The sequence below is a fragment of the Streptomyces sp. NPDC050287 genome (genome assembly GCF_044459385.1).
GTDB lineage: Bacteria > Actinomycetota > Actinomycetes > Streptomycetales > Streptomycetaceae > Streptomyces.
The window spans coordinates 692347-748690 of the sequence record NZ_JBITIY010000002.1; the positions used below are offsets into that span (position 1 = coordinate 692347).

Genomic DNA, 56344 nt, shown 5'->3' on the forward strand with positions numbered 1-56344 from the left:
GCGAACGCGATCGACGGCGACATCAACACGAAGTGGAGTCTCGGGCACGGGCCGACGAGCGGCGACTGGTTCCAGATCGACCTGGGGAGCCCCACGAGCTTCAATAAAATCGTCATCGACACCGGCGTGAACAACTCGTTCGACTACGTCACCAAGTACCAGATCTACGGTTCGAACGACGGTGCCGATTGGGGCAGCGCGATTGCGAGCGGCAGCGGAGGCATCGGCAAGATAGCCGTCACGTTGCCGACCCGAACGGCACAGTACATCCGCATCGTCAGCACTGCGGCATCCGGTTTCTGGTGGGGCATCGGCGACATCGAGGTGTACGGGTCTGCGCGTGGAACCGGCTCGATCACAGCTCCGGCAGCGGTATCGAACGGCCTCCAGCTGAAGAACTGGACCAGCAAGGAAGGGGAGGTCACCGTCGTATTCAACGGGACCACCGACAGCAAGAGTTTCAAGATATCCACCGGCGGCTCGTACACCTATACGCTGCCAAGCGGCACCTCGGCGATGTTCACCACCAAGAAGCTGTCGAGCTTCCCATCGCCGACCTTCAGCGATCTGAAGCCGGACCAAGGCATGCCGCGCTCCAAGTTCACGATTCGTGGCTCTGGTTTCGGCGATGCACAGGGGCTGGGCACGGTGTATTTCGGATCAAGCTATGCCGAAATAGACACCTGGTCGGACACCAGCATCAGCGCCTACGTTCCGAAAGGACTTCCGGCGGGGAAGGTCACGGTTTCCGTGAAGGGAGCCAGCGGAGCAGACGCAGGACGATCATCGTTCGACGTCATCGATCTAGGTCCTGCGCTGCCGCGGACGGGTTGGACCGCAAAGGCTTCGGACGCAAGCCCGTCGGATGCGCCCGGAAACATGCTGGATGGCAACTCTGACACCCGGTACAGCTCCGGAACAGGACAGTACGACGGCCTCTGGATCCAAGTGGACATGGGGCAGACGCAGACCTTCGACAAGATTGTGTCGGATGTCGGCGGAAGCGTCAGCGACTATGCGCGGAGCGTAGACGTATACGTGTCCGCGGATGGAACCGACTGGACCAAGGTCTCTTCCGTAGCGGACGGCCAACGAGTCCACCTGATTTCCTTCCCCACGCAGACAGCTCGCTACATCAAGGTCGTCAACACCGGCAACGTTGCGCGTAGCTGGTGGTCAGTCGCAGAATTCAACGTCTACAACTGACATCGGGCTTTCATGCGGGTAATCGTCGGTGTAGCCCCCGACGCAGAGAAAAGTGCCTCCGGCCGGCGAGAACAGGCATTGCTGATGTCCTTGCTCACGCATTGGTCGGAGGCGCTTTCGTTGGCGCCAAGAGTGGGGTCTCATGACAGAAGCTGCTCGTGGGGCGTGCTCGGGGCGGGTACGCAGTTTGTCTTGTAAGCCGGCAGGGAGCGGGCGTTCGCAGACTTCATACATGTGCGGGTGTTGTCGGGTACGTTTGGTGACCTTGAGTCTTCTCGCACTTCGTCGTGGCGACCGTGCCGGATCGGTGCTGGATGCGCGGGAATTTCCGCAGGTCAGAGCCTTATGGTGGAGTTCCGCTTCAATGTCTAGCCGGTGACGTGGCACCACATTGCCGATCCAGCAAACCCGCAGGTCAGAAGGGGTCTGACTCTCCAGGGTCGATCCCCTGGATTTTTACCGTGCTGGATGGGTGCTGGATTTTCTGACCTCTCGTCGCGGTCATCTGCTCGACGATGCCGGGAGTCGCCGCGGTACAGGCTTCCGCACCCGGGTCTTGCTGCACTTGGCATGCGCCTGGCGCCGAAGCCGGTGGCGGCCCGGCTCTGGGTAAGACCCTTCCCCGGGGTTCCCGGCGTCGTTCCGGTGGGCTGCGGCGCGAGGAGGTGGCCGCGCCGGCCGGTATGTCGGTCGACTACTACAGCCGGATCGAGCAGCAGCGCGGTCCGATGCCGTCCGAGCAGGTGCTCGCCGGGCTCGCCCGGGGGCTGCATCTCAGCCTGTGCGAGCGGGACCACCTCTTCGACCTCGGCGGGCACTCGGCGCCGCGGCGGGTACTGCGCGACGATCACGTCAGCCCCACCATGATGCGCATCATCGAACGGCTCGCGGACACGCCGGCGTTGGTGATGTCCCGCTTCGGTGAGACCCTGCTGCAGACCCGTCCGGCGGTCGCTTTGCTGGGCGACTACACCCGGTTCAGCGGACTGTCCCGCTACCTGGTCTACCGCTGGTTCACCGACCCGGCGCAACGCGATCTCTACCCCGTCGAGGACCACGCCCTGCGGGGCAGGGTCTTTACCGTGGGCATCCGGGCGGCGTACACGGCGGACCCTCAGGGGAGGGCCGGCGAGATCGTCGCCGCACTGCTGGAGGTCAGCCCGGAATTCGCCGAGGTCTGGCGGTTGCACGAGGTGGACGTCACCCACCACAACGACCTCAAACGCTACCGGCATCCGGAGCTGGGCGAACTGGAGCTGTACTGCCAGCGGCTGGTGGACCCCGACCAGGCCCAGGAACTGCTGGTCTTCTCCGCCACGCCCGGCTCACCCAGCTACGAAAAGCTCCAACTCCTGCCCGCCGTGAGGGACTAGCTGTATGAGCGCCGACGTCACCGACATACGGCCCTCATGCAGTTGACGCCCGGCGTCAGCTCGCCGAGGCGACCGGGTCATCGACGAGGACGTGTCCGTGCCCGGGAGTTCAGCGGTCGCTCCGCGCCACTCCCGCGGCCTGGCCACGGGCGAGCAGTCGCGCACCGGCTGCGCGCATGGCGTGGAGCGAGCCTTCGGTGTCGCCCTCGCCCGCAAGCCGACCGGCACCGGCCACGTGTACGCCGCCGGCCTGCCCATGTCGGGGCTGACGGCGTTGCAGTTCCCGATCGAGCTCGGGCCAGGCCAACCGGCCTTCCTCGCACGACGGGTGCTCGTGGGGTTATATTGGGGTTATAGTTGCTCTGGACTGAGGAAGTGCGGGACATGCCAAAGATCAACGTCTACGTTCCCGATGCGCTGGCCGAGCGCATCAAAGCCGTCGGCCTCTCAGTCTCTCCCGTTTGTCAAAGTGCCTTGGAAGAGGAGGTGCGCCGGATGGAGGCGCAGCAGAAGGCGAGTGCGGACCTGTTGGAGGTCGCGGCCCGGCTCCGGGCCACCAAGCAGGACCCGGCTCTCGCGGGTGAGGAAGGAGCGCGTGGTCACGAGGTCGGCCTGGACTGGGCGCGGACCGCGGCGACCTACGAGGAACTGTCCGAGATCGCCGGTCTGGGACTGCACGGCTGGTCGGTGCTGCCGGTCCCCGCGGAACACACGCTGGCGGCCGTTCTGCGGGTCGAGGACCTCCCGCAGGACGAGACCGGCGCGTTCGAGCTGAGTGTCCAGGATCCCTGGGTGCGCGGCCTGGTCACCGCGTGCGGGGAGGTGTGGCGCGAGGTGCAGCCCGTGATCTGAGCGGGCCGGACCGGCGCGGCTCTCGCGCCTCCAACGAACCTCGTACGAGACACCAACGGTCCCGTGGCCGCTGTCACTAGATTCCCTGTCGTCCGGACTCTGCACACCTGCGCACCTGACGGAGGGCGGTGTCGTGTGACCGAGAACGACGTGGGCGGCCTGATCGCAGCGGCCGGGGGGACCGACGAGGACATCGGGGCGGCGCTGCGGGCCGTCGGGCCGGAGCGAGTCGTCCGGCTGCTGGTGGACGAACTCGTGCACCGCGCCGACCTGGAGGACCTCCCGGACGCGGCGGGCGTGGTCCGTTTCGCCTGCCGGACCGGCGACACGACGGTCGAACACCAGGTGCACGTCTCGGCGGGCGGTGCCCGACCGTGCGCCGACGTGGGGAAGCCGGACCCCGATGTGACGATTCGGTACGACGCCGCGGAACTGGTGCGTGCGGTCTTCGGTCCGTCCCGGGCACGCACCAGTGCCACGCGCACCGTCGAATGGCACACCACCGACCCGATCGGGCCGCACAACGAGGTACCGCGCACCGCGTTCCTCGTCCAGCGCCTGCTGCGCGGCACCGCGCCCGGCCGGGACGACCTGGCCGAACTGTCACTCCGTCTCGGCAGCGACAAATGGGGACTGCACTTCTACACCCCGCTGTACGAACGGCACTTCGCGCCGCTGCGCGACCGGGCGCTGACCCTTCTGGAACTGGGCGTCGGCGGCTTCGACGACCCGGAGGCCGGCGGGGGCTCGCTGCGGCTGTGGCGGCGCTATTTCCACCGGGCTCTGATCTGCGGCGTCGACATCGCGGACAAGTCCGTGGCGGACGGCGGGCGCATCCGCACATTCCGCGGCAGTCAGGCCGACCCTGGCTTTCTCGATTCCCTGCTGGACCGAACCGGGCCGCCGGACATCGTGATCGACGACGGAAGCCACCGAAGTGCCGACGTGATCGCGTCCTTCCGTCACCTCTTCCCGCGGCTCAGGCCGGGCGGTCTGTATCTCGTCGAGGACCTTCAGACCTCGTACTGGCCGCGGTACGGCGGCAGCAGCGAGTCGCTGTCCTCCCCGGTGACCAGCATGGGATTCCTCAAGGAACTCGCAGACGCGGTCAACCACGAGGAGCTCAACGTCCCCCCGTCGGGTGCGGTCGGGGACTACGGCCCTCACGTCGTGGGCGTGCACTTCTACCACAACCTCGCAGTGGTCGAGAAAGGCGCCAACCAGGAGGGCACCCTGCCACCGTGGCACCCGGCCCGCGCCGGATGACCGCTCCCTCCGCTCTGTCCCACCCGCCCCGACCGGAAGGCACTGTTGATGACCACGACCGCAGACGTCCCGCGGACGGCCGAGGATCTGGCCGGCACCTACCTGGAACTGATGAAGCGCGTTCTGATGCGCTGCGCCGACGGCGAGGTCTTCCTCGCGGCGCCGCCCGACGGGGCTGTGAGCCGGGCGCCGTCCATGGAGGAGATGGAGAACGGGGTCGCGATGCACCCCGACGCGGACACCATGATCGGACGTCCGCGCCTGGACAACGTCCAGGCCTGCATCGAGAGCGTGTTGCGCGACGGCGTACCGGGCGACTTCGTCGAAACCGGCGTGTGGCGCGGCGGCACCTGCGTCTTCATGCGGGCCGTCCTCAAGGCGTACGGCGTCCAGGACCGCCGGGTCTGGCTCGCCGACTCCTTCGCCGGGTTTCCCCCGCCGGACTCCCGCACCTACCCGATGGACGCCGTCTACGAGCGGTACGCCAGCTTCGCCAAGGGGCTCGGCGAGTCCATCGCCGTCTCGGCGGACGAGGTGCGGGCACGCTTCCGCGGCTATGGCCTGCTCGACGACAACGTGCGCTTCCTGGAGGGGTTCTTCTCCGACACGCTGCCGCACGCGCCGATCGACGACATCGCCGTACTGCGGCTCGACGGTGACTACTACCAGTCCACGTGGGAGGCCCTGGAGTACCTGTATCCGCGGCTGAGTCCCGGCGGGTACTGCATCGTGGACGACTACTGGCTGACCACCTGCCGCAAGGCGGTCGACGACTTCCGCAAGAAGCACGGCATCACCGAATCCGTCGAGATCATCGACTGGACCGGTGTGTACTGGCGCAAGGGGAGGTGAGGACTGCCATGCACACGAGGTGCATCCGTATCCGGCTGCGGCCCGGCACCACCGAACGGGCCGCCGAGTGGCTGCGCGATTTCGAACGGCGCAGGGAGGAGTCGCTCACCTCGATGCGCAGCTCCGGGATGGTCTGGGAGAGTGCCTTCCTCGACCGGGGGAAGGACGGCGACGAGGTGCTGCTGGTGCAGTGCTCGCACGACTTCGAGAGCACCTCGCGCGCCTTCCTCGGTTCCACGCTGGCGATCGACGTCGAGGCCCGGACGGTGATGCAGGAGATCGCTGAGGAATTCCGGACTCCGGAACTGATGGTCCACCTCGTGGCGGATCCGCCCGAGCGGCCCCAGGGACCCGCAAGGCACGGTGACTGATCGACCCGGGAGAAGGAGGAGGGGACCTCGTGGCCCGCCGGACAGGTGCCGGCGGGCCTTACAGGTGTTGTTCGACCGATTCGGCGAACCTGACCAACAGGCGGGAGAACTCACGCACGTCCGCCGCGGGCCAGCCTTCGACCAGTTCGTCGAAGACCTGCTGCTGGAACTCCGTCGACCGGGCCAGCAGCCCCTCGCCGGCCGCCGTCAACGAGAGCACCCGGCGGCGGCTGTCCCGCTCGGACGGGGTATGGGTGACGTAGCCGGTCTTCACCGCGTCCGACACCATACGGCTGGCGGTCGAGGGGTCCAGTTTCAGCCGCTCGGCAACGGAACCCACGGTCACCTCGGTGTCCGCCGACAGAGGATCACCCACCGCCTGGACGACCAGGATGTGAATCAGCCGGTCCTGCCCCACGGAACCCGGCTGGCGGCCCAGGATACGAACCACGCGGAAGAGAGCCGGACCCGAGGCGCGGATCGGCGAACCGATGTCATCCACGCTGCTCATGACAGGACCGTAACATATATGTGCGTCACGCATATGTTGTAGGACGACCGGCCCGGCGACCCGGGGCAGGACCCCGGATCGCCGGGCCGGTCAGGTACCGGCGGGTGGTTCATACGTCCAGTAGTTCCTCGATCTGCGGGGCGTACCGGGCACCCGCCACCTCGCTCGCGGGGAAGCACTCGCTCAGCTCGGCCAGTTCCGCCGGTCCGAGCTCCAGGGACACGGCGGCCGCGTTGTCCTCCAGATGACCGGGGAACTTGGTGCCCGCCAGCGCCACGATGTCCTCGCCCTGGGCCAGGACCCAGGCGATGGCGAGCCGGCTCATCGGCACCCCCAGCCGCTCCGCGACCGCCTCCAGCCGCTTGAGCAGGACCAGGTTGCGTTCGATGTTGCCGGGGGCGAAACGCGGGAAGTTGTGCCGCCAGTCGCCCTCGTCCACCTCGTCCAGGGAGCGCACGGTACCGGTGAAGAACCCCCGGCCGAGCGGGCTGTAGGCGATCAGTGGCACCCCCAACTGCCGCTGGGCGGCGAGGATCTCGCCCTCCACGTGGCGCTGCCACAGCGAGTACTCGGTGGCCACGGCGGCGATCGGATGGACGGCGTGCGCCCGCCGCAGGGTGGCCGGGGACACCTCCGACAGCATCAGGCCGCGCACCTTCCCAGCCGTCACCAGCTCCGCCAGGGCGCCCACCGACTCCTCCACCGGCACCTGCGGATCCACCCAACCCAGGCAGTACAGGTCGATGTGGTCCGTGCCCAGTCGGCGCAGCGAGCTGTCGCAGGTACTGCGCAGGTACTCCGGCGAGCCGTCGAGCATCATGCCGCCCTCGGGGTTGGGGCGGATGCCGGTCTTGACGCAGATCACTGCCTCGTCGCGGCGGGTGCCGAGTGCCCGGCCGAGCTGCCTCTCGCCCTCGCCGCCGGCGTAGAAGTCGGCCGTGTCGATGAACGTGACACCCAGGTCCAGGGCCCGGCGGACCGTGGCCTCGCACGTGGCCGGGTCCTCCACGCCGTAACCGCCGGACATGCTCAGGGTGCCCAGTCCGAGCGCCGACACCTCGATCTCCGCCCCGCGGGGGCCCAGGGCACGTGTCCTCATCCGTATCTCCCGTTCCTCGTCCGGCTTGCGTCCTTCTCCCGTGCCTGCCGCGCTCACCACGCCGCCGCCCGTTCGCAGACGAGCGCGGCCATCTCGGACGGCAACGGCTGCGCGGCCGACTCCGCGGCCAGGGCCAGCGACACCTTGCGCTGAGGGCTGTCGCCCTGAAGAGCCGTCACCGCCTCCCGGACCGACGCGGCCGTCACCTGGTCCTGGCCGAGCCGGATGCCGGCGCCCAGCGCGGCGATCCGCTCAGCGTTGGCGAACTGGTCCGCGAAATGCGGCAGCACCAGCTGGGGCACGCCGCTGACGAGCGACGTCATCGTCGTGCCGGAGCCGCCGTGATGCACGATCACGTCGCACAGCGGCAGCGTCGCTCCGAGCGGCAGCCATCCCGCCGCCCTGACCTGCTGGGGCAGCCGGGCGGTGGCGCGCAGCGCGGTCGCGTCCGACTCGTCCATGCCGACCAGGGCCTCCACGTCCAGCTCCGCGAGCGCCTCCATCACCTTCTCCAGCAGCGGCTCCATCCGGCCGTACCGGGGCAGTACGGTGCCCAGCGTGACGCACACCCGGGGCCTCTCGGCCGGCCGCAGCGCCCAGTCCGGCAGCACCGAGGGGCCGTTGTAGGGGACGTACGCCATCGGGTCGCCGACCGGGACGTCATGGTGCTGGAAGCCGGGCGGGCAGACGTCGATCAGGGCCGCCGGAGGAGCGGCGTGCGGGGTGGCCAAGACCCGGGTGGCGGGCCGGAACGCGGCCGTCGCGGCAGCCTGGAGGTCGGGCCGGGGGGCGAGCCCCCAGCGGTGTTCGACCCGCGGGATGCCGAACCGGGTCGCCGCCACCGGGCCCGCCAGCTCCATCGGCTCGGACACCACGATGTCCGGACGCCAGCGTTCGATCAGCCGCATCGTTCCCGGCAGCGCCAGTTCGGCCAACCGGGCGAAGCCCTGGGCCGTGTCGGCGACGGCCTGTCGGGGGTCGGCGTTCTGGCGCGGCGGCTGCCCGCCCGGGCCGCCCCCACCGCCGTTCTTGGGCCGCATCACCTCGATCATGTCGTAGGAATCGGCGCACGCGACCACCGGGAGACCGGCCCTGGTCACCTCCGGTACGAGGCTGCCCGGCGTGGCCACCAGCACCTCGTGGCCCGCCGAGCGCAGCGCCCAGGCCAGTGGCACCATCGGGAAGAAGTGCCCGGCCGCCGGGCAGGTCGTGAAGAGTACCCGGCGGCGGCCGCCCATGGGCTCCCCGGCCGGCGGCGGTGCCATGTCCACGGGGTCGCCCGGCCGGTGCACGCCGCTCACCAGGTCACCCGCAGTCGCCGCACGATCCGGTGCATGCCCGGCAGGAACTCCAGCGCGTCCGTCCCGTCGAGACGCAGACCGGGCAGCCGAGCGGTCAGATGACGCAGCGTCGACTGGAGCAGGGCCCGCGCCAGCTGCGAGCCCACACAGGCGCGGGGCCCGTGTCCGAAGGCGAAGTGCCGTTGGGGCTCACGGGTGATGTCCAGGGTGTCGGGGTCCTTGTACGCGGCCTCGTCACGGTTGGCGGAGGCATACAGCACCATCAGCCGGTCGCCGGTGGCCAGGGATTTGCCGCCTAGTTCGACGGGGCGGGTGACCTGGCGGAACAGGCCCTGCAACGGCATGTCGTAGCGGGCTACCTCTTCCACCGCCCGCGAGGCCAGCTCCGGTCGCGCGCACAGCAGCTCCCACTGGTCACGGTGGTTCAGCAGATGCCACACCGCGGTGCTGACCATGGCCGTGGTGGTGCTCTGCCCGGCGCCGATCAGTCCCGCGAGGGACTCCACGACGGTACGGCGTTCTTGTGCCGTCAGCGGGCCCTCCTCCTCGGCCACGGCCCGGACGACCGCGCTGAACAGGTCGTCGCGCGGCTCGGCGCGCCGCTGCTGCGCGTACTGGTCGAGGAGGCGCTGATAGGCCGCCACCCGCCGGGCATTGGCCACCTGCTCGTCCGGGCCGAGGCTCGCGGACGCCGACATCAGGACGGTCAGCGAGTAGCTGCCCTCCACCACCGCGTCCACGTCCTGGGCGGCAAGGCCCAGCACGCGGGCCTTGCCGCGGATGGGCAGCCGCCGGGCGAAGCGGCTCTGCAGGTCACCGGGGCCGCCGGCGGCGAACTCCTCGACGAGCGCGGCGACCTGCTCCTCCAGGTGTGGTCGCAGGGCGTCCACCCGGGCTTGGGTGAACGCCTGCTGGATCGGTTTGCGGGCCCTGAGGCGGGCCTCATCGCCGGGGTTGCCGGCGTCGGCGGGCAGTGGCGGGATGGACGCCTCGATCTCGGCCTTCGCCTGCGGGGTGAGTTCCTCCAGCGAGCGCAGCACCGCGGCCAGGGAGAACGTGTCCGGGTCGGCCAGGACCCGCTGGACGTCCTGGAAGCGCGTCACCACCCAGGCACCGAGCGCGGGGGAGTGAAAGACGGGGTCCTCGCGGCGGGCGCGCGCGTAGAAGGCGTACGGGTCGTCCTGCAGCCGTAACGGGTCGTACTCCTCCCCGAGTACCGACACATGAGTCTCGGCCATGCGGTCACCTCTCTCTTCGGAACCGAAGCCGTCCCGGCTCCCACTGCGGTCTTGCTCCCTGCCGAGCCGAAGGCATGTCGACGCCGATGCTCCGGCGGCCCGGTCACCGCTGGATCGAGGGGCGGTCGAAGGTCGGCAGCCCCGCCGCCGGCGGGGGTGCGAGGACGGGGCGAGGGTGTGCCGTTGCCGGGTGAGGGATCGGCGGTCGGCGGGGACGGGCCGGTGGAGGGTGGCCGCTGGGCCTGTCGTTCCAGGCGCAGACGCGGCGGTGCGGCAGGCGCCGGCTCGGCGCGGCGGCGAGGCCGTTCGGGTCAGGGCCACGCCCGGGGCTCGGCCGTGTACGCCGACGCGGCAGGGTTGACGTCCGGGCATTGCTCCGTCGCGGGGCGCCGGGCATCGCCGCAGCGCTGCGGGGGGTCTCCTGTGCGAGGCGTTTCGGGAGGAAGGCACGGCCGGGGAGAGGTCACCGCGGCTCTGCTCCTGGCTGACGGACGGTCCCGCCAGGAGCCCGGTGGACGCGGCACGAGCATTCGGCAGGGAGGCCATGCCGTCGCGGTGTCCCTGCCCCAAGGAACTCTCCGAGAGGTCCAGGAGCGCCGGGATGCGGCGATCGGGCACGTCTGCGGTGCGGGACAGCCCGGGTGTCGGCACGCTTCGGCACCGCGCATTCTCAAACCGTTCCTGATGCGGTGCTCCCAGGATGGCCGGGACGACGGCCGACCACCGGTCGTCCCCACCCGTCGGAGGGAGAACCATGCCCGAGTCGTCCGCCACGACGGAACACGGCGCACTGACCCCGGAGCCCATCCACCGTGTGCTGCTGGCCTATTGCGGCTCCAAGGCGCTGATGAGCGCGGTCGAGTTGGACCTGTTCAGCGTGCTCGCCCAGGACGGTCCCGCCACCGAGCCCGAACTTCGCCGCAAACTGGGCCTGCACCCGCGCTTGGCCCGGCACTTCCTGGACGCCCTGGTCGCCCTCGACCTGTTGCGGGCGGACGGCGAGCGGTACGCCAACTCCCCGGTGGCCGACCACTTCCTGGACCGGGCGAAGCCCACGTGCATCGGCGGGTTCGCCGAGATGACCAGCGACACCTTCTACCCCGCCTGGGGCCGGCTGACCAAGGCGCTGCGCACCGGGCAGGCCCAGGCACCCCAGCCGCCCGACGACGAGGACCACCTGTTCCGGGTGAACGCCAAGGAACAGCCGGACCGGGTACGCCGCTTCATGGCCTCCATGGACTCGCACAGCACCCGCATCGGCGACGAACTCGCTGCCCGCCTGGACTGGTCCGCCCGCACCCGCTTCGCCGACCTCGGCGGCGCCCGCGGCAATCTCACCGCGGTCATCGCCAAGGCCCACCCGCACCTGCGGGGCGTCTGCTTCGACCGTCCGCAGAGCCGGCCCTTCTTCGACGAGCACATCGGTCGGCTCGGTCTGAGCGACCGCGTCACCTTCCAGGCAGGCGACTTCTTCGCCGACCCGCTCCCCGCCGCCGACGTCCTGATCTACGGCCACGTCCTGCACGACTGGGGCCCGGACAGCCGCCGTATGCTGCTCGACCGCGCCTACCAGGCGTTGCCGGAGGGCGGAGCGCTGGTGATCTATGACCGGATGCTCGACGGCAGCCCCAAGGACCTGTCCAAGCTCATGTACAGCATGACTTTCATGCTGGCCTCCGCGGGCGGCTCCGAGTACAGCGTCGACGAGTGCCGCGACTGGCTGCGGCAGGCGGGGTTCGCCCGGATCGACGCACAGCCCCTGCTGCACGACCACACCGTGGTCGTCGCCCACAAGTGACGCCCGGCGCGCCCGCGTCGCGCCCGATGTTCGCCGACACCAGCCCCGTCCCGCCCAGGAGGGCCACGTGCACACCGAACGGACACCCGTCCTCATCATCGGCGGCGGCCTGACCGGCCTCTCCGTCGCCGCCTTCCTCGCCTGGCACGGCACGCCGTCCGTGCTCGTCGAGCGGCACGCCGACATCTCCCCGCATCCCAAGGCGCGGGCCATCAACCCGCGTTCCACCGAACTGTTCCGCTCCATCGGCATGGAGCAGACGGTGTACGCCAACCGCTCCCCGATCGCCGACAACACCGATCTGGTCCACGTGGAGACGCTGGCCGGCCGGGAGCGGGTGCGGATGCCGCGTTCGTCCAGTGACGAGATCGGCACGCTCAGCCCGAGCAACTGGGCGCTGATCGACCAGAACCGGCTGGAGGCGCTGCTGCGCGACCGCGTCCGCGATGCCGGCTGCGACGTCCGCTACCACACCGAGCTGACCTCCTTCGCCGTCGACGAGGACGGGGTGACCGTCGAGACCCTCGACCGCGGGACCCAGAAGCCCCGTACCGTCCGCGCCGAGTACGTCGTCGCCGCCGACGGCGGTCGCAGCCCGGTACGGGAACTGCTGGGCATCGGGCAGTCCGGCCCCGGCACCCTGTCGCACCTGGTCAGCTTCTTCTTCACCGCCGACCTCACCGAGGCGCTGCGAGGCCGCAGCATCATCGCCTGCTACGTCAACAACCCGTCCGTGCGCGGCACGTTCATGCCGCTGGACAACGACCGGCGCTGGGTCTTCAACGTCTCCTACGACGCCGAAGGCGGGGAGAAGCCGGAGGAGTTCACGCCGGAGCGCTGCACCGAGCTGATCCGGCTGGGCGTCGGCGTTCCCGACCTGCCGGTGAAAATCGACACCACCGACCCGCTGCCGTGGGAGATCGCTGCCCGGGTCGCCGACCGGATGCGAGCCGGCCGTGTGCTGCTCGCCGGCGACGCCGCCCATGTCATGCCGCCCACCGGTGCGTTCGGGGCCAGCAGCGGCATCCAGGACGCGCACAACCTGGCCTGGAAGCTCGCCCTCGTACTGAACGGCACGGCCGGCCCTGACTTGCTCGACACGTACCACACCGAGCGGCACCCCGTCGCCCGGCTCATGATGGAGCAGTCGATGCTGCGCTTCCGGATCCGTGAGGGCGAGGACTACGCCGATGTGGCGGCGGCCATGCTGGACGAGCTGTCCATGGCCTTCGGCTACCACTACCAGTGGGGAGCCTTCGTGGCGGCGCCGCCAGTCCCCGCCGTCCTGCCGCCCGACGAACAACCGGTGGAGGACCCGCGCCGGCCCAGCGCGGCCCCTGGCCACCGGGCGCCGCACGTCCTGTTGCGCCGCGGCCAGGACGAGGTGTCCACACTCGACCTGTTCAGCCGCTCCTTCGTCCTGCTCGCCGGGGCCGAGGCTCGCCCCTGGGCCGGCGCCGCCCGCTCCGTGGCCGGCGAGCTCGACCTGGACATCGAGGTGTTCCGCGTCGCGTCCGACGGGGACGTCCAGGATCCGAGCGGCGCCTGGGAAACGGCGTACGGCATCGGCCCGGAGGGGGCCGTGCTGGTGCGGCCCGACGGATTCGTCGCCTGGCGGTCGCCGGGCGCGGCCGCCGCTGCGGAGGCCGAGCTGCGGGACGCGCTGCGCACCGTGCTGGCCCTGGAACCGACTCGGATGCCGGAGGCGACGGGATGACGGACATCACCGCTCTTCCCCTCGGTGAGGCTTACGTTCCGTTCGCCGACCAGAACCCTTACCCCCTGTACGCGCGGGCCCGCCGGGAGGAGCCGGTTTTCTTCTCCCCGGCCCTGAACGCCTGGGTCGTCACCCGGTACGAGGACGTGCGCACGGTGCTCGGCAACCCCAAGGCGTACTCGCTCGCGACGGTGCCGGACGCGCTGGCCAAGCTCTCCGACGAGGCGTACACGGAACTCGCGAAGACCTTCTCCGAGGTGCCCGTGGCCATCCGAGAGGACGCGGTCGACGAGGCCCGCAAGCGGGTCCGGACGCCGATCCTGCGGGCTTTTTCCGGCCAACGGGCCATGGAGATGGCCGACTTCGTGCGGATCCAGGCCGATCTGCTCGTCGACCGGTTCCAGGGGCGCGGACACGCCGAGCTGATGACGGAGTTCGCCCGCCAGCTCCCGGTGCGGGTCAAGGCACCGGTACTGGGCATCGACGAGGCCGACATCGAGGCGTTCGTCAACGGCACCTCCGACTTCATGGAGCTGCACTCGGTGGCAGCCCAGCTGCCGGTTCCCGACCAGGTCGACCGTGCCCGCAAGGTCGTGGCGTACCAGCGGCTGCTCGACTCCTACGCCGAGCGACGGCGTGCCGAACCACGCGAGGACCTGTTCAGCGAGCTGGTGGCGGCCATGGCCCCCGGCGACGGGCCGCTCACCGTGCCTCAGCGCAAGGCACTTGTGGACAGCATGACCGGGCTGATCGCGGCGGGCCACTTCACCAGCACGGCCGCGCTGGGAACCGCCGTATGGCATCTGCTGTCGCACCGAGACCAGTGGGAGCTGCTGTGCGAGCGGCCGGAGCTGGTGGACGCCGCCATCGAGGAACTGGTCCGCTACGACATGCCGTTGCGCGGGCTGATGCGCCGGGTGACCAAGCCGGTCGAGCTGTCCGGGGTGACGCTCGGTCCGGGGGACGAGCTGATGGTGGTCTACCAGTCGGCCAACCGGGACGAGACCGTGTACGAGCGTCCCGACGAACTGGACATCCGGCGCACGCGGTCCGCCGAGCACTTCGGCTACGGGCACGGTTCGCGCTCCTGCGTCGGCGCCGACCTGGGCCGGTCGATGCTGCGCACCGCCTTGCTCACCCTGACCGGCCGGCTGCCCGGCCTGCGGCTGGCATCCGGGCATGAGGTGCGCTGCATGCCGGGCCTGCACAAGATCGTCCGGGAACTGCACGTGGAGTGGTGAATTGGGAACGGAACGCTGCCGGAGCGCGAGACGCGCTCCGGCAGCAAAACGTTTCGGCAGGCGGTGTCCGACAGGGGCGGCTCTAGCGGAGCAGCGTTTCGACGGACGTGTCGCACTCGGTGCGCAGCACGCGGTCGCGCAGGCGGGTCAGCCGCGGGGCCGGGGAGGTGCTCAGTTCCGCCTGGACCAGACGCTTGTGCATCTGATAGGCGCGCAGTGCCTCCCCACGCCGCCCGGAGCGGTGCAGGGCGACCATGAGCTGGGCCATGAACGGGTCCTCCAGCGGGAATTCGCTGACCAGACCCTTGAGTTCCCCGATCAGCTCCCGGTGCCGGCCGAGCAGCAGATCGATGTGGACGCGCAACTGGATGGCGCGCAGCCACTGGGCGTTGAGATCGGCGAGATGCATGTCCAACTGCGGACCGGTGGGCACCCCGGCGAAGGCTCCGCCGCGCCACAGGCCGAGTGCCTCGGTGAGCAGTCCGGCGGTGCGGGCCAGCAGTTCCGGATCCGGGCCGGGCACCGCCCTGGGCGAGCAGGACCGTGGCGCCCCGCGCAACCGGGCGCGTGCGGTGCCCACGAGATCTTCGAAGAGGAGTGCGTCCACGTCCCTCCAGGACACGGACAACCGGTAGCCGGTGCCCTCTGTGGACAGCTGGCCGGACCCTGCGGGCAGCAGTTTGCGCAGCTCGTGCACATAGGTACGGATCGTTGTGTCGGCGGTGGACGGCGGCCCGGCCGGCCACAGTTCGGCGGCGAGCGCGCTGAGCGGCAGAGCGCTTCCCCGGGCCATCAGCAGCAGGACGATGAGCTGCTGGAGTCGGGGGGCGGAAACGGCTCTCTGGCCGCCGGGCTCGGTCAGTTGCAGAGGGCCGAGGACCTGGAATTGCACAAGAAGCCTCCTCAGAACGGACCGGACGGGACTGCGGGCGGGACGCGCGGATCAGTTGCTGGAGACGACACCGGCGGCCGTGAGGACCAGGGCCAGGAAGGCGAACGCGGTGCGCAGCGCGTGCCAGTTGCGCCAGGCGATGCGCGGATCGTCCCAGTCGTCGGGGACGGCGGTGAGGTTCTTCACGCGCCGGTTGATCGGCACGTTCCGGCTCTGGGAGACCACGGAGACACCGAACAGACAGACCGCGGCCGCGATCAGCGCCGTACGCCGTCCCACGCTGTCGGTGGCGAACGCCAGAACCGCCACCAGCAGGGTCGTGGTCACCACCAGCGGCGGCATCACGCGGTCGAAGTACCGGCCGAACAGCCGGTGCGCATCGACGTACGCCGCCGGGGGCAGCGCGATGAAACCGGGGACCAGGCTGATCGCCACGCAGAACAGCACGCCGGCCGTGACGCCGGCCCCGAGCAGTGCGATCACACCGATGACCTGGGACATGTCCGTTGCCTTCCATGGGGCACAGGGAGTGAGCCGGGCAGAGCGGAACCGAGCCTCGCAGTCCGCTGTCCTGCGGCGGACCAGGACCGTTCGAGAATGGGTCGATCTCGCCGCCGGCGGTCTCCAACTGTCCTCGACCTGAGGCTGACCGCACGGGCACATCGTGGGCCGGACGACGTACGTATCCCCACCGGAAGGGCCCGAGCGTGTACCGAACCCTCATCGTCGCGCGGATGGAACCCGGCGACGCCGGAGCTGTCGCCGACGCATTCGCCCGATCCGACCAGACCGAACTGCCCACCCTGCTCGGGGTGAGTGGACGGGCGCTGTTCCGCTTCCACGACCTGTACTTCCACCTGGTGGAGTCACACGACGCACTGGACGCTCCACTCGCAGGGATCCGCCGGCACCCGCTGTTCGCCTCCCTCAACGGCGAACTCGCCCGATACATCACCCCTTACTCACCCGACTGGCGGGAGCCGCGCGACGCGATGGCCGAGTGCTTCTACTCCTGGGAGCCCGCCGCCTCCGTGCGAAAGGCGACCGGGGCATGACGACGCACGAGACACGGCCGACCAGGGTCGCCTCCGGTGACATCGCCCCGGACCGTCGCCGCGGCGCGGAGCTGCGGGTGCTGCTCAGCCCCCGCACGGTGGGCTCGACCAAGGGCATGCTGGGGGTCGTCGCGCTGGCGCCCGGCGAGTTCGTCAGCGAGCACTACCACCCGTACTCGGAGGAGTTCCTGTACGTCGTCGACGGCGACCTGGTGGTACGGCTCGACGGCGATCCCGTACCCCTCACCGCCGGTGACTCGCTCCTCGTCCACGTCGGAGTGCGCCACCGCGTGCAGAACGACGGCGACGGTCCGGCCCGGGTGGTGTTCGCGCTGAGCGGGCTCGCCCCCAGCCCGGAGCTGGGGCACGTGGACACGGAACCGCAGCCCGGTGCCGGGGGTGAGCGGTGACCCGTCGTGCCGTTGTCACCGGGATCGGCGTGGTGGCGGCAGGAGCGGTGGGTACCAAGGCGTTCTGGTCCCTGCTCACCGACGGCCGCACCGCGACCCGGGCCATCACCCTGTTCGACGCCACCGGCTTCCGGTCCCGGATCGCGGGCGAGTGCGACTTCGATCCCGAGGCGAACGGGCTGAGCGCCGAAGAGGCCCGCACGATGGACCGGGCCGCGCAGTTCGCCGTGGTCTCGGCCCGCGAGGCGCTGGCCGACGCCGGGCTGGAGCCGGGCCGCCCGGACCCCGGCCGCTGGGCGGTGTCCGCGGGCAGCGCGGTGGGCTGCACCATGAGCCTGGAGCGCGAGTACGTTCACCTGAGTGGTTCCGGCGACGCCTGGCTGGTGGACCACCGGCGGGCGCACCCGGAACTGCACACCTACCTGGTGCCCAGCAGCATCGCCCGGGACGTGGCCCGGCAGGCGGGCGCGGAAGGCCCGGTCGGCCTCGTGTCCAACGGCTGCACGTCCGGCCTGGACGCCGTCCGGCACGCGGCCCGGCTGATCGAGGAAGGCACTGCCGACGTCGTCCTGGCGGGCGCGTCCGACGCTCCGATCTCGCCCATCACCGTCGCCTGCTTCGACGCCATCAAGGCCACCTCGCCCAACAACGAGGACGCCGCGCACGCCAGCCGCCCCTTCGACCTGCACCGGGACGGCTTCGTGCTCGGCGAGGGTGCCGCGGTGCTGGTCCTGGAGGAGCGGGAGTCCGCGCGGCGGCGCGGGGCCCGGGTGTACGCGGAGATCGCCGGCTACGGTTCGCGCGCCAACGCCTACCACATGACCGGGCTCAAGCCCGACGGCCGGGAGATGGCGGAGGCCATCAGGGTCGCCCTGGACAGGGCCCGTCTCGCGGCGAGTGACATCGACTACGTCAACGCCCACGGCTCCGGCACCCGGCAGAACGACCGGCACGAGACCATGGCGTTCAAACGCAGTCTCGGCGCGCACGCCCACCGGGTGCCGGTCAGCTCCATCAAGTCCATGATCGGGCACTCGCTGGGCGCCATCGGCGCCATCGAGCTCGCCGCGTGCGCTTTGGCCGTCCACCACGACGTGGTGCCACCCACCGCCAACCTGCGTCATCCCGACCCCGAGTGCGATCTCGACTACGTACCGCGCGTAGCCCGCGAGCTGCCCGTCGATGCGGTGCTGAGCGTGGGCAGCGGATTCGGCGGCTTCCAGAGCGCCCTGGTTCTGACCGCACCGGCGGCGGCTCGATGACGGCGGCGACCGGGCCGGCCGACCCGGGCACTGAGACGAACGGGGGCGGAGCCACGGAGACCGCCGCCACGGACACCGTCGTCACCGGGATCGGCGTCCTCGCCCCCAGCGGGCTGGACGCCGAGACCCACTGGGCAGCCGTCCTGCGCGGCGGGACGGCCATCGCGCCGGTTCGGCGCTTCGACGCGGCCGGCTACCCGGTGAGGCTCGCCGGGGAGCTGCCCGCGTTCGCGCCCGCCGAGTCGGTGCCGCGTCGGCTGCTGCCGCAGACCGACGTGTGGACGCAACAGGGGCTGTCCGCCGTGCAGGCGGCCCTCGCCGACGCCGAGTTGGAGACCTCCTCGGTCCCCGAGTACGACTTCGCGGTCGCCACCGCGAGTTCGGCGGGCGGCGTGGAGTTCGGCCAGCGGGAGATCCAGAACCTGTGGAAGAAGGGGCCCCGGCACGTGGGCGCGTACCAGTCGATCGCCTGGTTCTACGCGGCCACGACCGGCCAGATCTCCATCCGGCACGGCCTGCGTGGCACCTGCGACGCGCTCGTCACCGAGGCGGCCGGCGGACTCGACTCCTTCGCCACCGCTCGGCGCGCCCTGGAGGACGGCGCCGCCGCCGTGGTGTGCGGGGCCACCGACTCCGCGCTCAGTCCGTACGGGCTGGTGTGCCAGTGGACGAGCGGTCTGCTGAGCGAACGCCCGGACCCGGCCGGCGCCTACCGGCCCTTCACCGCGGACGCGTGCGGATACGTGCCCGGAGAGGGCGGGGCCATGTTCATCGTGGAGGAACACAGTGCGGCCGTCCGCCGCGGCGCGCCCCACCTGTACGGACGTGTCGCCGGGCACGCCGCGACCTTCTCCCCGCCGCCCGGTTCGGACCGCCCGCCCACCCTGCGCCGGGCCGTCGAGACGGCGCTGCGCCAGGCCTCCCTCACCCCGGACGACATCGACGTGGTCTATGCCGACGCGCTGGGCGTGCCGACGGCCGACCGGGACGAGGCCCAGGCCCTGTGCGAGGTCTTCGGACCGTACGGCGTCCCGGTCACCGCCCCCAAGGCCGGCACCGGTCGCCTCTACTGCGGCGGTTCGGCGCTGGACGTGGCGACGGCGCTGCTCAGCATGCGGGACGGGATCATCCCGCCCACACCGAACGTCGACCGGCCCGCCGAGGAGTACCGGCTGGACCTGGTCACGGGCGCCCCGCGACGGACGCCGGTCCGCAACGCACTGGTCGTGTCCCGGGGGTACGGAGGCTTCAACTCGGCGCTGGTGCTCGGCCCGGTGCCCGGACAACGCGGAGAGGAGAACAGCACATGAGCGCGCACACCGAGAACACGGTACTCATCGACGCACCGCTGGACCTGGTCTGGGAGATGACCAACGACGTCGCCTCCTGGCCGGATCTGTTCAGCGAGTACGCGGCGGCCGAGATCCTGGAGCGCGAGGGCGACACCGTCCGCTTCAGGCTCACCATGCACCCGGACCCCGACGGCAACACGTGGAGCTGGGTGTCGGAACGCACCGCCGACCCGCGCACCCGGACCGTGCGCGCCCATCGCGTGGAGACCGGGGCCTTCGCCTACATGTGGATCTTCTGGCAGTACCGGGCCACCGCCGAGGGCACTGAGATGCGCTGGGTGCAGGACTTCGAGATGAAGCCCGAGGCGCCCCTCGACGACGCCGGAATGCGCGAGCGGATCAATCGCAACTCCTCCGCCCAGATGCGGCGGATCAAGGAACTCGTAGAGCGGCGCGCCCTCGCGCGCACCGCCGACTGAAGCCCCGGAGGCGCACATGGACATCCGCACACATGCCGCCCTGCACGGCAAGCACGCCCTGGTCACCGGGGGCACCCGCGGCATCGGACGCGCCGTCTCCCAGGCCCTGGCCCGGGCCGGAGCCGGGGTGACCGCCTGCTACCAGCGGGACCTCGAGGCCGCGGCGGCGCTCGAACGCGAACTCAAGCTGGCCGGCGGCGCGGACCACGGGACCGTCCGGGCCGACCTCGGCACCCCGGACGGGGTGAGCCGGCTCGTCGAGTCCTACCGGGAACGCCACTCCGCCCTGGACGTGCTGGTGCACAACGCGGGTGCGATCAGCCACGTCCCCTTCGAGCAGCTGGACGCGGCCGAGTGGCACAGGGTCCTCGACGTGAATCTGACCGCCGCCTACCTCCTCGTCCAGCAGGCGCTGCCGCTGCTCGGCCCGGGAGCGTCCGTGGTCCTCATCGGCTCCAAGGTGGCCCAGGTCGGCGTACCGTTGCGGGCGCACTACACCGCCGCGAAGGCGGGCCTGACAGGACTGGCCCGCAGCCTGTGCAAGGAACTCGGCCCGCGTGGCATCAGGGTCAACGTCGTAGCGCCCGGAGTCACGGAGTCACCGGCCGTCGACCGGCTGAGTCCTGAACAGCGGGCCCGATACGAGTCCATGGCCGCGCTGCGCCGCCTGGGCACCCCCGAGGACGTCGCGGCGGCGGTCACTTTCCTCGCCGGCGACGGGGCCGGCTACATCACCGGGGAGACCCTGCACGTGGACGGTGGAATGTGAGCCCGGTCGGCGGCCCGGGGGTACGGGTGCTGGTCTGGTACCGCGAATCGGAGGAGGATCCGGCGGCCCTGCACCATGCCTTCGAACTCGTGGAAAAGGCGATGCGCGGCACCCCGGGATTGCTCCGCAGCGAACTGCTCCGGTCGGTCGTGCACTCCGGACGGTTTGCCGTGCACAGCGAGTGGACCGGCCTCGACGCCTTCCTCGCCTGGGAACAGGGCACCGAACACAGGAGGGACACCGCTCCACTGCGCCCGTACCAGGACACCGGCACGGGTCAGGTCTACGACGTGTACACCGTGGACCGGGAGCAGACGGGCCGGACACCGACGAACGGAACGGCATGAAGGTACCGCTGCTGTCCGGCGGCGCGGGCACCCGGCTGCGCTCGGTCACCCACACGTAGACCACACAGCTCGTGCCCGTGGCCGGTCGGCCGGTGTTGTTCCAGACCGGTTCCGCGGCACGACGCGGACCTGGACGCGCACCGTGCGACCGAGCGGCTGCTCCTCTCCGCCCGCAGACCTGACCGGCGCCTCGGCCTCACCGAGACCGGACACGGTCCGCTGCCTCGCCGCCGGCCCCGTGACCGCCCTCGAAGGATCCGGTCGCGCACCACTGGGTACGACGCAAAGCCCCCGGAGAATCCGCGTCTCGCGCCGTGAGAGGCCTGCGGTGCGGATTGCCCCGGAGGAGCGGGTCCGACCGCGAGGGACACGACTGCCGATCCGCCCTCGGCTGGACCGGGGCCCGCACCGGACTCGGCTACCGGCCCCGCGAGGACCTCGCCGGGGCCTGGTGAAGACGGTCGCCGGGCCCCGCGGGCACCGGTCGCGGTGGGATCCGCTGACCGGTGCGGCGGTACCCCGGTGAACGCGCTGTCCCGCCGAGCTCTCAGCCGGCACCCGCGCCACGCAGCGCGTACACCATCCGCATGGTGGTCATGGAGCCGGCGCCCCGATAGGGGTGGAGCAGTTCGCGGTGGCGGACGTGGGCGGCGCTGCTCTCGAACGCCCGGAAGCTCGGCTCGTCCGTCCAGTCGCTGACGATGTAGTAGACACTGCCGTTCGCCTCCTCGTCGGCCGTGCCCCGCAGCAGCCACTGGGCCAGGTTGCCCGGGTGCCCGGTCACCGCGTTCCCGACCCGCAGCCAGGTCTCCTCGAAGTCCCGCTCCCGGCCGGGATGGATCTCCATGCGCAGCAGCACTCGGAAGATCTCCCCGGCGGGCGGCCGGCCGTCACGGTCCGCGGTCTTCCGTGCCGTGGTCACGCCGACTCCATGAGCCGACGGTCCACGTACTCCAGGAACAGCCGAGGGCTCTCGAGAAGGGGTACTTGGGAGTCAGGGATCTCCACGCCAGTCTCCAGCTCCACCCGCGTCGCGGTCTCCAGCAGGGCGAGCGAGTCGACGCCCAGATCACTGAAGGTGGTGTCCTGGAGCTGCTCGGGCGGGGCGGAGTCCATGGGCTCCCCGGTGGCCGAACTCGCGATGCGGAACAGGTCGTCGAGTGTGAATGCACTCATCTCGTATGCCTTCCTCCTGGTTGCTCCGAGCATCTCCGCCGGAGGTCAGCGCTCCCTGGAGTCCCGGCCGAGCCGTCGTGGCGCAGGTGGGGCGGGGTTGGCGAGGCGGTCGCCTGCGGGCTAATATGTGTGTGTCACGCATATATGAACCTGGAGGCGCTGTGTCCGAACTGAAGACCGAGAGCGATCACTCCGCGGAAGGGGCCCCCGCATCTGGGGCGACCCGTGTGCTGCTGCCGCTGGTCGGGGTTCTGCTGGCACAGCTCCTGGCCATGCTGGACATGAACATCACCGCGACCGCGATGCCGGTGATCATCGACGAGTTCGGCGCGCTGAACTCGTTCTTCTGGGTGGCTACGGCCTACACCTTGGCCGCCACCGTCACCACGCCGCTCTACGGGAAGTTCGGCGACCTCTTCGGCCGTAAGCCGGTCTTCGTCTTCGCCATGGTCGCCTTCCTCGGGGGGTCGGTACTCAGCGGCTCCGCGCAGTCCATGCTCCAGCTCTCCCTGTACCGGGCGATCCAGGGCGTCGGCGCCGGCGGGTTCATCGTCTCCGCCATGGCCCTGTACACCGAGTTACTGACACCGGAGCAACGCACCCGCTACCAGGGGTACTTCTCCAGCGCCCTCACGGGATTCGCCGCCCTGGGTCCGCTGGTCGGCGGGTATGTCACGGACAACTGGGGCTGGCGGTGGATCTTCTACATCAACGTGCCCATCGGGCTCGTGTCCGTGCTGCTCATCCTCACCACGCTGAAGATCGACAGGCGCGTGTCCCGGCCGAAGATCGACTACACCGGCGCGCTCCTGGTGGGCGGCGCGGCCACCTGTCTTGTGCTGATCTCCAGCTGGGCCGGCACTGAGTACGGCTGGGGGGACCCGCTGATCATCGGGCTCGTCGCGGGGGTCCTCGTCCTGGTGGCCGCGCTGGGGCTCGTCGAGCGCAGGGCCAAGGAGCCGATCGTGCCGCTGTATCTGCTGCGCCGTCCGATCCTGAACATCTCCAACGCTCAGGCGTTCGCCTCCGGGGCCGCGATGTTCGGGGCCCTGATGTTCCTGCCGATCTACCTTCAGGTGGCAACCGGCAGTTCGGCCACCGACTCCGGCGTCCTGCTGCTGCCGCTGACCATCGGCATCGTCATCGCAGCGCTCGGCGCCAGTCCGATGATGGTCAAGTTCGGCCACGAGAAGTGGTTCGGCGTCGGCGGGGTGGCTGTCACGGCCATCGGGATGGCCATGCTCGTCACGCTCACTCCAGACACCGGCCGGCTGGTCTCGCTGGCCTACACGGTGCTGATCGGCATCGGCCTCGGACTGATGACCCAGGTGTACGCGCTCGCGGTCATGAACAACTCGCCGATGAAGGACCTCGGGGCGGCGGTCTCACTCCAGACGCTCAGTCGGCAACTCGGCGGTTCCCTGGGACTTGCGGTGTTCACCGCACTCTTCAATGCCCGGCTCGCTTCAGGGCTTTCCGGCCTGAGTGCGGAGCAGGAGAAAACGGCCGGACGTCCGGAAGGCGTTCAGGGAATGACCGGAAATGTTCGTAAAATTGTTCTGGAGGCTTATGACGCCGCCGTGGACCGGGTGTTCATGGTGGCCGCTTCGGTGCTTCTTGCGGCCCTTGTTCTGGCCCTGCTGATCAAACTCCCGAAACGGCCCGAAGGAGCTGCGCAAAGCGGCTGGTGAGAAAGTTTTCGGGCTTCGGCTCCTTGCCGGGTAGGGTAGGTCGCGAGGATGGAGTAGTGAAGGTCTTTTCAGGCCATCCATCCAGGCGGAGAGGTTGAAATCAAGGAGCACGTATACCCGGAAATTACCGGAACAATTCATTCCGAATAGGGTAGTTGGGAATTTCACATCTGGGGTAGACGGTGCGATTCGGCATGCTAGGTTGAAGCTGAATCGATCGGTGCGGGGGCCTTTCTGGGTTGCGTGCGCATTCGCTGATGGCCGGCAGGACGGCGCGATTCAGGCGCAGTCCACTCCGGATTCGAGACAGCGCGCTCCATGATGCCGACGTCGGCCCTCCGCGCTGGAGGTTCTCCTCGGAACAGAGGTAGACCTTCCAGGAGGGAAGACGATGGAATTTCGCCTGCTCGGCCCCATGGCGGTCAACTGCGACTGTATTTCCCTGCCCACTGCGCCCAAACCGCGCAAGGTCCTGGCCCTGCTTCTCCTGCACGCGAACCGACCGGTCCCCATCTCGACGCTCGTCGAGGAGCTGTGGGACGACCATCCGCCGGCCAGTGCCGTACGCACCCTCCAGACGTACATATTCCAGCTCAGGCGCCACTTCTCGGATCTGGACGGCTGCCCCCCGTGTCCGAGTCGGGCAGGTCTTGGCCCGGACCACCGGTTCATCGTCACGGGAGCCTCCAGCTACCTGCTGCGGATCGACGACGGCGTCCTCGATGTCCAGGAGTTCCAGCGGTTGTCCCAGGCCGGGCGCACCGCTCTGGGCGAGGGGCGCCCAGGCGAGGCCGGTGAGCTGCTCGGCCGCGCGCTGAGCCTGTGGCGCGGTCCCGCCCTCGCCGACGTCACCCCCGGCCGCCCCCTCCGGATGCACTCCGTACGCCTGGAGGAGGACCGGCACGCGGTGCTGGAGGCGCGGATCGAGGCGGACCTGCTGGCCGGCCGCCCCTATCACGAACTCCTCGGCGAGCTCAGCTCGTTACTGGTCGAAGATCCTCTCAACGAGGGGATCTGCCATCGGCTGATGACTGTGCTGTGTCTGGCCGGTCGCCGCAGCGAGGCCATCACCGTCTATCACCGGCTGCGCTCCCGGCTGGTGGATGAGTTCGGGATGGACCCGTGCGGGGAACTGCGCGAGCTGTACGAGCGGGTCCTGCGGGACGACCTGTTGTCGCCCCGGGCCCGCGAGTCCGCCCCGCTGCAGTCGGTCTCGCTGTAGCCCCCTCCGGCTTGAGCCCGGAACGATCCAGTTCGCACGCCGCGGCCCGCCCGCCGCGGTCCATACCGCCGTCGTACGAGCCATCCCCAGATCAACGCAGGAGGCGCCCATCGTGGATGCGACCCGGCACAAGATCGCCATTTCCGACACCTTTGACCGCGCGGCAGCCCGCTTCGACCGTTCCCCGGTGGACTTCTTCGCTCCGCTCGGGGCGCGGTTGGTCGCCTGGGCGGGGATACGGTCCGGCGAGCACATACTGGACATCGGATGCGGTCGGGGGTCCTGTACGTTCCCCGCCCGGGAGGCCGTCGGACCGGACGGCTCCGTCATCGGCATCGACATCGCTCCAGCCATGGTTCGGCACACCGCGGCGGAGGCCGCCGCACAGGGCTGGACCAACGTGACGGTGCGCCACATGGACGCCGAGGCACCCGAGTTCGCGCCCGGATCCTTCGACGCAGTACTGGGTGGGTTCAGCGTGATGCATCTGCCTGGCGCTCCGGCAACGCTTGGCGCGTATCTTCCGTTGCTCGTCCCGGGCGGTCGGCTCGTCTACAGCGATCTGGTGGACGAGGACGGACTGCCGCCCTTCGTGCCGCGCGCGGCCTTCGCCGTCCTGGCGCCCCACTTCCCGCCCGGGCCCGACCCTCGGGAGCGGGGTCGGTCTCCCTGGTCCGACTCGGCCGACGGCATCACCGCGGCGCTGGCCCGGCTCGGCTTCACGGACGTGACGGTGACACAGGAGGCACACGAGATGGTCGTCGGCTCGGGGGCGGACTGGATCGACTGGTCGATGTCCACCGGATTGCGCGCCGCCTGGGACAACCTGAACGAATCGGGCGCCGCCGCGGCCCGGGAGGCGATCGGGGAGGTCTTCGAGGGGCTGCGCGGGCCGGACGGCCGCATCGTGCTTCCGGTACCGGTCCGCTTCGTCCGGGCGCGTCGCCGGGAGGAGCGGTGACTCAGGCACACCCTCACGACAGCCATGCCCCCGACGACATCGACGTGCTTTCGCTGGCCCGGACGATGATCCGGTACGACACCTCGCACAACGGCGAGGGTGCGGACACCCTGCCTCTGGCCCGCACCCTGGAGCGGGTGTGGCGGCACGCGGGTGTCGCCACCGAGATCATCGAGACCCCCAAGCCCGGCAATGTCCACTTCCTCGCGCGCATCCCGGGTACGGGGGAGCGGGAGCCCTTGCTCGTGCTGTCCCACTCCGACGTGGTTCCCGCCCGCCCGGAGGACTGGCGGCACCCGCCCTTCGCGGCCGAGGAGACCGACGGCTTCCTGTGGGGGCGCGGCAGCCTGGACATGAAAGGGGCGGGGGCGGCGTTCATGAACGCCCTGCTGCGGCACGTCCGGGAGGGGACCCGCTTCGACCGCGACATCATCTTCCTGTCCGACTGCGACGAGGAGGGCGGCTGGTACGGCACCCGGTGGCTCACCGAGCATCACTGGCACCGGGTGGCGGCCGGGGCCGTGCTCACAGAGGGCGGCTGGACGCTGGCCGACCAGGACGGCGTCACTCCGATGCTGGCGTCGCTGACCTGCCTGGACCGCACGTTCGGCGCGGTCCGGCTGACCGCCTCCGGCACGGCCACGCACTCGTCCCGTCCGTTGCCGGACTCTGCGATCGCCCGCCTCGCCGAGGTGGTGCACGCCCTCTCGCGCATTCGCCTGCCCGTGGTCCTGACCCCCCTGAACCGCGACTACTTCACAGCCTTGTCCCAAGGAACCCGGGACCCCGCCCTGACCGCCGCGATCAAACGACTCCTGGACGTCGACGAGGCGGCCGGCCCGGCCCGTGACCGGTCTCCCGCCGGCACCGCCGACCACGCCGTCGACCGGGCCGAACTCGACACGGCGGCCCAGGAGGTGCTGAGTAGATCACCGTATCCCGGACTGCATGAGGCTCTGCTGCGCGCCACCGTCGCCTTCGTGGCGCAGGACGGCGGGCTCCGCGCCAATGTCATCCCCGGCCGTGCGTCGGCGCTGCTCCAATTGCGGTTCACCCCTGGCGGCCAGTCGCCCCAGGAGGTGCTCGACCACCTCGGCGGGGTCGTATCGGCGTACCCGGGAATCCGCATGGACCTTGTCGGCCCGCCGGGAGAGCCGCCCGACGATACCCTCGCCCGCTGGAACCGGGACTGGAGCGCCCGGCCCAGTCCCATCGATTCCGACGTCTTCACGGCCTGGCGGCAGGCCGTGGCGCTCACCCACCCCGGAGTCCCGGCCGTACCAGCCCTTTTCGAGGGTGGCACCAGCGGAAAACCGTGGCAGGACCGGGGCGTTCCGGTCTATGGAATGTATCCCTACGTGGTGGACAACGCGACGCTCACCGCCATGCACGGCCATGACGAGCGGGTCCGCGTCAGTGCCCTGCGCCAGGGTGCGGAGCTCGCCTACCGTATGTTCCGCTCCTTCTCCGTCCACAAGCCACATCGGGGCAGCGGGATCACGTACGCCGCCGAACCGCGAGGAACTGGCGAGGACCGCCCTGCCGGCGAGCTCACGTGAAGAGGCGTCGGTGAAGACGCGCGCGGGCGGGCCGGACGACGGTGATGGACCCGACGCGGCTCTCGGTGAGCACCGCGTCCGCACCCAGTCGGGGCCGGCGGAAGCCGGCCCGGCGCAGTTCGTCCGGGTCGCCCCCGTCGTCGAGTGCGTCGAGCACGTCGAGCACGTCCAGCGCATCGACAAGGCCGTGCACGCGCGGATACTCGCCGGCCACGAGCCCCCGCTCGTCCAGCGACCACAGAGCGTCGTCGCGCCACGAGCCCCCGCTCGCAGCGACCACAGAGTGTCGTCGGTCTTCCCGGCCATCCCGAGCCTCTCCCGTACGTGGGTCACGGCCCGGGTCATCGTGGGGTAGTGGTCTAAAGCCGCCCTAACAGTGGTCCGGGCCCGACGGCCGGGGCAGGCGGAGGGACGGGGACCGGGGAGGGGGCCTTAAGCCGCGCTTTGGGTCGGACATCTAGATCTTCGTTCGCACTGCGGCGTGGCCGACACCCCCTGCATCCGAGATGCTGGAGGGCGCTCTGTGTGTAACCCCCGTCACTTGCCGCACACGGCGGGTCGGTTGATGGGTAGGGTGGCGTATATCTCAGTGCATAAGGCTGGACAAAGGGGGAGCTTCATGCCAACTGACCGTCAATTAAAAGAACTCGGGCAATTCTTAAAAGTGCGCCGGGGGGAAGTGACCCCCACCGAGGTAGGTCTGCCTGCGGCCGGGGTGCGCAGAACGCCCGGGCTGCGCCGTGAGGAAGTGGCGCTCCTGGCCGGTGTGGGAGTGTCCTGGTACACGTGGATCGAGCAGGGACGGGCCGAGAACGTTTCCGCCGAGGTGCTCTCCGCCATCTCCCGGGTCCTCAACCTGGACGACACCCAGCGCCAGTACGTGTGGCGGCTCGCCGGCCTGGGCTCCTCCCACTCCGCCTCCTCGCCGCCACCGGACGCGGAGTCCCTCAAGCCCTTCGTCGACAACTGGCTGCCCAACCCGGCCTACATCGCCGACCGGGTGTGGAACGTGGTGGTGGCGAACTCCGCCGCCCGCGAACTGCTGGCGCTGGACTCCGGCTGCGGCAACCTGATGGAGGACTTCCTCCTCAACCCGCAGACACGTGCCCGGTATCCGCACTGGGAACAGGACGCGGCGACAGTGGTCGCGCGATTCCGGGCGCATGCCGCGACCCACTCGGGAGACCCGCTGCTGGCGTCGACGGTGGACCGTCTGCTTGCGCGGAGCGAGCAGTTCTCGGCGCTGTGGAACGCGCAGGAGGTGCAGGAGGACTCCTGCGGCATCGACCTGTTGGAGCACCCGCGGGCCGGTGAGCTCTCCCTGCGGCGGACGACGCTGGACTTCACCCCCCGGCTGGGCATGCGGCTCACCATCTTCATGCCGGTCCCGGGAACCCGGGCGGAGCGAGCCCTCGGGCTTCTCGCTCCGTCGCACGAAGTGACGGGTTCGGCGGCCTGAGGGCCGGTTGTCCCGCCGGCCCGGCGGGACAACCGGCCCTTTCTTTCTTCTTCTCCTGTTTTCCTTCCCCTCTGTTGAAAGTGCTCTCGTCATGTCTTCTGTGCTGCCGCTCGAGCGGCTGACACGTCCCTCGCCACTGCGGTCGCTCACCTTCGGGGAATGGCGGCTGACCCATGTCCCGGACGGAATGGTCCAGTTACGACCCGAGGGCTGGTTCACCGGGCTGAGCGCGGACGACCTCGCCTCACTCGCCCCCTACCGGGACGCGGACGGTTTCCTGGTCGCCTCGGTGGGCGGCCTGCTGATCGAGCATCAGGGCCGGTCCCTGCTCATCGACGCCGGATTCGGCCCGCGGCGCCTGGAGGCGACGCAGACCCACCCCGCCCTCGGCGTGCTGGCGGGTGGCGAACTGGCCGAACTACTGCGGACCGCGGGGGCGCGCGCGGAAGCGGTGGACACGCTGGCCTTCACACATCTGCACGACGACCACATCGGTTGGGTGCAGGCCGCCGACGGGGCCCTCTTCGGGGGCGTCACGTCCGTGGTGCTGTCCGCGACCGAGTGGCGTGAGCGGGGCAGCCTGCTCCCGGCGCGGCTGGCCGACCGGGTGCGCACGGTACCGGACGGCGGCGAGGTGTTTCCCGGCGTCACACTCCGGGAGTGGCCCGGACACACCGGGGGACACGCGGGATACGCGGTGGACTTCGCCGACGCGCAGTCCGGGGACGACGGTGTCCGCCGGGTACTGGTGCTCGGGGACGTACTGCACTCGCCCGCACAGGCGGCCCATCCCGAGTGGCCGGTGTTCTTCGACAGCGCGGGCGGGCAGGCGGTCGCGACGCGCCGGGCCGTGCTCGAGGAGGCCGCCCGGCCGGGGACCGTCTGCTACGCCGGGCACTTCGCCGACGTGGTCTTCGGCCGGGTCACGGTCGCGGACGGCGGACACCGGTGGGAGGCCCTGGACTGAACAGGCCGTGCCGCTGCGGCAGTCGAGCGGCCGACGGGCCGGGGCGGGCACTCCGCCCCGGCCCGCTCTGTGCGCGCCGGCCCCCTCGGGGGCACGCCGGCCCGCGGGGAGGCGCTGAGCCTGTTGGAGCGACCAATATGTTGAGCCAGCACTGTTTGGTCATCGCGATCGGCGCGAGGCTTCTGACCATGCCGAAGACACACTCCTCAGAACTCTCCATGACGGGGAAGCAGAAGACGATCCTTGTCGTCCTTCTGGGCGCGCAGTTCATGTTCGCCGTCGACTTCTCCATCCTTACCGTCGCTCTGCCGAAGATCGGCTCGGACCTCGGGTTCGGGCTCGACAGCCTGCAGTGGGTCTCCACTGCCTTCGCCCTGACCGCCGCCGGCTTCATGCTCCTCTTCGGACGCATCGGCGACCTGGTGGGCCGTAAGAAGCTCTTCCTGGTCGGCATGGCGCTGCTGACCGTCTCCTCGCTGATCGGCGGTCTCGCCACCAGCTCCGAGATGATGATCGCGGCCCGTGTGCTGCAGGGGCTCGCCACCGCGATCGTCACTCCGTCGGGCATGGCGCTGATCACCACCAGCTTCGAGGAGGGGCCGCTGCGCACCAAGGCGCTCGGCCTGAACGGCGCGCTGCTCTCCCTCGGGTTCGCCGGCGGCGCGGTCCTCGGTGGTGTGCTCACCGACCTGCTCTCCTGGCGCTGGGACTTCTTCATCAACGTCCCGGTCGGCGTGGCACTGTTCATCGCCGGCATCATGGTGATCACCGAGTCGGTGGCCGAGGACCGGCCCAAGCTGGACGTGCCCGGTTCGATCACCGTCACCGCGGGCCTGCTCGCCTTCGTGTACGGCATCACCAGCGCCGAGCGCGAGGGCTGGAACTCCCCGCAGACCTGGGGCACGCTGCTGGTCGCCGCCGTACTGCTGGTCTCCTTCTACGTGATCGAGCTGCGGGCGGCCGCGCCGCTCGCCCCGGTGCGCGTCCTGAAGGCCAACTCCGTCAAGTGGGGCAACCTGGGCGGCCTGATCACCTTCTCCATGGAGTCCGCGCTGTCCTTCCTGCTCACCCTCTACCTGCAGCAGGTGCTGGGCCTCAACCCCTTCCAGACGGGCCTGATGTTCGGCTTCCTGGGCCTGGGCGCGTTCCTCGGCGGTACCTTCGCCTCGAGGATCCTCGCCCGCACCGGGGCGAAGGGCGGCCTGGTCTTCGGCCTCGCCGTCCAGGGCGTGATGACCGGCGTGCTGTTCTGGCTGGGTGACAACAAGGGCATGGGCATCGCCGCCGTCCTGGTCACCACGTTCGTCGGCGGCTTCGGCCACGTCCTGGCGATCGTCTCGTACACCGTCGTCGGCACCTCCGGCATCAAGGACAGTGAGCAGGGTCTGGCCACGGGTCTGGCCGCCATGACCCAGCAGATCGGCTTCACGCTCGGCATCCCGGTGATGTCGGCCGTCGCCGCCTCGCAGTACGGGGAGCTGGAGAACGGCATCGCCTCCAAGGCCGGCGTGCTGGACGGCACCACCTTCGGCATCCTCGTCGACGGTCTGGTGGTCATCGCCGGTGCCCTCGTCATCGCTGTCCTGCTGCGCACCGCGAAGTCCGGCTCTCCCTCCGCGGTCCGGGCCGGCAGCGGCGAGGAGGAGCCCAGCCTGACGGTTGCCCAGTAACCGGCGCTCCGGCTGCTCTCAGGGGGCGGGGCCCCTCGCCCCGCACCCGCCTCACCCACAGAGCAAGGAAGGAATCCGATGTCTGCTCAGTCTGCTTCGTCCCTTCTGTCCGGCGTGACGCCGCCCTACCTGGCCGACGTCTCCGACTACCTCGGCGCGCCCGAACTCCGTTTCTTCGGCGAGGGCTACAAACGCGCCCGGCATCGCCTGACCGCCTTCCACATACCCGAGGCGGACGGCGCGGCCGCCGAAGCGCCCCGGCTGGGTGCCACCGCGCAGGTCACCTACCCCAGCGACTGGTCCCGCAAGGGGGATGTCGACCAGCGGCCGCACCTGTCCACCGTCGACGTCCTGCTGCTCGGCGCCCAGCTCACAGAGGCCCTGCTCGCCAGCCACCTGGGACTGACCGAGCGGGAGCTCGCCACCGTCTGGCTCGCCCGGGTCCGCATCAAGGCCGGTTCCCGTCCGGTGGAGGACGACCTGACCGGGTTCCCGGTCACCGCGTACGTCGCCGACCGGCTGCCCTCCCCGCTGCCCGGCCGCGCCCGCACCGCCGTCGAGGCCGTCGTGGGCACGCTGCGCATCCGCCTGGAGGCCGACCACCCGGACGTCCGTCCGGGCGAGCGTTCCCCCGTCGAGCCCTCGGTCCGCGACGGTGGCTACGGCGACGCCCACCGGCTCGGCGGCCAGCGTGTCGAGAGCATGCAGGTCAGGCCGGGGACCCAGGTCGCCACCGCGGACGTCCGCCTCACCGGCGGCCCGGACGGCGCGCTCGCCGGCATGGAGGGCGAACACCAGCCGTCCGTCCACCTCGTGGACGCCTTCGTGACGGCCCTGCAGGTCGGGCAGGTCCTGCTGTACGAGCTGGACCGGGTGCCCCGCTCGGCCTCCGACACCCTGTGGATGCGCGGCACCCTGCTGGAGGCCGCCACCCCGCAGCGGCCGCGCACCGCCGCCGACGGCGGTCCGCTGCCGCTGCGCGCGGAGTTGCGCGACGCCGTCCTGCTCAACAACCGCCACGGCGAGACCTGGCGCCGCGCCGACATCGCCGCGCACCTCGCCGACATCACCGTCGTCTGCTCGGTGGCCCACCGCCTGCCGCAGTCCGCGACCTGAACACACCTACCACGGCGCTCAGACACCAGAGCCGCGGCGCCGTCCATCACCCACGGGAGAACACATGAAGCTCGCCATCGCCGGCACCTACTCCGTCGGCAAGACTCTGACCACGATGGCCGTTTCGCACCTGACCGGCCTGCCCCGCTCCGCCGCCAAGACCATGCGGGAACTGCTGCCCATCTCCATCCCCGGCAAGACGCTGGAGGAGTGCACCCCGCCGGAGCTGATCATGCTGATCATGCGGCGCAACCAGGAGCGCGCGGTCAACGAGTCCCACCTGCCCAACGGCTTCGTCTCCGACGGCTCCTCGCTGCACGAGTGGGCCTACGGCACGGTCCGTGTCCTGGTCGGCATCAACCCCAACGAGTCGGTCAACCTGGAGACCATCGAGCTCAGTGAGGAAATCGGCTTCTACGCCAAGGTCCTGGAGCAGATGGCCGTGCCCGCCAAGCAGCACGCCCGCGCCACCTACGACTCCTTCGTCCACCTGCCCATCGAGTTCCCGCTGGTTCCCGACGGGCACCGCCCGGTCAACGAGCGCTTCCGGTCCCTCGCGGACGAGCTGATGCTCAAGACCCTGGACGAACTGCACATCCCCTACCACTCGGTGGGCGGCACCATCCCCGAGCGCCTGCAGAAGATCATCGACATCTACGGCTTCGAGCCGGTGATGAGCATCGACGAGGCGATCGACAAGGCCCAGGCCGAGTACGCGCTCATCGACACCAGCTCGGAACTTGCCCGCGCCGCCGCCTGAACCCCGGCCGCGGGGCGCCACGGCCGTCGTGCCGCCCCGCGGCGGATCCGCACCCGCCCGCAGTCACCCCTACGGACAGAGCAGCCACAGCCGACTCAGCACCAGACAGCACACGAGATCTACGGGGGAGTACACATGCCTTACGCCGTCCTGCAAGGGCTCGGCGCTTATCTGCCGCCGAGACGCGTCACCAACGCGGAACTCGCCACCCTCTTCGACACCTCCGACGAGTGGATCACCACCCGTACCGGAATCAAGGAACGCTGCTGGGTCCAGCCCGGCCAGTCCACCGGCGACCTCGCCACCGAGGCCGGCCGCCGCGCCCTGAAGTCCGCCGGCCTCGACGACGCGGCCGACGTCGGCCTCCTCATCGTCGCCACCACCACGCCCGACCACCAGTGCCCGGGGACCGCACCTGACGTGGCTGCCCGGCTGGGGCTCGAGAACGCCGCCGCGTACGACATCTCCGCGGTGTGCTCCGGTTTCGTCTACGCCCTCGAAGCCGCCGCCAACGCCATTCAGGCGGGCCGGGCCGAGCGGGCACTGGTCATCGGTGCCGAGACGTACTCCACGATCCTCAGCCCGAACGACCGCACCACCTCCGTGATCTTCGGCGACGGGGCCGGGGCCGTCCTGCTGCGCTGTGGCGCCGCCGACGAGCCGGGCCGGCTGCTCGGGTTCGACCTGGGCAGCGACGGCACCGGCAAGGACCTCATCCAGATTCCGGCGGGCGGCTCCCGACAGCGCTCCAGCGGTCTGGCCGCGACAGCGGACGACTACTACTTCGCCATGCAGGGCAAGGCGGTGTTCGCCCACGCGGTGCGCCGGATGTCGGCCTCCTCGCTCGCCCTGCTCGAAAGCGTCGGCTGGACCCCGGATCGGGTCGGACACCTGGTCGGCCATCAGGCCAACCTCCGCATCCTCCGGGCCGTCGCCGAGCAGCTCGGGATGGACACGGCCCGCGCCGTCACCAACATCGAGAAGGTCGGCAACACCTCCGCCGCGTCCATTCCCCTGGCGCTGGCCGACGCGGCGGCTGCAGGAACGTTCCAGCCCGGCGAGCGCCTGCTGCTCACCGCCTTCGGCGGTGGCCTCACCTGGGGATCCGCCGCCCTCACCTGGCCGGACATCATCCCCGCCTGACCGGGCGCACCTCGTTCGGCGCACCGACGGCGCGAACGACAGCGAGCCCTCTCACCACATCCCCCACGCGCACCACAGTCGCTGCGCGTTCCCCCTCTTTCTTCTTCTTCGCGCCTACGACTGCCCCGCGCGCGGCACAGTCACTGCGCCCACTTCAGGGCTGGCGCGTTCCCCATCTCACGCACTCCATCTCACGCACTCCGTCCCTCGCGCGTGCCACAGCGCCGCGGGGACCACGGTCGCCCGCGCACATCGGACCAGAACCGTGTACGACACCGAACCGGAGAGGAAATCCCTTCCATGAGCAGCCCCGTCGCGTCCGACTCCGTCGCCACCCTCGCCGACGCGCTCCTGACGCTCCTCGTCGACAAGTACGAGGCTCCCGCAGAGACCACCACCGTCGACACCGAGTTCGAACTCCTCGGCTTCGACTCGCTCATTCTCGTCGAGGTCGCCGTGGACCTCAGCCGCCGCTACGGCATAGAGGTCGCCGACGACGAGCTCCAGGAGGCGGGCACCGCCGTCCGGGCCGCCGAACTCCTGGCAGCCAAGGGCGCGGTCGTCTGACCCGTTCCGGCCCCCTCCGTCACCAGCGCGGCCGGCCCCGTCCGGGCCGGCCGCGCCCCTCCACCGGATGGACCCGCCATGACCTCCGCCGAGCACCGCCCCGCAGCCTTCTTCGACGTCGACGACACCCTGACCTGCGGCACCGCGCTCTTCCGCTTTCTCGCCTACTGGTACGCCGCTCAGGGCAGACCCCCGCACGACGCCGTACGGGAACGGCAGCGCCTGAAAGCCATGACCACCGCCGGCGTCAGCCGAGAGGAGACCAACCGCGCCTTCTTCCGGCTGCTGGCCGGCGCCCCGGCCGCCGAGATCTCACGGCTCGCCGAGGACTGGTTCCGCGCCGAGACGGCCCAGGGCGGCTTCTTCCACGAACCGGTCCTCGAAGCGCTGCACGCCCACCGCCGGGACGGCAATCTGATCGTCCTGGTCTCCGGCTCCTTCCCGGCGGTCCTCCTGCCCGTTCTGGAGCACTGCGGCGCGCATCACCTGCTGTGCACCGAGCCTGAGATCACCCCGATCGGCCGTACCTACACCGGCCGGCTTGCCGACCGCCCGCACCAGCCGATGATCGGCAGCGCCAAGGCGGGGGCCGTACAGGACCTGGTCGCTGCCCACCGCATCGACCTGGCCTCCTCCATCGCCTACGGGGACCACGTCTCCGACGCCCCGTTGCTGTCCCTGACCGGCAGCGCCGTGATCGTCGGTGACGACCCGGACCTCCGGCGCCTCGCCGCTCACCACGGTTGGCACCGGCTGCCCAAGGCGTCCCCTCCCGCCCCCGTACCGCTGCCCGAAGCCAACCGCGTCCAACCAGGAGCACTGCTGTGAGGATCGCCGTCGTCGGCGCCTACGGAGCCGGCAAGACCACCCTCATCACCGCCGCCACGGCCCGCGTCGGGCTGCCCGCCGCACACGGCACCCCGATGCGGGACCCCCTCGGCAGCCGGCCCAAGCCGCTGGAGGAGACCACCGAGCCCGAACTCATCCAGCTCGTCGTGCGCCGCCACGCCGAGCGGCTCCTCGCCGAGGCCGCGCACCCGGAGGGGTTCCTCTCCGACGGCTCCCTCCTCCACGAGTGGGTCTACGCCACGGTCCGGCTCGCCGTCGGCCTCCACCCCGGCACCGATCAGGGGTCGCGGGACGTGACGGCTGCCCCGGACAACCCCTACCGGAACGTGCTCGACCATCTGGGCCGCGAGTTCCTGCACCGAGCCCTCGCCTCGTACGACGTCTTCGTCCACCTCCCCGTGGCGTTCCCGCTCCGCGACGACCCGCCGCCCATCAGCGAGCACTTCCGCGCCCTGTCCGACCGGCTGCTGCTGGACACCCTCCACGCGGCGGGCGCCACCGTGCACACCGTCACCGGTGGTCCGCAGGAGCGGCTCGACGCCCTGCTCGCCCTCTCCCGCCCGGCAGCCCGCATCCACTGACCAGACCCTCCCCACCCCTGCATTCCTCCGGAAAGGAACCGAAGAACCGCCATGCGTGCGATCGGCATCCCCTCCTTCGGCCCGCCCGACGTCCTCGCCGTCGTGGAGCGCCCCGTCCCCGAACCGGCCGCCGGCCAGGTCCGCGTCAAAGTCGCGGCCGCCGCCGTCAACCCCACCGACCTGATGCTCCGCTCCGGTGAACTCGCGGCCTACATGAGCGACTTCACACCGCCGTACACTCCCGGCATGGACGTCTCCGGCCACATCGACGCCCTCGGCCCGGACACCACGGGCTTCGCGGCCGGCGACCGTGTCGTGGGCTTCGTCAACCCCTTCACCGAACTCGGCGGCGCCCAGGCCGAGTACGTGTGCGTCCCGGCCGACCAACTGGTCCCGCTGCCGGACGCCGCGCCCCTGGTCGAGGCGGCCGGGCTGCCCATGAACGCGCTCACCGCGCATCAGGCGCTTGCCCTGATGGACCTCGCGCCCGGCGCGACCCTGGCGGTCACGGGCGCGGCCGGCGCCCTCGGCGGCTACGCCGTCCAGCTCGCCGTGCAGCGCGGCCTGCGGGTCGTCGCCGACGCGCGCGACGAGGACCGCGATCTGGTCACGGCTCTCGGCGCCGACACCGTGGTATCCCGGCACGCCGACCCGCAGGGCACCGTGGCCGCCTATCGCACCGTCCTGCCGCACGGCGCCGACGGCGTGGTCGACGCCGCCGTACTCGGCCACGCCGCACTGGAAATCGTCGCCGACGGCGGTCACCTGGTCCGCTGCCGCCCCTACGACCTGCCCGCACCCCGGGGCATAGTCCTGCACCAGACCTTCGTCATCGCCCATCCCGACAAGGCGGGCGCCCTGCGCGAACTCGTCGGCCTCGCGGCCACGGGCGCCCTCACCCTGCGCACCGCGGACCGGTTCGCCCCGGCGGACGCCGCCGAGGCGCACCGCCGCCTGGAGAAGGGCGGCGTCCGGGGACGCCAACTGATCGTTTTCTGAACGCCCGTGCGCCCCCGCCCATGCCGACGGGTAACCCCGGCCTTTTGCAGACCGGCGAACTGTTGGTGACACCAACACCGGGACCGGCACCACAATTCGGCATGGCTGTTCTATTGTCTGGACCGGGGCACCCGCTGCTTCATCCCCCGCAGCAGTGGGTGCCCCCTTTGGGGCGGTGGAACAAACCTTCTTACGGCGCGGCTTCGGCACCCATGGATCAACGCGACTGCGGCACGTTGGCCATCGAGGGTGTGAAAGTGTGGGATGCGGTGAGGAGAGCGCCGTGGACGGCTGAGGACGCTGCCCTTCTGACGTAGCGATCGCTGTCTGCGGGCCATACGTCACGGTCTTGGTGAATCAGAAGAGAAACCGCCCCGTGCACGCCGGCACACACTACTCTGGCGGTTTCCGTCTTGCTCCTGACAGGTACCCCGGCATCAAGACAGGCTGCGACCTTGTCCCGGAAATAGCGGAAGCACGCCTCTTCGTTCTGGCGGCTGGCTTCGGTGGCTTCACCGGCCATCACCAGTCGGTACTGGGCGGGATGACGAAGTCCGAATGCGATGTAGGTGACGCAGGTTTCATAGAGCGCCGTCACAGGGTCCTGGATTTCCCGGGACACCGCTTCCAACTCGATGAACAGTGAGTCCCACACGCGCAGGCACGTCGCGTGGACGAGTTCCCTCTTCGAGGCGAAGTGGAGGTAGACGGCCGGCGGGCTGACTCCCGCGCTTGTCGCAACCGCACGAATCGTAAGAGCGTCGGCGCCACCGCTTTCCAGCAGCTGACCGGCGATGTCGAGAAGCTGGTCTCGGAGCAGACCGCCCTGGCCCTTGGCGGCGCGAACTCGGGAACCAGTCACCATCAAGGTGTCTTGGGTTTGATGACAGTGACCACTTGGGTGACCCGGGCGCACAGTTCGCCTTTGTCATCATGAATGTCGACCTCGATGACAGTGTTGCGCCCCGGACGCAAGGGACGAGCTGTCGCAACGACACTCGTGCGTGCGGGCCGGAGGAAATGCGTGCTCGACTCCACGGTGGCCGGTACGGCGCCGGCGGGACCGTTCAGGGCGGCGCAAACGGCAGCACACACATCGGCGAGCCCCATCAACGCCCCTCCGTGGAGGCCACCGCCCACCGTGGAAAGGGAGAGATCGTGCCCCAGTCTGGCTCGAACGCCGGCTTCTGTGATCTCCTCGAAGACGACTCCGAGCGTCTTGGCATACGGCGCGAGCGCGTAGACATCTTCCGCTTCAAGTGTGAGCACAGGCCACTCCCGTCCGGGTCGATGGCGACAACTTAACGACGTTAACTCAGGTCGTCAACACACGAGCCCGACTCCTGGACGGCGGGGGGAGTCGGGGCCGGGTGCGGGGTGTTGCCGAATCCTCGTGTCAGGTAAGTCGCCGTCCCATTTTCGCCGACTGCCGGTTGTGTCCCTTCGTGTCCCACCACTCTTCCAGGTGGGCATGGACGAGGTGCACGAGCTGCCGTAGTCGGTCGGGAGGGGGCGCGGGCGAGGTGAACACATCCACCCAGGACTTGTCGTCCCACGGCAGAGCGACCACCCAATGCTCGTCCGGGTGGCCCCGGCGGCCCACAGTCAGCCAGTACGTCAATGTCACGCTGCGGTCCGGACGGTGCTCGACCGACATCTTGACGACGTCGAAACGGAGTCCGTCGGCGGTGACGTACGAGCGACTCAGGGCCTGCTCCGCCGGTGTCTGTTCCTCCACAGGGACCAACCGCCCTTTCACCTCGGCCCACGTCCCAACACGGTGTCTAGCAGGCAGCGGCGCTCGCGACGGCCGGCTGATCGACCTTGTAGGCCGTCAGAAGGTCGTTGGTCCCGGCCGGGGTGCCGATGATGGTTCGGAACTTCTCCACCCGCGGGCACTGATTGAGGTACGTAGAGTAACCGCCGCGGCCGTTGGGGTCCCCGGACCAGATGGCGGCGTCTATCTTCCGGTCCATCGTGCTGTTCCAGCCGTGCCGCGCCTTGATGTGCTTCCAGCCCCACGTGCTGGTGCCACAGCGCAGCGTGAAGAACTTGGGCCCTCGGTAGTACTTCTTCAGTACATAGGTGCGGCTGTGGCTCCTGCACTTGGCGTCAAAGCTGTCGGCCGTTGCTCCGACGGTCTCCCCGGAGGCGGAGGCGGAGGCGGAGGCGGAGGACACGGCGGACGCGGAACCGGCCGCCGGGATCAGCAGGGCCGACATGGCGGCAGCAGTGCACAGCGCTGCCTTGACAGAAGCGTTGAAAAACATGTGTTCCCCTCGGTTCTCCCCGTGGTCAGCGGGGAGTTTGTGCGAAGCGCCTCGTTGATGACGCCATTTCACCGTTTCATCCCTGACCGCACACCGTCAATCACATATGTTCCAGACCATCCAGGCGCAGGTTTCACAGCACCGACCAGCCCAACACCTCCCACCGCACCGGCATCTGGGACTTGGGCTTCGCCACTGACGACGTTCCCTCGGCCTGCCCCTGTGGGATGGGGCCTTCTGCTGCTTACCGGTGTACGGCGCCGGCGTCCGGGACGGGCTGTCGGCGTACGGCGTCCGAGATGGGCTTGGCGCCGCCGTGCGCGGTGAGTCCGCCGTCCACCGGGATCTCGGCGCCGGTGATGAAGGAGGCGTCGTCGGACAGGAGGAACACCACCAGCGGAGCGACCTCCCGCACACTCCCGGTGCGGCCCAGCGGTGTCCCGAGGACGTTCGCCTCGCGGAACGCCGGCGCGGCGGAGGCGGTCATGTCCGTCTCGATGAAGCCGGGGTGGACGATGTTCACGCGGATCCCGCGGGGCCCCAGCTCCATGGCGGCCGTCTTCGACAGACCGCGCAACGCCCACTTGCTGGTCGTGTACGCCACCGGGTAGTGGGCGGTCAGCGCCGCCGACGAACCGACGTTCACGATCGACGCCCCCGGGCGCATCAGGGGCGCCAGGTGCTGGATGCCGAGCAGCGGCCCGGTGACGTTGACGGCGTGGACGCGGGCCATGTCCTCGGCGGACACGTCGCCGAGGCGGGCACGCCAGGTGACGCCGGCGTTGTTGACCAGGCCGTGCACCTGCCCGTACGACTCCCGCAGTTCCGCGGCGAGTTGGGCCCAGTCCTCCTCGCTGCTGACGTCGAGGCGGCGGCAGCCGGGTGCCTCGGTCACGTCGGTGGCGATCACCCGGGCGCCCTCACGGGCCAGCGCCTCGGCCTCCGCGGCGCCCTGGCCGGCGGCCGCTCCCGTGACCACGACGACCTTGCCGAAGAGCCTCTTGGGACGCGGGTCGGTCATGGCCGCTCCCGGGAGCGGCGCCGGCCGGAGGGGATGGGCAGCGGGTCGGAGCCGGCCACCACGGTGTTGGAGACACTGCCGATGCCCTCGACGGAGAGCCGCACCGTGTCGCCCGGCTTCAGCGGCGGCGGGTCCTGCCTGCCCCGTACCCCCCACAGCTCGGCGAGACAGCCGCCGTTGCCGCAGGTGCCTGAGCCGAGGACGTCACCGGGACGCACCCAGGTGCCGCGCGAGGCGTAGGCGACCATCTCCTCGAAGGTCCAGCTCATGTTGGACAGCAGATCCTTGCCGACCACCTCGCCGTTGATCTCGGCGGTCAGCGCGAGGCGCAGGAAGCCGTCGCCGTCCCGGTACTTCTCCAGCTCGTCGGCGGTGACCAGGTACGGGCCCAGGGTGGTGGCGGTGTCCTTGCCCTTGCAGGGGCCCAGGCCCACCGTCATCTCCGCCGACTGCAGGTCACGGGCGGACCAGTCGTTCAGGACCGTGTAGCCGACGATGTGCTCGCGGGCCTGCTCGGGGGTGAGGTCCCGGCCCTCCTTGCCGATCACGGCGGCCACCTCGAGTTCGAAGTCGAGGACGCCCGACCCCGGCGGCACCGGGACGTCGTCGTGCGGGCCGTACACCGCGTACGGATTGGTGAAGTAGAACGTCGGGGCCGCGTACCACCGCTCCGGCACCCCCGCCGCCCCGTCCACGGAGCGCCGTACGCCCTCGACATGTTCCTCGAAGGTGACGAAGTCCCGCACGGTGGGCGGCTGGAGCGGCGGCAGCAGCCGCACCTCGGAGACATGCGGGCCGGCCGCGACGTCGAGCATCGCGGAGCCCGCGTCGAGCAACTCGGCCGGCCCGCCGCCCTCGGCGAGCAGACCGGTCAGTGAGGTGACGCCGGCCAGGGGGTGGAGCATGCCGTCCTCTTCGACGACGGCGACCTCGCGTCGATTGCGGTACTCGTACGTGGCGAAACGCATGGGTGGGTCCTGTCGGCGGGAGTGCGGGAGTGCCGGAGTGCGTGAGGGGGCGGCGGAGCGGGGTCGTGGAGCCAGGGCCCTACAGGGCTGCCGTGCCCCGGGTGACCGGGACGCCGTGCCCGGTCAGACCGGCGGGGCGACGAAGACGCCGCGGTCGACATCGTTGAACGACTCCTTGGCGATCAGTTCGTTCATCGGGTTCGCGGTGCCCCACTGGTCGGTGACCTCGGGCCGGGAGAAGTCGTAGACGTGGGGGTGCCAGGTGTCCTCGTCCAGAGCCTCCAGCTCCGTCGTGTACTCGACCGTGTTGCCGTGCGGGTCGAGGAAGTAGGTGAACGTGTTGTCGCCGGCCATGTGACGGCCGGGGCCCCAGATCTTGCGGACGCCGGCCCGCAGCAGACGGCCCGTACGTTCCGGCCCGGCGGCCCGGACCAACTCCCGCAGCACGTCCGGGTCGTGGACGAGCGAGTCGAAGTACAGGCGCTCCAGATAGCTGCTCGGCTCCCTTGCGCAGCCCTGGGCGTCGGGGCGGACCCGCCAGGCGTGGTCGGAGCGGCCGATCTGGGTGGGCAGGTAGCCGCCGCCGTGCGCCGCGATCACCTTCAGGTCCGGATGGCGGTCCAGGACCCCGGAGAAGATCAGGTGCGAGAGGGCGACCGCGTTCTCGGTGGGCTGGCCGACGGTGTTCGACAGGTACCACTGGTCCAGGCGCTCGTCGAGCGTGCAGCCGAAGGGGTGAAGGAAGACCAGCGCGCCACTCTCCTCGGCGCGCGCCCAGAACGGTGCCAGACGCGGGTCGGAGAGCTCCACCTCCCGGGTCCCGCCCGGGCCGGGGGCGTGCGAGGAGATCTCCACGCCCCGCAGTCCCTGGGCCAGCGCGTGGTCGAGCCCCTCGACGGCGAGGTCCGGGTGCTGGAGCGGGACCAGCCCGAGGCCGTGCAGCCGGGCGGGTGCCTTCGCGCAGTGCGCCGCGGTGCCCTCGTTGGCCAAGCGGCAGACCTTCTCGGCCAGTCGGGGCCCGGCCCAGTAGTGGTAGTGCGACGGGGACGGGCTGACCAGCTGGATGTCCACGCCCTGCGCGTCCATGGCCGCCAGCCGCACCGCGACCTCCGTCAGTCGCGGCACCCGTGCGCCGACCATCGGGCCGCTCACGGTCAGGGCGCCGGACCGTTGCGCCGGGCGTCGAGGGCACGGCCCTCGGCGAGGCCGGGCTGACCGGCGACGGCCTCCTCGACCTCAGGCAGCAGGAGGTGGGCGTGGACGTCGATCGTCGGCGTCGACCCGGGCTCGGTCACGGGAGTTCCTTCAGCGCGTTCAGGGTGCGGTACGTCAACCCGGGTACGTCCGCGTCGCGGACCCCGTCGAGATGCCACTGGCCGAGTTGGCAGGAGGCGTCGACGACCATGCTGACGCGGGGGAGGCGGCGGTCGTGGTACTCGGTGAGGAGCTGGTCGTCCCAGTCGTCGCGGGAGGTGAGCAGCTCCGCGAGGACCAGGGCGTCCTCCAGGGACATCGCCGCGCCCTGGGCGAAGGTGGGCGGGCAGCAGTGGGCGGCGTCCCCGACGAGCACGACCCGGCCGCGGTGCCAGGGGCCCTCCACCAGGAGCCGGTGGAACCAGGTGTAGTTGACCTGGGCCGGGTCCTCGATGTGCTTCACGATCTCGGGCCAGAAGCCACCGTAGCCCTGGGCGAGCCGGCGCATCTCGTCGGCGTAGGACTCCGGCGGGATCGAGGCGCGCTCACGGTTGGCCTCGACGAGGTAGGCGTAGATGGTGTCCTCGCTGGTGGGACAGTAGCCCGCGATGTACGCTGGGCCGCCGGTCGCCAGGTCCGTGCGCTCCAGCCCTTCGGGGCGGGGCGCGGCGATGCGCCAGATGGCCATTCCGGTGGGCTCCGGCTTGTCGGCGATGCCGATCGCGGCGCGGGTCGCCGAGTTCAGGCCGTCGGCGGCGATCACCAGGTCGTAGCGGCCTTCGGTGCCGTCGCTGAAGCGCACCGAGACGCCGTCGGCGTCCTCGTCCAGGGTCTCGGCAGTGGTGCCCAGACGGATGCCGGCCCCCGAGGCGCGGACCGCGTCGATGAGGATCCGCTGGAGCCGGGGGCGCCGCATGCCGAGGGTGGCGGGCAGGTCCGGGCCGCCGGTCTGGATGTCGTCGGCGACGAACAGGACGGTGCCGTCCGGGGCGGTCACGCCCAGCGAGCCGAAGGCGAAGCCGGAAGCGCTCACCTGATCCCACACACCCAGCTCGCGAAGCACCCTGAGGGCGTTGCCCTGGAGGGTGATGCCGGAGCCGGTGGCGGCGTTCCAGTCGGGCTTGGCCTCGACAAGGTCCACGGCGATACCGGCACGGCGCAGCAGGATGGTGACGGCGTTGCCGGAGGCGCCCCCGCCGATGACGAGGACGGCGCGGGTGCGGGTGCCTCCGGCCGGAGGCTGGGGGAGGGGGCGGGGGTCGGTCATGGTCGGGGATACCTCCCGGTCGGGCCGCACGGCTTCGGGCGGCGGGGGTGCGGCTCGCCCGCTGGGAGTGCGGGCCAGGAGTCGGGACGGGGGTGCGGGCCGGATGCGCCACTGCTGTCCGGGAAGGGCGCATCCGGCGACCGGGGCGGCTACTTGACCGCGATGGGGTTCACCGGTGAGCCGACGGCTCCGGTGATGGGGAGGGGAGCCGCGGTGAGCCAGAACTCGTACACGCCGTCCGCCGCACAGTCCGCGGCGAGGGCGTCGAGGTCCCACATCTCACCGATCAGCAGGCCGATGTTGGGGATCACGACCTGGTGCAGTGGCTGGAAGGCGTGGTCGAACTCGTTGGGCCGTACCTCGAAGCCCCAGGTGTCGGTGGCGATCGCGGCGATCTCGGTGCCGTGCAGCCAGCCGGCGGTGGTGAACGACAGCCCGGGCGCGGGACCGCCCGCGTAGTCGCCCCAGCCGTCGCGCGTGGCGCGGGCGAGGTGCCCGGTGCGGACGAGGACGATGTCGCCGCGGCCGACGCTCACCCCGTGCGCTTCGGCGGTCGCGTCGAGGTGCTCCTCGGTGATGGCGAACCCGTCGGGCAACTCGCCGCCGGTGCCGATGACGTGGCCCACGTCGAGCAGGACGCCGCGTCCGGCGACGTACGGCGCCATGTGCTCGATGCCGGTGACCAGGTCACCGTCCGAGGTGACGACCTTCTCGGCCGCCCTGCCGTTCCAGGCCTTGCCGTGGTCGAAGATGTGCCCGAGCCCGTCCCACTGGGTCGAGCACTGCAGCGGCATCGCGACCACGTCGTCGGCGCCGCCGATGCCGTGCGGGAAGCCCTGGTTGCCCAGCGCCGCGTCCGTGCCCGTGTCCAGCATGGTGTGCACGGGGTTCGTCCGCCGGCGCCAGCCCTTCTGCGGCCCGTTCATGTCGAACCGCTGCGACAGGGAGAAGCTGACCCCCCGGCGGACCAGTGCGGCGCGCTCACGCCGCTTGGCCTCGTCGAGGAAGTTCAGGGTGCCGAGGACGTCGTCCTCGCCCCAGCGCCCCCAGTTGGAGTACGCCCTGGCGGCCTCGGCGACGGCGCCCTCCGGGTCGGTCCGGTCCAGGCTCATGCCGTCTCCTCCACACAACGTGTGCGCTGTACGCCCAGGCCGGTGATGGAGCCCTCCATGACGTCGCCGTCGCGCAGCAGCCGGCCCCAGTGGATGCCGTTGCCGGCCGGACTGCCGGTCAGCACCAGGTCGCCGGGCAGGAGCCGGGAGGTCTGGGAGATGTACGAGACCAGCCGGGCGACCCCGAAGAGCATGTCCTTGGTGGACTCGTCCTGCATGGTGTCGCCGTTGAGCTTGAGGGTGACCCGCAGATCGCCGGGGTCGGAGATCGACTCGGCCGGCACGAGCCAGGGTCCGAGCGGGGTGAAACCGGGCGCGTTCTTGCAACGCAGCCAGTCGGTGCCGATGGCGGGCATGTCCCGGCGGAAGACGGTGGCGCGGTCGGTCAGGTCGTTGGCGATGGTGTACCCGGCGACGTACTCCAGGGCCTCCTCGACAGAGATCCGGTACGCGGGCTTGGCGATGACCGCCGCCAGCTCCAGCTCCCAGTCGGGCTTCTCCGCCCAGGCGGGCAGGACCACGTCGTCGTACGGGCCCGCGACGGTGGTGGGCAGGCCGATGAACACGTACGGCAGGTCCTCGGCGGCCCGCCGGTCCATGATCGCTGCGATCTCCGCGCGCGCCTCCTCGACGGTGCGAGGATCGTCGGCGGAGCGGTGGGCGACCTCCAGGTCGATCACGTGCTGCCGGTAGTTGGCGCCGGACTGGAAGATCTGGCGGGGAACCAGCGGGGCGTGCACCCGCAGGCCCTCCAGCGGCCGCCGGCCGAGGCCGTCGTCGTCCGCCAGGGAGCGCAGGACGGGAAGCGCCTCCTCCCAACGCTCCATCACCGCACGCACGTCGGACGGTGCCCAGTCCAGGGCTCCGCTCAGGTCCAGTACCCGTTCCCTGGCCAGCAAGCCGGGGAAGGGCTCCCCGCCGTGGGCGTCCTGAACGGAGAACGTGCCGAGCGCGAACGTGCCGTCAGGTTGCGCGAGCATTGCCATCAGATGTCCTCCTGCGGGGTCGCGGTCTACTGTGGCTCCGAACGGCTGATCACGGAAATCAATCCTGTGGATGTGCCGTATCCACATCACGGATGACATTGACTTCCTCAGGTGGTGCCCGGTGAACCTGTCCCGACTCGACCTCAACCTGGTCGTCGCCCTGCGTGCGCTGCTGGAGGAGCGCAACGTCACCCGAGCCGGCGAGCGCGTCGGACTGAGCCAGCCCGCGATGAGCGCGGCGCTGTCCAGGCTGCGCCGCCATTTCGACGACGAATTGCTCTCCCGGACCGGCAACGCCTACGAGCTGACTCCGCTCGGCGTCGCCCTGCGCGACCGCAGCGCCACCGCGTGCGACCTGCTGGAACGGGTCTTCTCCAGCCAGGCGGACTTCGATCCGGCCGCCGAGAGCCACGAGTTCACCCTGCTCGCCTCCGACTACGGTGCGGCCGTGTTCGGCGCCGCGCTCGCCCGCACCCTGCACCAGGAGGCGCCCGGCATCCGGCTCACCTTCCAGCACCCGGCGCCCTCGGTCGTGGAGAACACGGCCACCGTGCTCAGCACCGTGGACGGGCTGATGATGCCGCACGGCATCATCGACGGCTTCCCGGTCGTCGACCTCCACCAGGACCGCTGGCTGTGCATGGTCGCCGACGACAACCCCGAGGTCGGCGACGAACTCACCCTCGACCATCTGTCGCAGCTGCCCTGGGCGGTCTACCAGCGCCCCTACGACGCCCCGGCGGCCCGCCAGCTGAGCATGATCGGCATCAGCCCGCGGGTGGAGGTCTCCGTACAGACCTTCCAGCTCCTGCCCCACATGGTCGAGGGCACCCGCCGGGTCGCCATGATCCAGGAACGCCTGGCCCGCAGAGCGGTCCGCTCCGCCGCGGTGCGCGTCCTGCCCTGCCCCTTCGAGGCGGTGCCGGTTCGCGAGGCGCTGTGGTGGCACCCGGTCCACGCCCAGGACGCGGCCCACATCTGGCTGCGCCAGAAGGCGGCGGAGGTGGGCGCGACGCTGACCGGCAACGGGAACGGGAACGGGAACAGGAAGGGCAACGGGAACGGGACGGGCAACGGGAACGGCACGGGCGAGGGGAACGGGAACGGCGACGCCGGACCGGCTCTGTGAACCGGTCCGGCAACGCGCTGAGGTGTGGTGCCGGCCGCGCGACCCGGGCGGGCACAGTGCGAGGACCCGTGACGGGGCGCGGCTCTTCAGCAGCCGTCAGGCCGACGGTGCCGGCAGCGGCTGCGGGTCAACGGCCCCCGCCCGCCGCCGGGCCGCCAGCAGCCCGCCCGCGACCAGAGCCGTGACGACCCCCAGCACGCCCACCGCACCCGCGAGGCTCCCCACTGCCGACTCCCCGGCGAGCAGCATCAGCGGGCACACGAACGCACCCCCGAAGAAGGCCGCCGTCCACAGCCCCGTACCGCGACCGCGGTCCTCGAAGGCCAGTCGGGACATGGCGCTCGTCAGCAGGGCGGGCAGCAGCATGCCCGTACCCACGCAGTTGACCACCGCTCCGGCAACCAGCAGCGGCGCGTCGCCCGCCACGAACATCACTCCGAAGCCGACCGCGCAGACCGCGAGAACGGCGGGGATCATCGGCTCGGGGGAGCGCCCCAGGCGGGAGAAGGTGATCGCGCCGCCCACGGTGGCGGCGCTGGCGATCGCGGTGGCCAGGCCGATCACGCCGGTGTTCTTCACCCCGAGGTCGTCGAGCAGGTACGACATCTCGACCGGGACGGTGTAGAAGACGATCGCGCCGAAGAAGGTGAGGACGCAGACGCCCCCCAACTGCCGCCAGGGGAACCGCCGTCGGACCTCGGACACCTCGACCGGGGGCTCGCCGGCGGCGGCGCGGGTACCGGCGTCGGGCAGCACGGACACCATCAGCGGTGCGAGCACCAGGCTCACGGCGTACACCCAGAACGGCACCCGCCAGCCCGCCGATCCGGCCGCACCGCCGACCACGAAGAAGACGGTGGCCGACGCGGAAGCGCACATGGTCTGCAGTGCGAGGTACCTGACCCGCTGCTGACCGGAGTAGTAGTCGCCGATCAGCGTCGTGCAGCAGGTCATGATCGCGGCCTCGGTGACACCGACGAGGGCACGGCTGGCGATGATCGCGCCGAGCGAGTCCAGCCACAGCGGGGCGGTCCCGAACACCGAGTACAGCAGGGTGGCCACGATGAGCAGGCGCTTGCGCCCCAGCCGGTCCACGATCACCCCGGCGAACGGCGCCAGCAGCGCCAGCGCCAGCGCCGGAACGGTCAGCGCGAGCGGGACCAGCGCCTTGGCGCCGGGGACGGACGCGAAGTGGTCCTGCATCTTCGGCAGTACCGGGGCGATCAGCACCGCGCCCAGGATCGGCAGACAACTGCCTGCCATCAGCAGGGTCAGACGCAGCAGATGGGACGGACCCGAGACGGTCACGGGCGACGCGGGGACGGTGGCGGCCGTGGCGGGGTACGGCGGCGGAACGGAACCGGGCATGTCGACTCCAGGGGACGGCGTACGGGAGCGGGCACGCCTTTCACGGGCGCCGACGGCGCACGGCATGCTGCGGACGACCACACGTCGGCGGTTGGTCCGGACAGCGGCGTGCGGGGTAGGGACGACTATGGGTGGTTCGGTGCCCGATTCGCCATCCTTCAAGCGATCCGGATCCCGTATAGCGGGCCATCCATACGGTGGATGTCGATTCCCCTGGGCGGCGGCCCCGAACGCGAAGAACATCGGCCCGCCGGACTGTGCCGGCGGTCCGATGCCCCATCATGAGCCGTTGTCGCCGGCGGGTCAGGTCAGTCCTTGCCGGAGAGCCGCCAGATCTGGTTCTTCTTGGTGGTCAGGGTGCTGCCGGTGTCGCATGTCCATTGGTGGACGGCTGCGCCGGGTGCGGTGGAGACGGTGCTGACGTCGACGCATTTGCCGCTGTGGACGGCGACGAGCTGGTAGTCGTGGCTGTTGTTGAGCGCGGTCACGGCCCGGAGGGTGAACCGCTGGTTGGTGGCGCCGCCGCAGGGCCACTGGATGACGGCGGCGCCGTCGGCGGTGGAGGCGTTGGAGACGTCCAGGCACTGGCCGCTGTAGTGGTTGACAAGGGTGTAGACGCCGGATGACCCGGTGACGGGGTGGAAGTCGAAGATCTGCTCCTGGCCGGTGCCGCAGGTGTTCTGCTGGTACTGGGTGCCGTTGGCGGTGGACTTGCCGGGGTCTTCGAGGCAGAGCCCGCTGTGCTGGGCGACGGCCGTGGAGGAGAAGCCGGACGAGGCGCCGATGTGCAGGCTCGCGGGTGCGAAGGAGACCTGGTCGAGGTGGGGTGCGGAGCTGGACCGCATGGGCTGTCCGATGTCGCTGCCGCCGCCGGAGTAGACCACGCCGATGGTGGTGCCGTCCCAGTTGTACAGCTGTGACGCCGTGAACTTGACGGTGTTGGCGCCCTTGGCGAGGGTCATGGGGACCGTGTAGTCCTCGAACTGGTTCCAGTGCAGGGTGCTGGCGAAGTTGACGCGGGTGGCGGCACCGCCGTTGACGCTGACGTCGGCGTGCTCGGCGTACAGGTCGGGGTTGTAGTGGTTGGAGGGCAGTTCCTCGGCGTTGGCGAAGCGCATGGTCATGGCGTAGGTGCCGGCCGAGGGCGCGTTGACGTTGAGGGTGAGGGAGTTGGCGGTTCCGTTGCCGATGCCGGTGACGACACCGCCGTGGGCCTGGCTGTAGCCGGTGTCGGCGACCGCGGTGCCGGTGAGGGTGCCGTTCTCGGCCTGGTAGGTGGTGACGTTGTCGGTGGTGACGGCGTCGGTGGCGCTGAACGGGGTGACGGCCAGGTCGTCCAGGGCGAGGGTGCCGCCGGTGCCGGTCACCTTGACCTTGTTGATGCCGCCGTTCAGGTGGACCCGGTTGGCCGAGGTGGACCAGGCGCCGGTCGTCGCGCCGGAGAGTGTCTGGTCGGCGACGGCCTTCCCGTTGACGGTGAGGGCGGCCTGGCCGGTGTTGCGGTAGCGGGCCGTCAGGTCGGCGTATCCGTCCCGCGCGGAGTAGACCCAGAACGTCGCGGACTTGCCTGAGGTGAGGTTCACCGCGCCCGCGCCGGACTGGCCCTGGGAGGTGTAGCCGGCGGTGCCGCTGTCGGAGAGGTCGGCCTGCTCGGCCTCGTAGAGCGTGGTGCCCTGGACGGCGGCGTCCTGGTACTGCAGGTCGATCTTGTCGACCACGGCGTCGCCGACGGTGGTCGCGCCGTTGTCGCCGGTGGTGGCCAGGGTGATGGTGTGGCTGCCCGCGGTGAGGTGCACGATGGTGTCGCTGTGCCCCCACACCACCCACTGGAAGCCCACCGGTATGTCGATCCTGGTCGAGGCGCCGCCGTCGACCCGCGCGTACACGTTGGTCGGGCCCTTGACGTCGGCGTCCTTGGCGTAGCTGTTGCCGAAGACCGACAGGTCGTAGTCGCCGGTGGTGGGGACGGAGACGGGGAAGGAGATCACCGTGGTCGAGCCGGTGCGCAGGCCTCCGACGTCCTTGGTGCCGGAGGTGGCGAACTTGCCGACGCTGCCGGTGGTGCCCTCGGTGTTGATGTTGTAGCCGCTGCCGCTCAGCGTGGCGTTCTCGGCCTCGTACGTCGCCCGCCACGTGCTGTCGGACGCGGTGGTGCTGCCGGTGCCGCCCGGGGAGACGATCACCTGGTACGCGGACATCGCGTCGAGGGTGATGGGGACCGTGATCGAGCCGTCGGAGCCCACGGCGACGTCGGCGTCGGAGAGCCGGGTCGGGGTGGCCGCCGCGCCGAGGTAGCCGCTCCAGCGGTCCTGGAACACGCTGACGTGCACGGTGCTGCCGAAGACGGCGGGGTCGATGTTCTTGATGACCGTGTCGGAGGCACCGCTGGTGCCGCCGCCGGCGAGGATGACGCGGGCCTGCTTCTTGGCCGTGTCGAGGCTCGCCAGGCCCTGGAGGGTGTACGCGGCGTTGGACGCGGCGCCGGTGACCTTGACGGTGTTCCCGCCGCTCATGGAGCTGTACCAGTTGTACAGCCACCACTGGGCGTTGGGCGTGTTCTGCGCCGCGGCGGAGTCGCCGAGGTTGCCGTTGATGTTCCAGTACGGCAGGTTGCCGTCGACCTTCTTGTCCTCGATGGCCGCGATCCACTGGACCATCTGGCCGGGGTCGGTCAGGTGGTAGCGGTGGGCGTACTCGTTGAGGTTGACGGTGATCGGGGAGGTGATCCCCGCGGCGGTCTCCGCCGCGCGGTAGGCGTCGACGGTGCTGCGGACGTCCGCCGGGCTGCCCAGGGTGTGCCAGGTCGTGACGTCGGGCAGGCAGTTGTTGGCCTTGCAGTAGCTGAGGAAGCCGCTGTAGGCGAAGGAGTTGTAGCTGGTGAGGTTGGGTCCTGCCAGTCGTGCCGCGGGCCAGATGCCCTTGATGAAGTTGTAGGTCTGGCGCCACTCCGAGTTGAAGGCGGCCAGAGTCGACGAGTTGGTGCGCATGCCGCTGAACCAGCCTATGTCGGGCTCGTTGTAGGGCACGAAGACGATGTGGCTCGCGTAGGGGCTGGCCATCGCCTGCTCGACCTGGGTCTTCATGGTCGCCTGGTAGGCCGAGTAGCTCTCGCGTTCGTAGTTGGCGCGGTACACGTCCGTCATGTAGATCAAGATGTCCCCGCCGCCGCTGTCGACGAAGGGCTTGGCGACCTCCAGTGCGTCCGAGCCGGGGTGCTGCTGTCCGTCCTGGTACTTGGTGTTGGTGGTCTGGAGCCCCATCCCCTCGATGAGGTTGTTGGTCGGCACGTCCGGGCCGTACAGGCCGTACAGCGCCCCGGAGGCGCCGCCCCGGAAGGCCCCGGTGCCGGCCCCCAGGTCGACGGTGACGGTGGGGGTGGCGGCGGAGGCCGGCGTCGCCATCACGGTGGTGAGGCCCGCTATGACGGTCAGCGGGAGCAGCACCTCGGTGATGCCCTGGAGAAGGCGTCTCGTGGTCGAGCGTCTTTGCCCGAGTCGTGGCATGAGCTGAGGTCCCTTCGGATGGAGTCGGTTGTCGCTGCGCCGGCCCCTGTGCCGTACGTGTGGTGGATCTGTCCGGCCGGCCGGTCGCGGACCTCGGCGGGCAGGCGGTCGCCGGGCACGGCAGGCGTGCCCTCGGATCGGCACAGGTGTGGATGGGCCTGATCGTGGGTCGCCGGCTCCCCGAGCCCGGGCGGTGAGCTGCTCGGCCGTCCGGGACGGGGATCGGCGGGTGCGGGGGAGAGTGCGGGAGGAGGATCAGGGGTTCGTGCGGATGCCTAAGCCGTCGCTGTCCACACCACTCGGAGAAGGCGGCACCTCGTAGCCGTAGGCCGCGGCGGCTTCGGTGACGCGACGCTTGCCGCTGAGCGCGTACGACACGGTGCTCCGCGAGACACCAGCCCGCTCGGCCATCTCACCGATGTGCACGGAGCTCCTTGCTGAGCTGTCGAACCGATTCGATATCCGTCGGAAGTGGGGACGGCCAGATGCCGATCTCTGAATGGGTTTGGTGACTCCAGGCGCGGAACCGTTCAGGTATCGATCGTCGAACCGGTTCGCGTGAAGTGAAAGTAGGGGTCGCCCGGGGCGGTGTCAACGCATCGATCCGAATTTCTCGTAACGGCCCCGAAACGTCAGTGTGCGGGGGCATCGGAACCTCGCCCCCGCCCGGATTCGCACGCGTTCACCGGCAGGCAGGCAACGCAATCTTCGTGATGACCGGTGTGCCCTCGGGCGCGGGGGCCGATGACCTCCGCGGGCTGGAACACCCGAGCGGACTCGGGGCGTTGATCGCTTGGGCGTCGGCTTACGGCGGAGTCGAAGAGTCGCATCGAGAGAACGGAGCATCAGAAATGGATGTCTTCATCATCGGCGTCACCGGCGGCATCGGCGGTCTGCTCGCGCAGAAACTGCGCTCTCGGGGAGACGTCGTCCACGGGCTGGTTCGCCGGGACGACCAGCAGGCCGAACTCGCGGCGCGAGGCGTGGACGCGCGAGTCGGCGATCTCTCCGCCATGACGGTGGAGCAGCTCGCGGCGGCATTCGGTGACGTAGACGTGATCGTCTTCAGTGCCGGATCGAACGGCGGCAGCAGGGAGGTCACGACGGCCGTCGACGGCGATGGGGTCGTCAAGGCGATGGAGGCGGCACGCCTCGCCGGGGTGGAGCGCTTCGTGCTGGTCTCGGTGCTTCCGGAATCATGGCGGGAACGCGATCTCCCGGACGAGGTCGAGTACTACTTCGCCGTGAAGAAGGGCGCGGACGTCGCACTCAGCCGCAGCGATCTGAATTGGCTGATCCTCCGTCCGTCACTCCTTCTCGACGGTCCGGGGACCGGCACCGTGTCCCTCGGGCCGGCAGAGCTCCATGGCCAGATCCCTCGCGACGACGTCGCCGCCACCCTCGCTGAACTGCTCCACGAGCCGCGGATCGGCCGGCAGATCCTCGAACTCGACACGGGGTCGACACCCATCGAGGAAGCGGTCCGGGCGAACGTCCGCTCGTGACCTGCCTGGGTTGCCTCGCGCAGGTCGCGGAGTGAGACCAGCCTCCGGACATGCCCTCTGCCCCGGCGGGACCATTGCCTGTCGAAGAGGCAGGCCCCGGCCGGTGGCCCGGTACGTGGACACCGGCCATGGCATGCCTCGCATCACTTCAGCTGTTTCTTGCGAGGAAGCCCCGGCGTTCACGCCGGAGAGGCATCGCTCTGCTTCAGCTGCGCGTACATGGCGTCCAGGTCGGCGGACAGCTGGGACTTGACCCAGCGGGTGGTGTCGTCGGCCAGTACCTCGTGCGACCCCGCCTCGATGCCGTCGAGCGCGGCCACGGCGATGTCACGGGGGTCCGCCTTGGGCGCGTCGACACCTGACGTCATGTCCGTGTCCACATAGGCCATGTGGAGCCCGGTCACCGCGATGCCGCGCGGCTGCAGCTCCAGGCGCAGGGAGTTGGTCTGCGACCACAGGGCGGCCTTGGAGGCGCCGTAGGGCGTGCCGTCGGCCAGCCAGGACAGGACGGAGTGGACGTTGAGGATGTGGCCCCCGCCGTTGCGTTCGATGACCGGCGCGAAGGCCCGGGTGATCAGCAGCGGCCCGTAGAAGTTGGTCTCCAGATCCCTGCGCACGTCCTCCATCGGGGAGTTGAGGTACGAGGCGCGGACGGAGGCGCCGGCGTTGTTGATCAGGATGGTGACGTCCTGGGCCTGCTCGGCGGCCGCCGCCACGGACGCGGGGTCCGTGACCTCGAGCGCCAGCGGAACGGCACCGGGGTGCGTCACCGTGCGCGGGTCACGGGCCGTGGCGTAGACCTTGCCGGCACCGCGTGCGTAGAGCTCCTCGACCAGCACCTTGCCGATGCCGCGGCTGCCTCCGGTGACGAAGACGTTGGCGCCCTTGATTGCTGTCACGACTACTCCAGAAAATGGGAAACTGATCGGTTTCTCCCCAACTGTAAACTGATCGGTTTCCAAGTGCAAGCTCAAGCGACAAGCCGAGTCCGCGACGCGGTGCCGTTGGGCGAGGCTGATTCCGTAGTCAGACGGTCGACGTCCGGCCGTCGCCGGAGCCGGACGCGTCCGGCCTCCCTCCCCGCGGGTCGGCTCAGGCCCGACCAGCGCCGGCCCCCCTGTGCCGGACGCGTCCGCCCATACGGTGCGAGCCCTACGGCGCCGGGGCTTCGGGGCGCCTCCGCGTCTCGCCCGGGGAGCGCTGAGACGGGCATCGACCCGCCGGAGCGCATCGGTCGCCGAGTCCGCGCGAAGACGGGGCGCGTCAGCGCATGCCCGCCGCGTCGAGCAGGATGGCCACCGTGGGTGCGATGAGGCCGGTCAGATTGTCGGCCTGGATTCCCGCGCGGGCGCTGGCGCCGTCGAAGACCAGGATGAGCTGCCGGGCCAGCAGGTCGGGGTCGCTCGCGCCGCCCTGTTCGGCCTCGGAACGGAAGAACCCCGTCAGGTTCGCCTTGATCCGGTGGGCCACCCGGCTCGCAGGGTGACTCTGGTCCTTGAGCTCGATCTGGACAGCCAGGTACCGACAGCCTCGGAACTCGGGCATACCCGCCTGCGCCTCCACATTGTCGAAGACGTACAGGATCCGCTCGCGGGGTGAGCGGCCATCGTCCGCCGGGGGCAGGAGGGTCGCCGCGAAGGCGGCGGCCTGCTCCTCCAGGCTCACCGCAAGCAGTTCGTCCTTGCTCTCGAACAACTGGTAGAGGGAGCGCTTCGACACCCCCGCCGCCTTGCACAGCGCCTCGACGCCGATACCGACACCGTCCCGGTAGGTGAGCGTGGCCGCCGCCTCCAGGAGCCGCTCTCTGGTGCTTGGCTTCACTTCGGTGGTCATACCGCGAGGTTAACTCGAACCGTCCGAAATAAAAACCGATCGGTTTTCGGGGTTGTGGGGGAGACGCCCGTCGCCGAGCCCCGATGGTGTGCGCGCCCCCTGTCCCCGCAGGACGACCCGCGCCGGGTCGCCCCGAG

Annotated in this window: 57 protein-coding genes and 1 pseudogene (1 of these 58 cut by a window edge); 34 read left to right on the forward strand and 24 right to left on the reverse strand. The window is 70.3% G+C overall.

All coding sequences use genetic code 11. From position 1 onward, the window contains the following. From ACIBK3_RS08460 to ACIBK3_RS08485, 6 genes are all read left to right on the forward strand, one after another. Nucleotides 1-1206, forward strand: the final stretch of a protein-coding gene (locus ACIBK3_RS08460; RefSeq protein ID WP_399363176.1) for a discoidin domain-containing protein. It extends 1728 nt beyond the left edge of the window; only the last 1206 of its 2934 coding nucleotides appear in the window; its start codon lies beyond the left edge, outside the window; the stop codon is at nucleotides 1204-1206. A gap of 605 nt (nucleotides 1207-1811) precedes the next feature. Continuing rightward, nucleotides 1812-2579: a helix-turn-helix transcriptional regulator gene (locus tag ACIBK3_RS08465; protein WP_399363981.1), complete on the forward strand. Its 768-nt coding sequence runs from the start codon at nucleotides 1812-1814 to the stop codon at nucleotides 2577-2579. A 495-nt stretch (nucleotides 2580-3074) separates the two neighbouring features. After that, nucleotides 3075-3431, forward strand: a complete 357-nt coding sequence (locus ACIBK3_RS08470) for a hypothetical protein (protein WP_399363179.1) — start codon at nucleotides 3075-3077, stop codon at nucleotides 3429-3431. A 135-nt stretch (nucleotides 3432-3566) separates the two neighbouring features. Next, nucleotides 3567-4697, forward strand: a complete 1131-nt coding sequence (locus ACIBK3_RS08475; protein WP_399363182.1) for a hypothetical protein — start codon at nucleotides 3567-3569, stop codon at nucleotides 4695-4697. Nucleotides 4698-4745: 48 nt separating this feature from the next. After that, entirely contained in the window at nucleotides 4746-5549 is an 804-nt protein-coding gene (locus ACIBK3_RS08480; RefSeq protein ID WP_399363185.1) for a TylF/MycF/NovP-related O-methyltransferase, read from the forward strand. 8 nt (nucleotides 5550-5557) lie between these two features. Then, nucleotides 5558-5920: a DUF6176 family protein gene (locus ACIBK3_RS08485; RefSeq protein ID WP_399363187.1), complete on the forward strand. Its 363-nt coding sequence runs from the start codon at nucleotides 5558-5560 to the stop codon at nucleotides 5918-5920. A gap of 58 nt (nucleotides 5921-5978) precedes the next feature. Here the strand turns inward: ACIBK3_RS08485 and ACIBK3_RS08490 are convergent, their stop codons facing one another. The 4 genes from ACIBK3_RS08490 to ACIBK3_RS08505 form a co-directional block, all read right to left on the reverse strand. Continuing rightward, nucleotides 5979-6431, reverse strand: coding sequence for a MarR family winged helix-turn-helix transcriptional regulator (locus tag ACIBK3_RS08490; protein WP_399363190.1), 453 nt, complete (start codon nucleotides 6429-6431; stop codon nucleotides 5979-5981). Between the two features lie 109 nt (nucleotides 6432-6540). Continuing rightward, nucleotides 6541-7530 (reverse strand): aldo/keto reductase, encoded by a 990-nt coding sequence (locus ACIBK3_RS08495; RefSeq protein ID WP_399363192.1) that lies wholly within the window; start codon nucleotides 7528-7530, stop codon nucleotides 6541-6543. 53 nt (nucleotides 7531-7583) lie between these two features. Next, a complete protein-coding gene (locus ACIBK3_RS08500; protein WP_399363194.1) occupies nucleotides 7584-8831 on the reverse strand; it encodes a nucleotide disphospho-sugar-binding domain-containing protein in 1248 nt (415 codons plus the stop codon). Next, complete coding sequence (locus tag ACIBK3_RS08505; protein WP_399363196.1) at nucleotides 8828-10069, reverse strand: cytochrome P450; 1242 nt, start codon at nucleotides 10067-10069, stop codon at nucleotides 8828-8830. The genes ACIBK3_RS08500 and ACIBK3_RS08505 overlap by 4 nt, the downstream gene beginning before the upstream one ends. A gap of 754 nt (nucleotides 10070-10823) precedes the next feature. On the opposite strand from ACIBK3_RS08505, the gene ACIBK3_RS08510 reads away from it, so the two are divergent. The 3 genes from ACIBK3_RS08510 to ACIBK3_RS08520 all read left to right on the forward strand — a co-directional run bounded on the left by ACIBK3_RS08510 (nucleotide 10824) and on the right by ACIBK3_RS08520 (nucleotide 14825). After that, nucleotides 10824-11867, forward strand: coding sequence for a methyltransferase (locus ACIBK3_RS08510; protein WP_399363199.1), 1044 nt, complete (start codon nucleotides 10824-10826; stop codon nucleotides 11865-11867). Between the two features lie 67 nt (nucleotides 11868-11934). After that, nucleotides 11935-13584, forward strand: a complete 1650-nt coding sequence (locus ACIBK3_RS08515; protein WP_399363201.1) for an FAD-dependent monooxygenase — start codon at nucleotides 11935-11937, stop codon at nucleotides 13582-13584. Beyond that, nucleotides 13581-14825, forward strand: a complete 1245-nt coding sequence (locus ACIBK3_RS08520) for a cytochrome P450 (RefSeq protein WP_399363203.1) — start codon at nucleotides 13581-13583, stop codon at nucleotides 14823-14825. The genes ACIBK3_RS08515 and ACIBK3_RS08520 overlap by 4 nt, the downstream gene beginning before the upstream one ends. 82 nt (nucleotides 14826-14907) lie before the next feature. On the opposite strand, the gene ACIBK3_RS08525 is transcribed toward ACIBK3_RS08520, so the two are convergent. Together ACIBK3_RS08525 and ACIBK3_RS08530 are read right to left on the reverse strand one after the other, a co-directional pair. Beyond that, a complete protein-coding gene (locus ACIBK3_RS08525) occupies nucleotides 14908-15717 on the reverse strand; it encodes a BTAD domain-containing putative transcriptional regulator (protein ID WP_399363205.1) in 810 nt (269 codons plus the stop codon). A 51-nt stretch (nucleotides 15718-15768) separates the two neighbouring features. Further along, nucleotides 15769-16218: an anthrone oxygenase family protein gene (locus ACIBK3_RS08530; RefSeq protein ID WP_399363208.1), complete on the reverse strand. Its 450-nt coding sequence runs from the start codon at nucleotides 16216-16218 to the stop codon at nucleotides 15769-15771. A gap of 206 nt (nucleotides 16219-16424) precedes the next feature. Between ACIBK3_RS08530 and ACIBK3_RS08535 the strand changes: the two genes are divergently transcribed. From ACIBK3_RS08535 to ACIBK3_RS08565, 7 genes are read left to right on the forward strand one after another with little or no spacing between them, the layout of a single operon-like run. Next, a complete protein-coding gene (locus ACIBK3_RS08535) occupies nucleotides 16425-16772 on the forward strand; it encodes a TcmI family type II polyketide cyclase (RefSeq protein ID WP_399363210.1) in 348 nt (115 codons plus the stop codon). Then, nucleotides 16769-17182, forward strand: coding sequence for a cupin domain-containing protein (locus ACIBK3_RS08540; protein ID WP_399363212.1), 414 nt, complete (start codon nucleotides 16769-16771; stop codon nucleotides 17180-17182). The genes ACIBK3_RS08535 and ACIBK3_RS08540 overlap by 4 nt, the downstream gene beginning before the upstream one ends. After that, nucleotides 17179-18444, forward strand: a complete 1266-nt coding sequence (locus ACIBK3_RS08545) for a beta-ketoacyl-[acyl-carrier-protein] synthase family protein (RefSeq protein WP_399363213.1) — start codon at nucleotides 17179-17181, stop codon at nucleotides 18442-18444. The genes ACIBK3_RS08540 and ACIBK3_RS08545 overlap by 4 nt, the downstream gene beginning before the upstream one ends. Continuing rightward, complete coding sequence (locus tag ACIBK3_RS08550; RefSeq protein ID WP_399363216.1) at nucleotides 18441-19754, forward strand: ketosynthase chain-length factor; 1314 nt, start codon at nucleotides 18441-18443, stop codon at nucleotides 19752-19754. The genes ACIBK3_RS08545 and ACIBK3_RS08550 overlap by 4 nt, the downstream gene beginning before the upstream one ends. Then, entirely contained in the window at nucleotides 19751-20215 is a 465-nt protein-coding gene (locus tag ACIBK3_RS08555) for an SRPBCC family protein (RefSeq protein ID WP_399363218.1), read from the forward strand. The genes ACIBK3_RS08550 and ACIBK3_RS08555 overlap by 4 nt, the downstream gene beginning before the upstream one ends. Before the next feature lie 16 nt (nucleotides 20216-20231). After that, a complete protein-coding gene (locus ACIBK3_RS08560; RefSeq protein WP_399363221.1) occupies nucleotides 20232-20984 on the forward strand; it encodes an SDR family NAD(P)-dependent oxidoreductase in 753 nt (250 codons plus the stop codon). Then, nucleotides 20981-21331, forward strand: a complete 351-nt coding sequence (locus ACIBK3_RS08565) for an antibiotic biosynthesis monooxygenase family protein (RefSeq protein WP_399363223.1) — start codon at nucleotides 20981-20983, stop codon at nucleotides 21329-21331. The genes ACIBK3_RS08560 and ACIBK3_RS08565 overlap by 4 nt, the downstream gene beginning before the upstream one ends. 547 nt (nucleotides 21332-21878) lie before the next feature. Here the strand turns inward: ACIBK3_RS08565 and ACIBK3_RS08570 are convergent. Further along, a complete protein-coding gene (locus ACIBK3_RS08570; protein ID WP_399363225.1) occupies nucleotides 21879-22253 on the reverse strand; it encodes an antibiotic biosynthesis monooxygenase family protein in 375 nt (124 codons plus the stop codon). After that, a complete protein-coding gene (locus ACIBK3_RS08575; protein WP_399363227.1) occupies nucleotides 22250-22507 on the reverse strand; it encodes an acyl carrier protein in 258 nt (85 codons plus the stop codon). Before ACIBK3_RS08575 ends, ACIBK3_RS08570 begins: the two co-directional genes overlap by 4 nt. Before the next feature lie 161 nt (nucleotides 22508-22668). On the opposite strand from ACIBK3_RS08575, the gene ACIBK3_RS08580 reads away from it, so the two are divergent. The 15 genes from ACIBK3_RS08580 (at nucleotide 22669) to ACIBK3_RS08650 (ending at nucleotide 38051) form a co-directional block, all read left to right on the forward strand. After that, nucleotides 22669-24198 carry an MDR family MFS transporter gene (locus tag ACIBK3_RS08580; protein ID WP_399363229.1) on the forward strand — a complete coding sequence of 510 codons (1530 nt, stop codon included), beginning with the start codon at nucleotides 22669-22671 and terminating at the stop codon, nucleotides 24196-24198. A 391-nt stretch (nucleotides 24199-24589) separates the two neighbouring features. After that, the gene (locus ACIBK3_RS08585; protein ID WP_399363231.1) at nucleotides 24590-25420 is read left to right on the forward strand and encodes a BTAD domain-containing putative transcriptional regulator; all 831 of its coding nucleotides are present in this window, start codon (nucleotides 24590-24592) and stop codon (nucleotides 25418-25420) included. Nucleotides 25421-25532: 112 nt separating this feature from the next. Then, nucleotides 25533-26381 carry a class I SAM-dependent methyltransferase gene (locus tag ACIBK3_RS08590; RefSeq protein ID WP_399363234.1) on the forward strand — a complete coding sequence of 283 codons (849 nt, stop codon included), beginning with the start codon at nucleotides 25533-25535 and terminating at the stop codon, nucleotides 26379-26381. Continuing rightward, nucleotides 26378-27940, forward strand: coding sequence for a M20/M25/M40 family metallo-hydrolase (locus ACIBK3_RS08595; protein ID WP_399363237.1), 1563 nt, complete (start codon nucleotides 26378-26380; stop codon nucleotides 27938-27940). Before ACIBK3_RS08590 ends, ACIBK3_RS08595 begins: the two co-directional genes overlap by 4 nt. A gap of 10 nt (nucleotides 27941-27950) precedes the next feature. Next, entirely contained in the window at nucleotides 27951-28295 is a 345-nt protein-coding gene (locus ACIBK3_RS08600; protein ID WP_399363239.1) for a hypothetical protein, read from the forward strand. Between the two features lie 264 nt (nucleotides 28296-28559). Further along, nucleotides 28560-29399: a helix-turn-helix domain-containing protein gene (locus ACIBK3_RS08605; protein WP_399363240.1), complete on the forward strand. Its 840-nt coding sequence runs from the start codon at nucleotides 28560-28562 to the stop codon at nucleotides 29397-29399. A gap of 91 nt (nucleotides 29400-29490) precedes the next feature. Next, nucleotides 29491-30366: an MBL fold metallo-hydrolase gene (locus ACIBK3_RS08610; protein ID WP_399363242.1), complete on the forward strand. Its 876-nt coding sequence runs from the start codon at nucleotides 29491-29493 to the stop codon at nucleotides 30364-30366. Between the two features lie 188 nt (nucleotides 30367-30554). Then, complete coding sequence (locus ACIBK3_RS08615) at nucleotides 30555-32036, forward strand: MFS transporter (protein ID WP_399363244.1); 1482 nt, start codon at nucleotides 30555-30557, stop codon at nucleotides 32034-32036. A 78-nt stretch (nucleotides 32037-32114) separates the two neighbouring features. Further along, complete coding sequence (locus ACIBK3_RS08620; protein WP_399363247.1) at nucleotides 32115-33152, forward strand: AvrD family protein; 1038 nt, start codon at nucleotides 32115-32117, stop codon at nucleotides 33150-33152. Between the two features lie 64 nt (nucleotides 33153-33216). Then, a complete protein-coding gene (locus tag ACIBK3_RS08625) occupies nucleotides 33217-33912 on the forward strand; it encodes an AAA family ATPase (protein ID WP_399363250.1) in 696 nt (231 codons plus the stop codon). A 135-nt stretch (nucleotides 33913-34047) separates the two neighbouring features. Continuing rightward, nucleotides 34048-35055 (forward strand): beta-ketoacyl-ACP synthase III, encoded by a 1008-nt coding sequence (locus tag ACIBK3_RS08630; RefSeq protein ID WP_399363252.1) that lies wholly within the window; start codon nucleotides 34048-34050, stop codon nucleotides 35053-35055. 300 nt (nucleotides 35056-35355) lie between these two features. Continuing rightward, nucleotides 35356-35622, forward strand: a complete 267-nt coding sequence (locus ACIBK3_RS08635; RefSeq protein WP_399363254.1) for an acyl carrier protein — start codon at nucleotides 35356-35358, stop codon at nucleotides 35620-35622. A 78-nt stretch (nucleotides 35623-35700) separates the two neighbouring features. After that, on the forward strand, nucleotides 35701-36450 hold the full coding sequence (locus ACIBK3_RS08640) for an HAD family hydrolase (protein ID WP_399363256.1): 750 nt from the start codon (nucleotides 35701-35703) through the stop codon (nucleotides 36448-36450). Next, entirely contained in the window at nucleotides 36447-37052 is a 606-nt protein-coding gene (locus tag ACIBK3_RS08645; RefSeq protein ID WP_399363259.1) for an AAA family ATPase, read from the forward strand. The genes ACIBK3_RS08640 and ACIBK3_RS08645 overlap by 4 nt, the downstream gene beginning before the upstream one ends. Before the next feature lie 51 nt (nucleotides 37053-37103). Next, nucleotides 37104-38051, forward strand: coding sequence for an NADP-dependent oxidoreductase (locus tag ACIBK3_RS08650; RefSeq protein ID WP_399363261.1), 948 nt, complete (start codon nucleotides 37104-37106; stop codon nucleotides 38049-38051). A 217-nt stretch (nucleotides 38052-38268) separates the two neighbouring features. Here ACIBK3_RS08650 and ACIBK3_RS08655 read toward each other — a convergent pair whose 3' ends face one another. The 11 genes from ACIBK3_RS08655 to ACIBK3_RS08705 all read right to left on the reverse strand — a co-directional run bounded on the left by ACIBK3_RS08655 (nucleotide 38269) and on the right by ACIBK3_RS08705 (nucleotide 46869). Then, a complete protein-coding gene (locus ACIBK3_RS08655) occupies nucleotides 38269-38916 on the reverse strand; it encodes a TetR/AcrR family transcriptional regulator (RefSeq protein WP_399363264.1) in 648 nt (215 codons plus the stop codon). Beyond that, complete coding sequence (locus tag ACIBK3_RS08660; protein ID WP_399363265.1) at nucleotides 38916-39320, reverse strand: PaaI family thioesterase; 405 nt, start codon at nucleotides 39318-39320, stop codon at nucleotides 38916-38918. Before ACIBK3_RS08660 ends, ACIBK3_RS08655 begins: the two co-directional genes overlap by 1 nt. Nucleotides 39321-39447: 127 nt before the next feature. Further along, nucleotides 39448-39789 carry a hypothetical protein gene (locus tag ACIBK3_RS08665; protein ID WP_399363267.1) on the reverse strand — a complete coding sequence of 114 codons (342 nt, stop codon included), beginning with the start codon at nucleotides 39787-39789 and terminating at the stop codon, nucleotides 39448-39450. 46 nt (nucleotides 39790-39835) lie between these two features. Next, complete coding sequence (locus ACIBK3_RS08670) at nucleotides 39836-40321, reverse strand: hypothetical protein (RefSeq protein WP_399363269.1); 486 nt, start codon at nucleotides 40319-40321, stop codon at nucleotides 39836-39838. 244 nt (nucleotides 40322-40565) lie between these two features. Continuing rightward, nucleotides 40566-41342: an SDR family NAD(P)-dependent oxidoreductase gene (locus tag ACIBK3_RS08675; RefSeq protein WP_399363271.1), complete on the reverse strand. Its 777-nt coding sequence runs from the start codon at nucleotides 41340-41342 to the stop codon at nucleotides 40566-40568. Further along, a complete protein-coding gene (locus ACIBK3_RS08680) occupies nucleotides 41339-42310 on the reverse strand; it encodes a fumarylacetoacetate hydrolase family protein (RefSeq protein WP_399363273.1) in 972 nt (323 codons plus the stop codon). The genes ACIBK3_RS08675 and ACIBK3_RS08680 overlap by 4 nt, the downstream gene beginning before the upstream one ends. A 123-nt stretch (nucleotides 42311-42433) precedes the next feature. After that, complete coding sequence (locus ACIBK3_RS08685; protein WP_399363275.1) at nucleotides 42434-43435, reverse strand: amidohydrolase family protein; 1002 nt, start codon at nucleotides 43433-43435, stop codon at nucleotides 42434-42436. 29 nt (nucleotides 43436-43464) lie between these two features. Next, nucleotides 43465-43605, reverse strand: a complete 141-nt coding sequence (locus tag ACIBK3_RS08690; RefSeq protein WP_399363277.1) for a hypothetical protein — start codon at nucleotides 43603-43605, stop codon at nucleotides 43465-43467. Beyond that, complete coding sequence (locus ACIBK3_RS08695; protein WP_399363279.1) at nucleotides 43602-44771, reverse strand: FAD-dependent oxidoreductase; 1170 nt, start codon at nucleotides 44769-44771, stop codon at nucleotides 43602-43604. Before ACIBK3_RS08695 ends, ACIBK3_RS08690 begins: the two co-directional genes overlap by 4 nt. A gap of 149 nt (nucleotides 44772-44920) precedes the next feature. Continuing rightward, entirely contained in the window at nucleotides 44921-45883 is a 963-nt protein-coding gene (locus ACIBK3_RS08700; protein ID WP_399363281.1) for a cyclase family protein, read from the reverse strand. Next, nucleotides 45880-46869, reverse strand: a complete 990-nt coding sequence (locus ACIBK3_RS08705; protein WP_399363283.1) for a fumarylacetoacetate hydrolase family protein — start codon at nucleotides 46867-46869, stop codon at nucleotides 45880-45882. The genes ACIBK3_RS08700 and ACIBK3_RS08705 overlap by 4 nt, the downstream gene beginning before the upstream one ends. Nucleotides 46870-46990: 121 nt before the next feature. On the opposite strand from ACIBK3_RS08705, the gene ACIBK3_RS08710 reads away from it, so the two are divergent. Beyond that, nucleotides 46991-47998: a LysR family transcriptional regulator gene (locus ACIBK3_RS08710; protein ID WP_399363285.1), complete on the forward strand. Its 1008-nt coding sequence runs from the start codon at nucleotides 46991-46993 to the stop codon at nucleotides 47996-47998. A 96-nt stretch (nucleotides 47999-48094) separates the two neighbouring features. On the opposite strand, the gene ACIBK3_RS08715 is transcribed toward ACIBK3_RS08710, so the two are convergent. Together ACIBK3_RS08715 and ACIBK3_RS08720 are read right to left on the reverse strand one after the other, a co-directional pair. After that, complete coding sequence (locus ACIBK3_RS08715; protein WP_399363287.1) at nucleotides 48095-49366, reverse strand: MFS transporter; 1272 nt, start codon at nucleotides 49364-49366, stop codon at nucleotides 48095-48097. 308 nt (nucleotides 49367-49674) lie between these two features. Further along, nucleotides 49675-52869 carry an RICIN domain-containing protein gene (locus ACIBK3_RS08720; protein WP_399363289.1) on the reverse strand — a complete coding sequence of 1065 codons (3195 nt, stop codon included), beginning with the start codon at nucleotides 52867-52869 and terminating at the stop codon, nucleotides 49675-49677. Between the two features lie 62 nt (nucleotides 52870-52931). Here ACIBK3_RS08720 and ACIBK3_RS08725 point away from each other — a divergent pair, with 62 nt between their 5' ends. Beyond that, nucleotides 52932-53066 (forward strand): hypothetical protein, encoded by a 135-nt coding sequence (locus tag ACIBK3_RS08725; protein ID WP_399363291.1) that lies wholly within the window; start codon nucleotides 52932-52934, stop codon nucleotides 53064-53066. Between the two features lie 139 nt (nucleotides 53067-53205). Here ACIBK3_RS08725 and ACIBK3_RS08730 read toward each other — a convergent pair. Continuing rightward, nucleotides 53206-53295 (reverse strand): annotated as a pseudogene (locus ACIBK3_RS08730) (LacI family DNA-binding transcriptional regulator); the annotation flags it as partial. Nucleotides 53296-53720: 425 nt separating this feature from the next. Between ACIBK3_RS08730 and ACIBK3_RS08735 the strand changes: the two are divergent. Then, on the forward strand, nucleotides 53721-54374 hold the full coding sequence (locus ACIBK3_RS08735) for an NAD(P)H-binding protein (RefSeq protein ID WP_399363293.1): 654 nt from the start codon (nucleotides 53721-53723) through the stop codon (nucleotides 54372-54374). Nucleotides 54375-54553: 179 nt separating this feature from the next. Here ACIBK3_RS08735 and ACIBK3_RS08740 read toward each other — a convergent pair whose 3' ends face one another. Next, nucleotides 54554-55273, reverse strand: coding sequence for an SDR family oxidoreductase (locus tag ACIBK3_RS08740; RefSeq protein ID WP_399363295.1), 720 nt, complete (start codon nucleotides 55271-55273; stop codon nucleotides 54554-54556). Nucleotides 55274-55637: 364 nt separating this feature from the next. After that, nucleotides 55638-56207 (reverse strand): TetR/AcrR family transcriptional regulator, encoded by a 570-nt coding sequence (locus ACIBK3_RS08745; protein WP_399363298.1) that lies wholly within the window; start codon nucleotides 56205-56207, stop codon nucleotides 55638-55640. Between the last annotated feature and the right edge of the window lie 137 nt (nucleotides 56208-56344).

Coding starts and splice junctions, on each gene's coding strand:
- ACIBK3_RS08630 (WP_399363252.1), top strand. CDS start 34,048: ATGCCTTACGCCGTCCTGCAAGGGCTCGGCGCTTATCTGCCGCCGAGA.
- ACIBK3_RS08520 (WP_399363203.1), top strand. CDS start 13,581: ATGACGGACATCACCGCTCTTCCCCTCGGTGAGGCTTACGTTCCGTTC.
- ACIBK3_RS08490 (WP_399363190.1), bottom strand. CDS start 6,431: ATGAGCAGCGTGGATGACATCGGTTCGCCGATCCGCGCCTCGGGTCCG.
- ACIBK3_RS08560 (WP_399363221.1), top strand. CDS start 20,232: ATGGACATCCGCACACATGCCGCCCTGCACGGCAAGCACGCCCTGGTC.
- ACIBK3_RS08620 (WP_399363247.1), top strand. CDS start 32,115: ATGTCTGCTCAGTCTGCTTCGTCCCTTCTGTCCGGCGTGACGCCGCCC.
- ACIBK3_RS08655 (WP_399363264.1), bottom strand. CDS start 38,916: ATGGTGACTGGTTCCCGAGTTCGCGCCGCCAAGGGCCAGGGCGGTCTG.
- ACIBK3_RS08715 (WP_399363287.1), bottom strand. CDS start 49,366: ATGCCCGGTTCCGTTCCGCCGCCGTACCCCGCCACGGCCGCCACCGTC.
- ACIBK3_RS08700 (WP_399363281.1), bottom strand. CDS start 45,883: ATGAGCCTGGACCGGACCGACCCGGAGGGCGCCGTCGCCGAGGCCGCC.
- ACIBK3_RS08705 (WP_399363283.1), bottom strand. CDS start 46,869: ATGGCAATGCTCGCGCAACCTGACGGCACGTTCGCGCTCGGCACGTTC.
- ACIBK3_RS08470 (WP_399363179.1), top strand. CDS start 3,075: ATGGAGGCGCAGCAGAAGGCGAGTGCGGACCTGTTGGAGGTCGCGGCC.
- ACIBK3_RS08650 (WP_399363261.1), top strand. CDS start 37,104: ATGCGTGCGATCGGCATCCCCTCCTTCGGCCCGCCCGACGTCCTCGCC.
- ACIBK3_RS08510 (WP_399363199.1), top strand. CDS start 10,824: ATGCCCGAGTCGTCCGCCACGACGGAACACGGCGCACTGACCCCGGAG.
- ACIBK3_RS08585 (WP_399363231.1), top strand. CDS start 24,590: ATGGAATTTCGCCTGCTCGGCCCCATGGCGGTCAACTGCGACTGTATT.
- ACIBK3_RS08640 (WP_399363256.1), top strand. CDS start 35,701: ATGACCTCCGCCGAGCACCGCCCCGCAGCCTTCTTCGACGTCGACGAC.
- ACIBK3_RS08670 (WP_399363269.1), bottom strand. CDS start 40,321: ATGTTTTTCAACGCTTCTGTCAAGGCAGCGCTGTGCACTGCTGCCGCC.
- ACIBK3_RS08625 (WP_399363250.1), top strand. CDS start 33,217: ATGAAGCTCGCCATCGCCGGCACCTACTCCGTCGGCAAGACTCTGACC.
- ACIBK3_RS08550 (WP_399363216.1), top strand. CDS start 18,441: ATGACGGCGGCGACCGGGCCGGCCGACCCGGGCACTGAGACGAACGGG.
- ACIBK3_RS08675 (WP_399363271.1), bottom strand. CDS start 41,342: ATGACCGACCCGCGTCCCAAGAGGCTCTTCGGCAAGGTCGTCGTGGTC.
- ACIBK3_RS08530 (WP_399363208.1), bottom strand. CDS start 16,218: ATGTCCCAGGTCATCGGTGTGATCGCACTGCTCGGGGCCGGCGTCACG.
- ACIBK3_RS08680 (WP_399363273.1), bottom strand. CDS start 42,310: ATGCGTTTCGCCACGTACGAGTACCGCAATCGACGCGAGGTCGCCGTC.
- ACIBK3_RS08635 (WP_399363254.1), top strand. CDS start 35,356: ATGAGCAGCCCCGTCGCGTCCGACTCCGTCGCCACCCTCGCCGACGCG.
- ACIBK3_RS08745 (WP_399363298.1), bottom strand. CDS start 56,207: ATGACCACCGAAGTGAAGCCAAGCACCAGAGAGCGGCTCCTGGAGGCG.
- ACIBK3_RS08480 (WP_399363185.1), top strand. CDS start 4,746: ATGACCACGACCGCAGACGTCCCGCGGACGGCCGAGGATCTGGCCGGC.
- ACIBK3_RS08505 (WP_399363196.1), bottom strand. CDS start 10,069: ATGGCCGAGACTCATGTGTCGGTACTCGGGGAGGAGTACGACCCGTTA.
- ACIBK3_RS08695 (WP_399363279.1), bottom strand. CDS start 44,771: ATGACCGACCCCCGCCCCCTCCCCCAGCCTCCGGCCGGAGGCACCCGC.
- ACIBK3_RS08575 (WP_399363227.1), bottom strand. CDS start 22,507: ATGAGTGCATTCACACTCGACGACCTGTTCCGCATCGCGAGTTCGGCC.
- ACIBK3_RS08485 (WP_399363187.1), top strand. CDS start 5,558: ATGCACACGAGGTGCATCCGTATCCGGCTGCGGCCCGGCACCACCGAA.
- ACIBK3_RS08735 (WP_399363293.1), top strand. CDS start 53,721: ATGGATGTCTTCATCATCGGCGTCACCGGCGGCATCGGCGGTCTGCTC.
- ACIBK3_RS08610 (WP_399363242.1), top strand. CDS start 29,491: ATGTCTTCTGTGCTGCCGCTCGAGCGGCTGACACGTCCCTCGCCACTG.
- ACIBK3_RS08540 (WP_399363212.1), top strand. CDS start 16,769: ATGACGACGCACGAGACACGGCCGACCAGGGTCGCCTCCGGTGACATC.
- ACIBK3_RS08615 (WP_399363244.1), top strand. CDS start 30,555: ATGCCGAAGACACACTCCTCAGAACTCTCCATGACGGGGAAGCAGAAG.
- ACIBK3_RS08605 (WP_399363240.1), top strand. CDS start 28,560: ATGCCAACTGACCGTCAATTAAAAGAACTCGGGCAATTCTTAAAAGTG.
- ACIBK3_RS08720 (WP_399363289.1), bottom strand. CDS start 52,869: ATGCCACGACTCGGGCAAAGACGCTCGACCACGAGACGCCTTCTCCAG.
- ACIBK3_RS08555 (WP_399363218.1), top strand. CDS start 19,751: ATGAGCGCGCACACCGAGAACACGGTACTCATCGACGCACCGCTGGAC.
- ACIBK3_RS08495 (WP_399363192.1), bottom strand. CDS start 7,530: ATGAGGACACGTGCCCTGGGCCCCCGCGGGGCGGAGATCGAGGTGTCG.